This is a genomic window from Halorientalis brevis, assembly GCF_023077655.1.
In genome coordinates this window covers 1-54,498 of the sequence record NZ_JALLGV010000008.1, presented here as the reverse complement: position 1 = coordinate 54,498, position 54,498 = coordinate 1, and the positions used below count along the sequence as shown (strand labels likewise).

Annotated in this window: 59 protein-coding genes, 2 tRNA genes and 2 rRNA genes; 25 read left to right on the top strand and 38 right to left on the bottom strand. The window is 66.0% G+C overall.

All coding sequences use genetic code 11. The features are described from left to right. Positions 1–185: 185 nt before the first annotated feature. The 4 genes from MU553_RS18140 to MU553_RS18125 form a co-directional block, all read right to left on the bottom strand. Positions 186–461 (bottom strand): DUF7521 family protein, encoded by a 276-nt coding sequence (locus MU553_RS18140; protein ID WP_247380905.1) that lies wholly within the window; start codon positions 459–461, stop codon positions 186–188. Positions 462–611: 150 nt separating this feature from the next. Continuing rightward, on the bottom strand, positions 612–947 hold the full coding sequence (locus tag MU553_RS18135) for an ArsR/SmtB family transcription factor (RefSeq protein ID WP_247380296.1): 336 nt from the start codon (positions 945–947) through the stop codon (positions 612–614). A 163-nt stretch (positions 948–1,110) separates the two neighbouring features. Beyond that, a complete protein-coding gene (locus MU553_RS18130) occupies positions 1,111–1,836 on the bottom strand; it encodes an RAD55 family ATPase (protein ID WP_247380293.1) in 726 nt (241 codons plus the stop codon). A gap of 93 nt (positions 1,837–1,929) precedes the next feature. After that, a complete protein-coding gene (locus MU553_RS18125) occupies positions 1,930–2,391 on the bottom strand; it encodes a chemotaxis protein CheW (RefSeq protein ID WP_247380290.1) in 462 nt (153 codons plus the stop codon). Positions 2,392–2,675: 284 nt separating this feature from the next. Here MU553_RS18125 and MU553_RS18120 point away from each other — a divergent pair, with 284 nt between their 5' ends. From MU553_RS18120 to MU553_RS18100, 5 genes are all read left to right on the top strand, one after another. Continuing rightward, on the top strand, positions 2,676–3,833 hold the full coding sequence (locus tag MU553_RS18120; protein WP_247380285.1) for a protein-glutamate methylesterase/protein-glutamine glutaminase: 1,158 nt from the start codon (positions 2,676–2,678) through the stop codon (positions 3,831–3,833). 2 nt (positions 3,834–3,835) lie between these two features. Next, a complete protein-coding gene (gene cheA / locus MU553_RS18115; RefSeq protein WP_247380282.1) occupies positions 3,836–5,818 on the top strand; it encodes a chemotaxis protein CheA in 1,983 nt (660 codons plus the stop codon). Between the two features lie 64 nt (positions 5,819–5,882). Further along, the gene (locus MU553_RS18110) at positions 5,883–6,701 is read left to right on the top strand and encodes a CheR family methyltransferase (protein WP_247380279.1); all 819 of its coding nucleotides are present in this window, start codon (positions 5,883–5,885) and stop codon (positions 6,699–6,701) included. Then, complete coding sequence (locus tag MU553_RS18105; RefSeq protein ID WP_247380276.1) at positions 6,701–7,948, top strand: HEAT repeat domain-containing protein; 1,248 nt, start codon at positions 6,701–6,703, stop codon at positions 7,946–7,948. Before MU553_RS18110 ends, MU553_RS18105 begins: the two co-directional genes overlap by 1 nt. Positions 7,949–8,039: 91 nt before the next feature. Continuing rightward, complete coding sequence (locus MU553_RS18100) at positions 8,040–8,906, top strand: CheF family chemotaxis protein (RefSeq protein WP_247380273.1); 867 nt, start codon at positions 8,040–8,042, stop codon at positions 8,904–8,906. Positions 8,907–8,927: 21 nt separating this feature from the next. Here the strand turns inward: MU553_RS18100 and MU553_RS18095 are convergent, their stop codons facing one another. The 3 genes from MU553_RS18095 to MU553_RS18085 form a co-directional block, all read right to left on the bottom strand. Continuing rightward, positions 8,928–9,800: a CheF family chemotaxis protein gene (locus MU553_RS18095; RefSeq protein WP_247380270.1), complete on the bottom strand. Its 873-nt coding sequence runs from the start codon at positions 9,798–9,800 to the stop codon at positions 8,928–8,930. Between the two features lie 126 nt (positions 9,801–9,926). Beyond that, a complete protein-coding gene (locus tag MU553_RS18090) occupies positions 9,927–10,364 on the bottom strand; it encodes a DUF7112 family protein (RefSeq protein ID WP_247380267.1) in 438 nt (145 codons plus the stop codon). Further along, positions 10,364–10,753: a 30S ribosomal protein S6e gene (locus tag MU553_RS18085; RefSeq protein ID WP_247380265.1), complete on the bottom strand. Its 390-nt coding sequence runs from the start codon at positions 10,751–10,753 to the stop codon at positions 10,364–10,366. The genes MU553_RS18090 and MU553_RS18085 overlap by 1 nt, the downstream gene beginning before the upstream one ends. A 155-nt stretch (positions 10,754–10,908) precedes the next feature. On the opposite strand from MU553_RS18085, the gene MU553_RS18080 reads away from it, so the two are divergent. After that, the gene (locus tag MU553_RS18080) at positions 10,909–11,205 is read left to right on the top strand and encodes a WNWW family protein (RefSeq protein ID WP_247380262.1); all 297 of its coding nucleotides are present in this window, start codon (positions 10,909–10,911) and stop codon (positions 11,203–11,205) included. Between the two features lie 120 nt (positions 11,206–11,325). Further along, on the top strand, positions 11,326–13,152 hold the full coding sequence (locus MU553_RS18075) for an ABC1 kinase family protein (protein ID WP_247380259.1): 1,827 nt from the start codon (positions 11,326–11,328) through the stop codon (positions 13,150–13,152). A 1-nt stretch (position 13,153) separates the two neighbouring features. Here the strand turns inward: MU553_RS18075 and MU553_RS18070 are convergent, their stop codons facing one another. The 6 genes from MU553_RS18070 to MU553_RS18045 are packed head-to-tail and all read right to left on the bottom strand — an operon-like array spanning position 13,154 to position 20,568. Continuing rightward, entirely contained in the window at positions 13,154–14,026 is an 873-nt protein-coding gene (locus MU553_RS18070) for a DUF58 domain-containing protein (protein ID WP_247380255.1), read from the bottom strand. Continuing rightward, positions 14,023–14,973, bottom strand: coding sequence for an AAA family ATPase (locus MU553_RS18065; RefSeq protein WP_247380252.1), 951 nt, complete (start codon positions 14,971–14,973; stop codon positions 14,023–14,025). Before MU553_RS18065 ends, MU553_RS18070 begins: the two co-directional genes overlap by 4 nt. Then, positions 14,966–15,796 carry a DUF7502 family protein gene (locus tag MU553_RS18060; protein ID WP_247380249.1) on the bottom strand — a complete coding sequence of 277 codons (831 nt, stop codon included), beginning with the start codon at positions 15,794–15,796 and terminating at the stop codon, positions 14,966–14,968. The genes MU553_RS18065 and MU553_RS18060 overlap by 8 nt, the downstream gene beginning before the upstream one ends. Beyond that, positions 15,789–16,439, bottom strand: a complete 651-nt coding sequence (locus MU553_RS18055) for a hypothetical protein (RefSeq protein ID WP_247380245.1) — start codon at positions 16,437–16,439, stop codon at positions 15,789–15,791. Before MU553_RS18055 ends, MU553_RS18060 begins: the two co-directional genes overlap by 8 nt. Continuing rightward, complete coding sequence (locus tag MU553_RS18050) at positions 16,436–18,766, bottom strand: vWA domain-containing protein (protein WP_247380243.1); 2,331 nt, start codon at positions 18,764–18,766, stop codon at positions 16,436–16,438. The genes MU553_RS18055 and MU553_RS18050 overlap by 4 nt, the downstream gene beginning before the upstream one ends. Next, the gene (locus tag MU553_RS18045; RefSeq protein ID WP_247380240.1) at positions 18,766–20,568 is read right to left on the bottom strand and encodes a DUF7408 domain-containing protein; all 1,803 of its coding nucleotides are present in this window, start codon (positions 20,566–20,568) and stop codon (positions 18,766–18,768) included. Before MU553_RS18045 ends, MU553_RS18050 begins: the two co-directional genes overlap by 1 nt. 155 nt (positions 20,569–20,723) lie before the next feature. Here MU553_RS18045 and MU553_RS18040 point away from each other — a divergent pair, with 155 nt between their 5' ends. Continuing rightward, positions 20,724–21,956: an MBL fold metallo-hydrolase gene (locus MU553_RS18040; protein WP_247380238.1), complete on the top strand. Its 1,233-nt coding sequence runs from the start codon at positions 20,724–20,726 to the stop codon at positions 21,954–21,956. Positions 21,957–21,977: 21 nt separating this feature from the next. Here MU553_RS18040 and MU553_RS18035 read toward each other — a convergent pair whose 3' ends face one another. Next, on the bottom strand, positions 21,978–22,826 hold the full coding sequence (locus MU553_RS18035) for a universal stress protein (protein WP_247380236.1): 849 nt from the start codon (positions 22,824–22,826) through the stop codon (positions 21,978–21,980). 197 nt (positions 22,827–23,023) lie between these two features. Beyond that, positions 23,024–23,380 carry a hypothetical protein gene (locus MU553_RS18030; protein WP_247380234.1) on the bottom strand — a complete coding sequence of 119 codons (357 nt, stop codon included), beginning with the start codon at positions 23,378–23,380 and terminating at the stop codon, positions 23,024–23,026. Between the two features lie 146 nt (positions 23,381–23,526). On the opposite strand from MU553_RS18030, the gene MU553_RS18025 reads away from it, so the two are divergent. The 4 genes from MU553_RS18025 to MU553_RS18010 are packed head-to-tail and all read left to right on the top strand — an operon-like array spanning position 23,527 to position 25,333. Further along, positions 23,527–23,832, top strand: a complete 306-nt coding sequence (locus MU553_RS18025; RefSeq protein WP_247380231.1) for a cupin domain-containing protein — start codon at positions 23,527–23,529, stop codon at positions 23,830–23,832. A gap of 60 nt (positions 23,833–23,892) precedes the next feature. Continuing rightward, a complete protein-coding gene (locus MU553_RS18020; protein ID WP_247380229.1) occupies positions 23,893–24,576 on the top strand; it encodes a haloacid dehalogenase type II in 684 nt (227 codons plus the stop codon). A gap of 49 nt (positions 24,577–24,625) precedes the next feature. After that, positions 24,626–24,874 (top strand): glutaredoxin family protein, encoded by a 249-nt coding sequence (locus MU553_RS18015; protein WP_247380224.1) that lies wholly within the window; start codon positions 24,626–24,628, stop codon positions 24,872–24,874. A gap of 30 nt (positions 24,875–24,904) precedes the next feature. Continuing rightward, complete coding sequence (locus MU553_RS18010; RefSeq protein WP_247380221.1) at positions 24,905–25,333, top strand: DUF6069 family protein; 429 nt, start codon at positions 24,905–24,907, stop codon at positions 25,331–25,333. On the opposite strand, the gene MU553_RS18005 is transcribed toward MU553_RS18010, so the two are convergent. The 5 genes from MU553_RS18005 to MU553_RS17985 form a co-directional block, all read right to left on the bottom strand. Then, entirely contained in the window at positions 25,330–25,533 is a 204-nt protein-coding gene (locus MU553_RS18005) for a hypothetical protein (RefSeq protein WP_247380219.1), read from the bottom strand. The two genes, MU553_RS18010 and MU553_RS18005, sit on opposite strands and share 4 nt — an antisense overlap. A 137-nt stretch (positions 25,534–25,670) precedes the next feature. Then, on the bottom strand, positions 25,671–26,630 hold the full coding sequence (locus MU553_RS18000) for an oxidoreductase (protein WP_247380216.1): 960 nt from the start codon (positions 26,628–26,630) through the stop codon (positions 25,671–25,673). Between the two features lie 111 nt (positions 26,631–26,741). Beyond that, entirely contained in the window at positions 26,742–27,614 is an 873-nt protein-coding gene (locus MU553_RS17995; RefSeq protein ID WP_247380213.1) for a hypothetical protein, read from the bottom strand. 182 nt (positions 27,615–27,796) lie between these two features. After that, on the bottom strand, positions 27,797–28,096 hold the full coding sequence (locus tag MU553_RS17990) for a CPCC family cysteine-rich protein (protein WP_247380210.1): 300 nt from the start codon (positions 28,094–28,096) through the stop codon (positions 27,797–27,799). A gap of 58 nt (positions 28,097–28,154) precedes the next feature. Beyond that, positions 28,155–28,439, bottom strand: a complete 285-nt coding sequence (locus MU553_RS17985) for a DUF6360 family protein (RefSeq protein WP_247380207.1) — start codon at positions 28,437–28,439, stop codon at positions 28,155–28,157. Between the two features lie 100 nt (positions 28,440–28,539). On the opposite strand from MU553_RS17985, the gene MU553_RS17980 reads away from it, so the two are divergent. Then, on the top strand, positions 28,540–28,962 hold the full coding sequence (locus tag MU553_RS17980) for a universal stress protein (RefSeq protein WP_247380204.1): 423 nt from the start codon (positions 28,540–28,542) through the stop codon (positions 28,960–28,962). Positions 28,963–28,991: 29 nt separating this feature from the next. Here MU553_RS17980 and MU553_RS17975 read toward each other — a convergent pair whose 3' ends face one another. Further along, positions 28,992–30,758 (bottom strand): nitrite/sulfite reductase, encoded by a 1,767-nt coding sequence (locus MU553_RS17975; protein WP_247380201.1) that lies wholly within the window; start codon positions 30,756–30,758, stop codon positions 28,992–28,994. A gap of 85 nt (positions 30,759–30,843) precedes the next feature. After that, the gene (locus tag MU553_RS17970; RefSeq protein WP_247380198.1) at positions 30,844–31,182 is read right to left on the bottom strand and encodes a DUF8134 family protein; all 339 of its coding nucleotides are present in this window, start codon (positions 31,180–31,182) and stop codon (positions 30,844–30,846) included. Positions 31,183–31,507: 325 nt separating this feature from the next. On the opposite strand from MU553_RS17970, the gene MU553_RS17965 reads away from it, so the two are divergent. From MU553_RS17965 to MU553_RS17955, 3 genes are all read left to right on the top strand, one after another. Further along, positions 31,508–31,681: a hypothetical protein gene (locus MU553_RS17965; RefSeq protein ID WP_247380195.1), complete on the top strand. Its 174-nt coding sequence runs from the start codon at positions 31,508–31,510 to the stop codon at positions 31,679–31,681. Positions 31,682–31,734: 53 nt separating this feature from the next. Continuing rightward, positions 31,735–32,415, top strand: coding sequence for a DUF7119 family protein (locus tag MU553_RS17960; RefSeq protein ID WP_247380193.1), 681 nt, complete (start codon positions 31,735–31,737; stop codon positions 32,413–32,415). A gap of 34 nt (positions 32,416–32,449) precedes the next feature. Further along, a tRNA-Lys gene (locus tag MU553_RS17955) sits at positions 32,450–32,523 on the top strand. A 123-nt stretch (positions 32,524–32,646) separates the two neighbouring features. Here MU553_RS17955 and MU553_RS17950 read toward each other — a convergent pair. Beyond that, the gene (locus MU553_RS17950) at positions 32,647–32,853 is read right to left on the bottom strand and encodes a hypothetical protein (RefSeq protein WP_247380191.1); all 207 of its coding nucleotides are present in this window, start codon (positions 32,851–32,853) and stop codon (positions 32,647–32,649) included. An 8-nt stretch (positions 32,854–32,861) separates the two neighbouring features. Then, a complete protein-coding gene (locus tag MU553_RS17945; RefSeq protein ID WP_247380189.1) occupies positions 32,862–33,848 on the bottom strand; it encodes a prohibitin family protein in 987 nt (328 codons plus the stop codon). A 222-nt stretch (positions 33,849–34,070) separates the two neighbouring features. Here MU553_RS17945 and MU553_RS17940 point away from each other — a divergent pair, with 222 nt between their 5' ends. Beyond that, positions 34,071–34,286 (top strand): DUF8123 family protein, encoded by a 216-nt coding sequence (locus MU553_RS17940; RefSeq protein WP_247380187.1) that lies wholly within the window; start codon positions 34,071–34,073, stop codon positions 34,284–34,286. Positions 34,287–34,414: 128 nt separating this feature from the next. Here the strand turns inward: MU553_RS17940 and MU553_RS17935 are convergent, their stop codons facing one another. The 7 genes from MU553_RS17935 to MU553_RS17905 all read right to left on the bottom strand — a co-directional run bounded on the left by MU553_RS17935 (position 34,415) and on the right by MU553_RS17905 (position 40,621). After that, a complete protein-coding gene (locus MU553_RS17935; RefSeq protein WP_247380185.1) occupies positions 34,415–35,278 on the bottom strand; it encodes a hypothetical protein in 864 nt (287 codons plus the stop codon). 97 nt (positions 35,279–35,375) lie between these two features. Beyond that, positions 35,376–35,627 carry a UPF0058 family protein gene (locus MU553_RS17930; protein ID WP_247380183.1) on the bottom strand — a complete coding sequence of 84 codons (252 nt, stop codon included), beginning with the start codon at positions 35,625–35,627 and terminating at the stop codon, positions 35,376–35,378. Between the two features lie 94 nt (positions 35,628–35,721). Continuing rightward, positions 35,722–37,011, bottom strand: coding sequence for a DUF7405 family protein (locus MU553_RS17925; RefSeq protein WP_247380181.1), 1,290 nt, complete (start codon positions 37,009–37,011; stop codon positions 35,722–35,724). Next, positions 37,011–38,081, bottom strand: a complete 1,071-nt coding sequence (locus MU553_RS17920; RefSeq protein WP_247380179.1) for a twin-arginine translocation signal domain-containing protein — start codon at positions 38,079–38,081, stop codon at positions 37,011–37,013. The genes MU553_RS17925 and MU553_RS17920 overlap by 1 nt, the downstream gene beginning before the upstream one ends. A gap of 161 nt (positions 38,082–38,242) precedes the next feature. After that, positions 38,243–38,590, bottom strand: a complete 348-nt coding sequence (locus MU553_RS17915) for a DUF7471 family protein (protein ID WP_247380176.1) — start codon at positions 38,588–38,590, stop codon at positions 38,243–38,245. Positions 38,591–38,630: 40 nt separating this feature from the next. Beyond that, positions 38,631–39,548 carry a DUF7282 domain-containing protein gene (locus tag MU553_RS17910; RefSeq protein ID WP_247380174.1) on the bottom strand — a complete coding sequence of 306 codons (918 nt, stop codon included), beginning with the start codon at positions 39,546–39,548 and terminating at the stop codon, positions 38,631–38,633. Next, complete coding sequence (locus MU553_RS17905; protein ID WP_247380171.1) at positions 39,545–40,621, bottom strand: DUF7350 domain-containing protein; 1,077 nt, start codon at positions 40,619–40,621, stop codon at positions 39,545–39,547. Before MU553_RS17905 ends, MU553_RS17910 begins: the two co-directional genes overlap by 4 nt. 113 nt (positions 40,622–40,734) lie before the next feature. Between MU553_RS17905 and MU553_RS17900 the strand changes: the two genes are divergently transcribed. Continuing rightward, a complete protein-coding gene (locus MU553_RS17900) occupies positions 40,735–40,947 on the top strand; it encodes a DUF7979 domain-containing protein (RefSeq protein WP_247380168.1) in 213 nt (70 codons plus the stop codon). A 74-nt stretch (positions 40,948–41,021) separates the two neighbouring features. Here the strand turns inward: MU553_RS17900 and MU553_RS17895 are convergent, their stop codons facing one another. Continuing rightward, the gene (locus tag MU553_RS17895; protein ID WP_247380166.1) at positions 41,022–41,561 is read right to left on the bottom strand and encodes a DUF6789 family protein; all 540 of its coding nucleotides are present in this window, start codon (positions 41,559–41,561) and stop codon (positions 41,022–41,024) included. A gap of 192 nt (positions 41,562–41,753) precedes the next feature. Between MU553_RS17895 and coxB the strand changes: the two genes are divergently transcribed. The 5 genes from coxB (at position 41,754) to MU553_RS17870 (ending at position 47,614) form a co-directional block, all read left to right on the top strand. Further along, positions 41,754–42,629, top strand: a complete 876-nt coding sequence (gene coxB, locus MU553_RS17890; protein WP_282594364.1) for a cytochrome c oxidase subunit II — start codon at positions 41,754–41,756, stop codon at positions 42,627–42,629. Between the two features lies 1 nt (position 42,630). Then, on the top strand, positions 42,631–45,240 hold the full coding sequence (locus MU553_RS17885; RefSeq protein ID WP_247380162.1) for a cbb3-type cytochrome c oxidase subunit I: 2,610 nt from the start codon (positions 42,631–42,633) through the stop codon (positions 45,238–45,240). Between the two features lie 4 nt (positions 45,241–45,244). Next, positions 45,245–45,517: a cytochrome C oxidase subunit IV family protein gene (locus MU553_RS17880; protein ID WP_247380160.1), complete on the top strand. Its 273-nt coding sequence runs from the start codon at positions 45,245–45,247 to the stop codon at positions 45,515–45,517. 120 nt (positions 45,518–45,637) lie between these two features. Beyond that, entirely contained in the window at positions 45,638–46,930 is a 1,293-nt protein-coding gene (locus MU553_RS17875; protein ID WP_247380158.1) for a S8 family peptidase, read from the top strand. Between the two features lie 66 nt (positions 46,931–46,996). Beyond that, complete coding sequence (locus tag MU553_RS17870) at positions 46,997–47,614, top strand: ArsR/SmtB family transcription factor (RefSeq protein WP_247380156.1); 618 nt, start codon at positions 46,997–46,999, stop codon at positions 47,612–47,614. Between the two features lie 14 nt (positions 47,615–47,628). Here MU553_RS17870 and MU553_RS17865 read toward each other — a convergent pair whose 3' ends face one another. The 3 genes from MU553_RS17865 to MU553_RS17855 all read right to left on the bottom strand — a co-directional run bounded on the left by MU553_RS17865 (position 47,629) and on the right by MU553_RS17855 (position 49,657). After that, the gene (locus MU553_RS17865; protein ID WP_247380151.1) at positions 47,629–48,684 is read right to left on the bottom strand and encodes a DUF7827 domain-containing protein; all 1,056 of its coding nucleotides are present in this window, start codon (positions 48,682–48,684) and stop codon (positions 47,629–47,631) included. Between the two features lie 202 nt (positions 48,685–48,886). Beyond that, positions 48,887–49,174 (bottom strand): DUF7410 domain-containing protein, encoded by a 288-nt coding sequence (locus MU553_RS17860; RefSeq protein ID WP_247380148.1) that lies wholly within the window; start codon positions 49,172–49,174, stop codon positions 48,887–48,889. A gap of 45 nt (positions 49,175–49,219) precedes the next feature. Then, the gene (locus MU553_RS17855) at positions 49,220–49,657 is read right to left on the bottom strand and encodes a hypothetical protein (protein ID WP_247380145.1); all 438 of its coding nucleotides are present in this window, start codon (positions 49,655–49,657) and stop codon (positions 49,220–49,222) included. A 202-nt stretch (positions 49,658–49,859) separates the two neighbouring features. On the opposite strand from MU553_RS17855, the gene MU553_RS17850 reads away from it, so the two are divergent. Together MU553_RS17850 and MU553_RS17845 are read left to right on the top strand one after the other, a co-directional pair. Next, positions 49,860–52,109, top strand: coding sequence for an NADP-dependent malic enzyme (locus MU553_RS17850; RefSeq protein WP_247380142.1), 2,250 nt, complete (start codon positions 49,860–49,862; stop codon positions 52,107–52,109). Between the two features lie 201 nt (positions 52,110–52,310). Continuing rightward, positions 52,311–53,525 carry a LolA family protein gene (locus MU553_RS17845; RefSeq protein WP_247380139.1) on the top strand — a complete coding sequence of 405 codons (1,215 nt, stop codon included), beginning with the start codon at positions 52,311–52,313 and terminating at the stop codon, positions 53,523–53,525. Positions 53,526–53,793: 268 nt separating this feature from the next. On the opposite strand, the gene MU553_RS17840 is transcribed toward MU553_RS17845, so the two are convergent. From MU553_RS17840 to MU553_RS17830, 3 genes are all read right to left on the bottom strand, one after another. After that, positions 53,794–53,870 (bottom strand) — tRNA-Cys (locus MU553_RS17840). Between the two features lie 246 nt (positions 53,871–54,116). Continuing rightward, positions 54,117–54,238 (bottom strand): 5S ribosomal RNA (gene rrf, locus MU553_RS17835). 115 nt (positions 54,239–54,353) lie between these two features. After that, positions 54,354–54,498 (bottom strand): 23S ribosomal RNA (locus MU553_RS17830); the annotation flags it as partial.

The following is a 54,498-nucleotide window of genomic DNA, read 5'->3' as shown; positions in this document are numbered from 1 at the left end:
ACAGATGTTGAAAATCGGGACAGATGTCGATAATCGCCGATGCAGTCCTGCTCGATCGATTTTCTCGAGACGCTCGCAGGCTAATTCCGGGGCAATTTCCTGGGACGGCCACAGATGAGAACCGATTCTCACAGAAAAAGAGCGGGTATCAGGGATGTAAACAGCAGAAACCCAGCTCGCTCGGCCTACTCGTAGGTGACGAGACTGTACATCACGAACAGATAACCGAACGTCGTCAGGCCGCTGTTCACGAGCAGGAGGGATTTGGCCCCGTCGAAGTTCGTCAGAAATGCACTGATCATCGTCGCCGCTGCACCAGCAACTGCGAGCGAGAACCCGATCGACAGGTGAAGCATCGCATCTCTAGATGTTTGTACGTACGCGCGAATAGCCATCCCGACCATGGTCAGCCCAGCGACGACGAAGACCAGGGTGGAGACGGCGTAGAGGAGTTCGACAATCTCAACCATCGTTCAATACGCCATTATACAGACGGGGCCATCTTAAATCCATGCTTGAAAATATCTCTGGTGATAATACGAGGTTACAGAGAGGGCGAAAACCGCATCAGGACGGTCGGGTCCGCTTGAATCGCGCGTGCACCAGAGAAGTTAGCTTTCCGAGAGGGTTCGCCAGGCTTCGTCGAGTTTGTTGGTCACTTCAGAACGCTCTTCGACCGACACCGAGAGGTCGTTCGCGAAGTCGACGGTGATCTCCTCGACGTTCCGCCGGTACACCTTGATCCGGCGGCGGTCGTCAGAGAGAATGTTGTCGTGGAGTTCGAGGAGATCGTGCTCGGTGAGTTCGTCGATGCGCCGATAACAGGTGGCGATCGGAATATCGAGTTCTTCACTCAGCCCCTGCGCCGATTGGGGTTCGTCCGTCGCCTCCAGTATCTCCGCGCTGTACTTGTTCCCGAGCGTCCTGAGTATCTCTGCTGGTGGCATCTATTATCAGATAATGAATTTTCTAAAGTATAAAATTGACGGGTCAGAGAAGCAGAATAACAACTCCATAACAACGAACTGCCGACCGAATTCTCAGACGACGACGTCAGCATATGGGCCCGTTACGCCCGTTATCGAAGGCAATAACGGACGTAGAAAGCTCTTAAATCGGCGATTCCTCTTCGCTCATCATCGAGAACGCGCTGGCGTTCTCGTGGACCGTGATCCCACCGTGTTCGAGTTCCATCGGGAAGATGTCGGTCTCGATGTCCTGTTTGCGCATCTTCGCGACCCAGACGTAACGGTTGACGCCGGACTCGGTCGGTGCCTGAATGAGGTAGATGTTCCCGTCGGTGAGGTAGTTCTCCAGGCCGACGTCGGTGTCGGGGGACATCGAGCCCTGTTCGTTTGTCATCAGCGTCGTCAGTTCGTTCTTCCGGAGGATGTCGGTGAACTTCAGCAGGTACGTTCGCTTCTCCTGTTCGTTCTCGAAGAACAGCTGGAACATCGTCAGCGAGTCGAGGACGAGCCGCTGGTAGTCTTCGTCCTGGATGTCGTCCAGCAGGATGTCCAGCGAGGAGGAGAAGTCGTTCTCGCGCAGCAGGACCTGCTTGTCGTAGACTTTGATGTCACCGCGCTCGACGTAGTCGGCCCAGTCCTCGAACCCGATGGATTCGGCGGCCTCGCGGATGTCCTCCGCGTTTTCCTCGAAGGAGAGATAGATACCCTTCTCGTCGAACATCTTGACGCCGTTGTAGATGTACTGCAGTCCCAGGATACTCTTGCCAGCCCCGGGGTTGCCGCTGACGAGCGTCGTCGAGTTCCGCACGATGCCGCCGTTGAGTATCGAGTCCAGTCCGTCGATACCCGTCTTGGTTAGCTCTACCATTGGTTGGTTGGAAGGTTCTATGGGTCGCGAATTAAAAAAGCATCCGTCATCGGTGTGAAAAAATTCTCCGTCCCGCGCGGCCGGGGTGCGACCTCAGCGGTGGACCGCTTGCGGATCGACCCAGATGACGAAACTGTCGTCGGCCTCGTCGTCGTCGTGTTTGATGACGCCTCGGACCGCTTCCTGGCCGCTTTCCGGAGCGTCTTCGACGGTCTCCTCGTCGAGTTTCACCACCTGGTACACTTCGTCGACGAGCCAGCCGGCGGCCTTCCGGTTGGCGATGATGTCGGGATCGAAGACGATGATCCGTTTGCTGTCGGCGTCCGCCTCGTCGATGTCGAAGATGGTCTTCGGGTCGACGATCGCCGTCGTGCGACCGCGAAGGTCCATCACGCCGTTGACGTACGCCGGCGCGTTCGGGAGATCCGTCAGGTCACCGACGTCGACGATTTCGGTGACGTAGTCGATGTCGACACAGTACGTCTCCGAGCCCAGTTTGAACTCGAGTACCTGCCCTGTCGCGTCGGCGTCGTTCGTGGGTGTAGCCTGTGACATGTCCGTTCACCTCGACCGCGCCCGCGCGCAGCCACGCTTGGTACCAGATTGATGCCACGAACCGGACTTAAGCGTGACTCCTGGGCTATCACATTTGATTACGGAGGCGGTGTCTTTATTGGTAGCTCACGGGTACGCTGACAACAGAACATAAGGATGGCGACAGCCCGGGTACGTGAGAGTTGTAGTCGCCGCTTCGAGCGCCAGTCGGTCGTCCAGCCGGCTTCTGAGTCGCGACGTGAGGGTCGTTCGCCACGTCGCGCCCGCGAGAACGCGGTGGTAGTATGGTAGGAGCGACGGCCGGGACGACGCGAGCCGTCGTCACAGACGATTCGCACTTCATGCGGAGCGTCATCTCGGACATCCTGGAGACGGGTGGCGTCGAAGTCGTTGCGCAGGCGAAAAACGGACTGGAAGCCGTCGAGGCCGTCGACGAACACGACCCCGACGTCGTGACGATGGACGTCGAGATGCCCGAGATGAACGGCATCGAAGCCGTCGAGCAGATCATGTCGGCGCACCCGACGCCAGTGCTCATGCTGTCGGCCCACACCGACGAGAACGCCGACGTGACCTTCCAGGCGCTGGAGAAGGGTGCAGTCGACTTCTTCACCAAACCCGGCGGCGAGGTGTCGATGGAGATGTCCCGACTCGAAGACCAGCTCGTCGACATGGTGACCTCGGTCGCCAGCGTCGACGTCTCCGTCGGGACGAAATCCAGCACGACGACGCCGGACGAAGCCTACGCCCAGGCCGTCGAAACCGTCGAGAAGGAAAGCACCGCGCAGAGCCAAAGGAGCAGTGCAACCGCCGACGCCTCGGCAGGAACGACGGCCGACCCGACCGACGCGACGTACGTCGAGAACGCGACGTTGCTCATCGGGTCGTCGACCGGCGGTCCGACCGTCGTCGAGCAGATCCTCTCGGAGCTGCCGGCGGCGGCGAACCTCCGGATCCTCATCGTCCAGCACATGCCCGACGGGTTCACGGGTCGGTTCGCACAGCGACTTGACAACCGGAGTGCCTACGACGTCACGGAGGCCGCTGACGGCGACCGGATCGGTGGCGGCGAAGCGCTCGTCGCCTGCGGCGGGAAACACATGGTGGTGTCCAACTACGCGAGCGGGCGGCTCCGCGTGAAGCTCACCGAGACCGAGCCGGTCAACAGCGTTCGGCCGGCCGTCGACGTGACGATGGAGTCGGCCGCCGAGACGATCGACGGCCCCATGACGGCGGTCATCCTCACCGGGATGGGCAACGACGGGGCCGACGGCATCCGGGCGCTCAAGCAGGCCGGTGCGAAGACGCTCGCACAGGACGAAGCGACGTCGGCCGTCTACGGGATGCCCAAGCGCGCGGTCGAGACGGGGATGGTCGATACGGTGCTCCCCTTAGACGAGATCGCCGACGGCATTGTCGACACGATTACCAAGGAGAACTAATCATGGTTGACGAACAATATCTCGACGCATTCATCCGCGAAAGCGAGGAAGCGATCACGGAACTGAACAACTCGCTACTCGACCTGGAGTCGGACCCCGACAACCAGGAGGCGATGGACTCGATCTTCCGGACGGCCCACACGCTGAAAGGGAACTTCGGCGCGATGGGGTTCGACGACGCCAGCGACCTCGCCCACGCCGTCGAGGACCTCTTAGACGAGATGCGCGAGGGGAACATGGAGGTCACCCCGGAGATCATGGACATGATCTTCGACGGCGTCGACCAGATCGAAGTCATCGTCGGCGAGATCGAACAGAACGGCGAGTCCTCGACCGATACCAGCGAGATGGTCGACGAGATTCGCGGCGTGCTCGAAGACGGGCCGCCGGCGGGCGACGCCACCACAGACGACACGAGTGACGACACGAGCGACGACGTCGAGACGGCGGCAACGAGTGGCGACGACGATGTCTCCGTCGACGAATCGACGTTCGCTGACGCGGGCGTCGACGCCGACTCGGCCTATCAGGTCCGCATCGAGATGGGCGACAGCGACATGAAGGGCGTCGACGGCATGCTGGTCGTCGAGTCCGTCGCCGGCGCCTTCGAGCTGCTCGCGGCGTCGCCCGACCGCGCGGACATCGAGAACGGCGAGTACGACGACGGGTTCGACCTGCTCGTCGACGCGGACGACGCCGACGCGATCGAGTCCGAACTCGACACCACGAGCAAACTCGACGAGTACGGCGTTGCCGAGATCGACGACATCGGCGAGAGCGAGGAGAGCGACGACAGCGACAGTAGCGGCGGGAGCAGTCGGTCGGCCTCGTCGGCCGACTCCTCCGTCGACGAGATCAAGTCCGTCCGGGTCGACGTCGACCAGCTCGACGAACTCCACGGCCAGGTCGAACAGCTGGTCACGAGCCGAATCAAGCTCCGCCGAGCAGTCGACGAGCGGGACATGGACAGCGCCAGCGAGAACTTGAACGAGCTGGACAAGATCTCGGCGAACCTCCAGAACACGGTGATGGACATGCGGCTCATCCCGCTGAAGAAGGTCGTCGGGAAGTTCCCGCGACTCGTGCGGGACCTCGCCCGGGAACTCGACAAGGAGGTCAACTTCGAGATCGAGGGCGAGGACATCGAACTCGACCGCACCATCCTGACGGAAATCTCCGACCCCCTGATGCACATCCTGCGAAACGCAGTCGACCACGGCATCGAGCCGCCCGCAGAGCGCGAAGAACTCGGCAAACCCCGCGAAGGGAACGTCGAACTGCGCGCGACCCGGGAACGCGACCACGTCATCATCGAAGTCGAAGACGACGGGGCCGGCCTCGCGGTCGAGGACATTCGCGAGCAGGCGATCGAGCACGACTTCAAAACCGAAGAGGAGCTCGACAAGATGGACGAGTCGGACATCTACGACCTCGCGTTCCATCCGGGGCTCTCGACGAAAGAGGAAGTGACCGACACGAGCGGGCGCGGCGTCGGGATGGATGTCGTCCACGACACCGTCACGCAGCTCGACGGGTCGGTCAGCGTCGACAGCGAACCCGGCGAGGGGACGACCGTCTCGCTGCGGTTGCCGGTGACGATGGCCATCGTCAAGGTCCTCTTTGTCCAGGTCGGCGACGAGCAGTACGGCGTCCCGATCAAGAACATCGACGAGATCAGCCAGAAAAACGACGTCAAGATCGTCAACGGCGAGGAAGTCATCGAACACAACGACGAGATCTATCCGATCGTGAAACTCGCCGACGCGTTCGACGTCCCGAACGCCAAGACCAACGGCGACGGGATGCTCGTCCGCATCCGCGAGTCCGAGCGACAGGTCGCACTCCAGTGTGACGCCGTCACCCAGCAGGAGGAAGTCGTCGTCAAGCCCCTCGAAGGGATCCTCAGTGGCACGCCGGGCCTCTCGGGGACCGCCGTGCTCGGCGACGGGAACATCGTCCACATCCTCGACGTGGTGACGCTGTGAAGCGAGCACGCGACCGGTCGCTCCCGGCCGTCACCCACACCCAACACCCTGACACTCCACACAAATGACAGACAGTAGGCAGGAGTCGCCAGAAGCGTTCGACCGATTGCTCGACTACATCGAGGCGGACGTCGGGTTCGAGACCGGGTTCTACAACGACGCCTATCTCGACCGGCGGATCACCGCACGGATGCGCCGCACGGGAGCCGACACCTACGAGGAGTACCTCTCGCAGTTGCAGGGCAACGACGAGGAAGCCGACTCGCTGCTCGACTCGCTGTCGATCAACGTGACGGGCTTTTTCCGGAACCCCGAGGCGTGGGAGGGGATCCGGTCGGTGTTGCAGACCCTGACCGACGAGCGTCGCAAGGTGCGCATCTGGAGCGCGCCCTGTGCCGACGGCCGAGAGCCGTACTCGCTCGCCATGCTGGCGCTCGACGACCCCGACATTCAGGATCGGCGCGTCTCGATCCTGGGAACGGACATCAGCGAGGACTCCCTGGAGATCGGACGCGCGGGCGTCTACGAGACGTCCCAGACGACAGACATCGCCGAGGAGCTCGCGCCGCTGGACGACTACGAGCCGTACGTCGACCAGGACGGCAACCGCTTCGAGATGCGCGAGCAGGTCAAAGACCTCATCACCTTCGAGAAACACGACCTCATCCGCGGTGACCCGAAACGGAACTTCGATCTCGTGTTGTGTCGCAACCTGCTGATCTACATCGACACGGAGTACAAGGTGCCGATCTTCGAGACGATCGAGGGGTCGCTCCGTGACAGCGGGTACCTGGTCATCGGCATGACCGAGACGCTCCCCCACGAGTGTCGCGACACGTTCGAGGCGGAGGACAAACGACATCGGATCTACCGGAAAGCATAATGTCACTGTTCCAGTTCGAGCGAGAGGGCAACGTCGAGAAGCTGTTGAGCGTCACGCGAACCAGTGACAACCCGGAGGTGAAGGCACGGGCCGCGAAGATCCTTGGCGAGTTCGACGAGGAGACACGGGAGGGCCACGACGTGACCGGGCGACTAGTCAAGATGGTCGAGGAAAGCGACAGCCGGAAGGTCACGTCGGCCTCGATCGACGCCCTCAACGAGATCGGCCAGCCCGCGATCGAGGAACTGATCTCCGATCTCGCGGGCATCGAGCTCGGCGACGACCAGCAGGCCGACTGGGCGAAGGCGAAGGCGTTCGCGAAAGCCCTGAACGCCGACATCCCCGAGTTGCGGATGGCCGCCGCGAACGCGATCGGCGAACTCGGGAAGGCCGACGTGCTCCCGCAGTTGCTGGAGACGCTCGACGACCCCGACCCGCGGGTGCGAGCACGCGCCGCCCGCGCCGCCGGCCGGATCGAAGACGCCAGGGCCTGCGACGCGCTCATCGAGCGGCTGAAAGACCCGAAAGCCCAGGTCCGTCAGGAGGCCGCCGAGGCGCTGGGGACCATCAGCAACCGCCAGGCGCTGAACGCCCTGCTCAACATGTTCGACGACGAGCGGGCAGTGATCCGGCGAATCGCCGTCGGGGCGATGGGGAACTTCGGCAACGCCAAACCGGTCGACGGCCTGATCGAGGCGCTCTCCGACGACAACCCCTCGGTGCGCCGGACGGCCGTCTACTCGATCATCGAGTTGCTCTCGAACGTGCCGACCCAGCAGAGCCACCAGATCCGGGAGACCGTCGTCGAGAAGTTGAACGAAACCGACGACAAGAGCGTCATCGTCCCGCTGGTGGACATCCTAGAGGAGAGCACCCAGAACCGCCAGCGGCGAAACACGGCCTGGTTGCTCGGGCGGGTCACCGGCACGGACAGCGAGGGGTACAGCCGCGTCGTCGAAGCGCTCGTCGACACGCTCGACGACGACGACCAGATGACGGCTCAGTTCGCGGCGACGAGCCTCGCGGAGATCGGCGGTACCCAGGTCGAAACGCGACTGCTCGACGTCGTCGACGACAAGAGCTACGACGACGACGTCCGGGCCCAGGCGGTGTTCACCCTGGGGAAAGTCGGCGGCGAGCGCAGTCGCAAACGACTGGACGACCTCATCGACAAGACCGACAACGAGCAGATGCGCAAGAAGGCGTTCGCGGCCATCTCGAAGCTCGGTGGCCGAGGAGTGCAGTAATGTGTCAGCGACCCCGTGTTTCGAACGGGCGAGTGAGACGAAAGTTAATACCATCCGGGAACAAACGATCCGATAATATCGGCTACGACGCATGAGCGAGGGTGAGCACAAGCTCGATGATTCGCAGGGAAAATTCGCCCAGGTAGTCAAGAACGGGCGACGACTCAACGACATCGATTGGCAAAACGGCCGGATTATCCTCACGAACAAGCGGATCGTGCTCGTGAGCAACGAGGGCAAGCGGACGATCGCGCTCTCGGAACTCGACGGCCTGAAAGGCCGCGTCGACGTCAACCAGACCATCGCCCAGGTGTCCGGCTACCTCTCGCTCCAGATGGGCAAGGACGTCATGCTCGTCGCCCCGGACAACACCGAGGAGTTCAAGACGAAGCTGTTCAAGGCCCTGCTCGACCAGAGCATTATCCTGGCGAAACACCCCGCCGTCAAGGGCGGCGTGATCCAGGACTCCGAGTGGCAGAAAGGCCGACTCAAGGTCGACGAGGGCGAGGTCGACCTCGCGCTGTCGAACGGGAAGTTCATCGAGATCGATCTCGACGACATCGGCGGCGTCGAGCAAGGCGAACGGACGGTGATGGACCAGGAGCGGCTCGTCCTCGAAGTCGAACACACCGAAGGCGCGAGCACGAGCGTCCAGACGCATCTGTCGGGCAAACGCCGCGACATGTCCTTTCTCCACAGTCTCCTCCGCGAGGGCGAACAGCGCGCGGAGGTGAACGCCGACCTCAGCGAACGCGAACACGAGGTGCTGATGGCGCTGTATTCCGGCGTGTCGCCGTTCGAGATTCCGAACTTCGTCGACATGGACGTCGACCGCGTCGAGGAAGTGTACGACCGCCTCATCGAACTCGACATTCTGGAGGAAGTCCGCACCCGCAAGGAAGTCACGCTCAAAGCGCGTGGCCGGAACATCGCGAGCGACGCGATCAACGAGCGGTAGCGGACGTGGCGTCGGTGCGCCTCAAACGTTGACGTCTTCGAGCTTGTTGCTGACGATGATCCGACCCTTCGCCGTGAGTTGCGTACTGTCGGTGCCGTCCCGGATCAGATCCTGCTCCGTGAGGTCGTTGAGCATCATCGTCACCTGGCTGGGCTCCTTGTCGAGGATGCCAGCCAGGGAGACGCCGGGGTCGGCAGAGTAAACCGCGACGAGGAGTTCGGTTTCCTCCTCGGACAGCTCGACGTCCTCCAGTTCCTCCGTGATCTCGCTGTACTCCAGGCGGAGATACCGCCCGAGGAGGCTCATCTTGCGCGCGGAGTCGATCGCCGCAAGCGAGGTGACCGCCTGGCCGTTCTGCATGTGCCGGACGGACAGCACTTCCCGCGACGCGCCGGCGATTTCGCGTTTCTTCTGGTCGAAGTTCGTCACCGTCGAGAGGTCGACGGTGAACGACGTGTCGGAACCCTTGAACACGACTTTCCGCCGTTTGAGCAGCAGCTTCGCGGTGTAGAACTCCTCGCCGGTGACCCGGCCACCGATCTGGGCGGGGTGTTTGACCATCATGGTCGTCCCGTTCAACAGGACCTTGAACAGCACCGTCGAGAACTTCTCGATTTTCTCGTCGCTGGCTTCGACGGCCGCGATGTGACGCTGGCTGTTCGTGTTGAACGCGATAGTCACCGTCGAGTCGAAGAAGGCACCGAAATCCGGCGGCACTTTCCCGACGGCTACGTCGAAGATCCTCGAGAGCGGAATCGTCAGTTTGTCCGAATCAGTCGCCAACACCAGTCGCTTCTTGCTGAGAAGGATGCGCCCCCTGATGGGTTCGGCCCCACCGGCAGCGGCGCTCGTGTTGAATTTACCGACGAAATCCGCAATCACTGATTCCGACATGTGTACGATGCTGTCTGATACTCGCTGTTTGGACGGACGAGTATTGAGCGTTACGTGCTCACAGCCGTAGTTGGTGACAGCACTTCGACACCTAAAAGCGTTCGCCGAATATCGAGTCGGGAGCAGTCACCCGTCGAGGTCGCGCGCGATGGAAGCGAGGCTGTCGTTCGGTGGTTCCGTCGCCTCGTAGACCGCCCGCTCGCCGGGTGCGCGCAGTCCGAACTTGAATCCGTCCGTGACGACGTCCAGCAGCACCGAATCGCCGACGGCCACGCTGGTTCCCGCAACCCACTCAGCGAGTCTGTTCTCTCCGTCGCCCGGCGAGCGTGCCAGCGTCGGCGTGTCGTATGCGCCTTTGAACACGGGCACGCCGTCGAGGTCCTGCTCGACGCGAGCGTGATACGTCTGTTCGTCGAACACGACCTGGACGACCTCGTCGGACGGCACGGCGTCGGCCGCAGCGTCGGGGACGACGACCTTGTGGCGGTCGGTCCGCCCCACGCGCTCGACGGTCGCCCGGTGGGTATCGACGGCGTCGTGGTCGCTGGGAACGCGCTCTGGCACTACTCTTCGTCGCCGCCGAGCAGCTCTTCGACGGACTGGGAGCCGCGGTCGACGATCTTGGCGTTGATCTGGCGAGTCTCTTCGCTGATCTCGCCGCCGCGGACGGTCACGCGCTTGCGCTCGCCGTCACGGCTCGGCTCGTAGCCGGTGCCGCCGTCCAGCAGCACTGCCTTCGTGCCGGCGCCGCGCACGTCGCTTCGCATCGGTCGGCCCGCGGTGTCGGAGCCACCGGTCAGTTCCAGCGTGTAGCCGTCGAGACCGACGGCGCTACCCTCGACCTCCTCGCCGAGCGAGCGGCCGATGAATCGGTTCGCGTCCTGTCCCTCTGCGTCCAGCTGGTGACTGTCGCCGTTCTCCGGGTCCGCGACGACGACGGTGAAATCTGCCATTGGTGGCCGAAAACAGTCCGTCCCGAATAAAAACCCTGTCGAACTGCAGTTGCCCGGCGCGACCAGTCATCGACGTGCCAGTCGCCCCACAGGGCTGCCGTGGACGATCGACCGCCTTCGAGAGGGTAAAGTACGTTCGGCCCTCCAGTTAGTACGTGGACAGTAAAGAGCTAGATCGCGCACTGGCCGACGCGTTCGAGGGGAGCGAGGAGGCCCGGCGCGTCGTCGGGAGGCAGGCCCGTGACCTGGCCGACTCCGGGAAGATCGCGGACGAACTCGGGTTCGAGTTGACGCCCGAGGACGTCGTCTCGAACCTCCAGGACGCCCCGGACGACCACGACCTCGTCGAGCGCTGGAACTGGTGGCTCGGCTCCCTAGAACTCTCTCACGGCGGCTACAACCGGTTCCGGGTCCGCCCCGACGCGATCCAGGACGGAGACGGATTGTCGTAACTGTTTCCCGCGACGACCGACCGGTATCGGGCGGTCGATGCGGACATGACTTGCAACAGTCCGTATGACGGCGGAACCACCACGGCCTTCCGTCAGCCCGTCGTAGACCGCCAAACGACGATGTCGGAGCCGTCAGCGGCCACGCCAGGGGGTGACGAAACCACCGACAGCGACGCGGCCGACGCGCGGTCCGACCCCAGCGCTCACACCGACGTGCGCTGGCTCCGACTGCGCGTGGCATGGCGACTGCTCGTCGTCACCTGGCGGTTCCTCCCGCTCGTTCTCACGTACGCGCGCGACAAACGCCGCTTCCTCCTGTTCGGCAGCGGCCGATCGGTCACCCCCGACCAGCAGGTCGCCCGTGCCCAGCGGTTGCTCGACACCCTCGTCGCGCTGGGACCGACGTTCATCAAAGTCGGCCAGATCCTCTCGACGCGTCCCGACGTGCTCCCCGGCCCGTACATCGCGGTGCTCACTCGGCTCCAGGACCGCGTCCCGCCGGCCGACTGGGCGGCGGTGCAGCCGATCCTCGAGGCGGAACTCGGCCCCGTCGACGAGGCGTTCGACGAGTTCGACACGGAGCCGATCAGCGGCGCGAGTCTCGGCCAGGTGTACACCGCGCGCGTCGAGGGCGAGCGCGTGGCCGTGAAGGTGCTGCGGCCGAACATCCGTCGGCGCGTCGAGGCGGACCTCCGGGTGATCGACGCGCTGACGCCACTCCTCGTCCGCGGTGCCGAACCCGGCCAGGCCTTTACCCTGGAGAACCTGGCCGACGAGTTCGCCGCGACCATCCGCGAGGAGATGGACTACCGCCACGAGGCCCGGATGTTACAGACCGTTCGCGAGAACTTCGCGGACGAGCCGAAGATCAGGGTGCCCCGAGCGATCGACTCGCACTCGAGCGACCGCGTCATCACGATGGAGTACGTCGACGGCACGAAGATCACCGACACCGAGACGCTGGACGCGAAAGGCATCGACCGCGAGCAACTGGTCGTTCGCCTGGAAGAAGCCTACATCGAGATGGTGCTCGAACACGGCCTGTTCCACGCCGATCCACACCCCGGCAATCTCGCCGTCCAGGACGACGGCACCATCGTCTTCTACGACTTCGGCATCACCGGCCAGATCAGTCCGGGCCTGCAAGAGGAGATCTTCGAGTTCTACGTCGCCATCGCTCGCAACGACATCGACGGCCTCATCGACGCGTTCGTCGGCATGGGCGCGCTCGACCCGACGGCCGACCGACGGCTCATGCGCGAGATGTTCGAGCTCGTCCTCGAGAGTTTCCGCGGCCGGGACGTCGACCAGTACCGCGTCCAGCAACTCGTCGCCGACTTCCAGAAAGAGCTGTACGAGTTCCCCCTGCGCCTGCCCCAGGAACTGGCGCTCATCGTCCGCGTGACCACGGTGCTAGAGGGCGTCTGCCGGACGCTCGATCCCGAGTTCGACCTCATCGCGCTCATCACCGACTACGTCCGGGAGGAAGGATACGCCCAGCAGGGCGTCGAACAGGCGTTCGGGCAGGCCCGCGAGGAACTCGAAGCGCTCACGCGAGCGCTGGTGACGACCGGCCCGACCCTCGAACGCGTCCTCGAGTCGGCCGACCGCGACGACCTCCGCGTGCAAACCGCCATCCGTGACGAGAGCGACGTGTTCGACCAGTTGGCCAAGCAGGTCGTCCTCGGCTTCACGTTCGTCGGGTCAGTGCTCGCCGCGCTCGTCCTCTTTCTCGGCGGGGACCGGCCGGAAGCGGGCGTCGCCGTCGGCGGTGCGGCCCTCTCGCTCGGTCTCGTCTACTGGTCGCTCCGCGAGCAGTCGGGGATCAGAGCCAAGCCGCAGTTCACGCGCCAGAGCCTCCGCCAGCGCGAGCAACAGCGCACAGAGGAGGACGCGAGCGGCTACGCACAGGCCTACGGAGAGGTCGGCGACGAGGACGGTAGGTAGGTCACTCCACCCACACCTCGCCGAAGGAGTCGAAAAAGTCCGCGCCGGTGTCGACGGCCACGTAGCGAGCGGCCAGCCGATCGGCGATCGCTTCGATCTCGTCGCGGTGCTCCTGGAAGCGGTCGCGATACGTGCGCTCGACGTGCGAGCCGAAGTAGGTCCGCAGCTTCGTGTCACGCTCCGGATCGCGGAAGATCGTATCGCCCCGGGCCGGCGGGTCCAGCTCGTCGGGCGCGATGACGTGGGCCAGAACGAGATCGTTGCGCTGGAGCGCGCTCAGGCCGGCTTCGACCGTCTCGGGGTCTTCGAGGAAGTCGCTGACCACGAGGACGAGCGACTTCGAGTCGATGGTGGCGGCGTAGTCCTCGCAGGCCCGCTGGAAGTACGTCTCCGCCGCGGGTTCGGTCTCGTTGAACACGTCCACGAGTCGCAGGACCTCGCCCTGAGAGGTGCGGCTTCGGTCCAGGCGGTCGAACGTCTCCGAGAGGAGCGACACCCGGAAGTCGTTGTGCTCGGCGGCGGCCAGCGAAGCGAAGCCCAGGCCGAGTTTCGCCGCGTACTCGAACTTGTGGGGCGTGCCGACCTCGGCGCGGTCGCCGCCGAAGTCCATGGACGCGCTGGCGTCGACGAGGACGTGGACGGTCAGGTTGCGCTCGGCCTCGAACTGCTTGATGTACAGCTCTTCGGTGCGGGCGTAGACGCGCCAGTCGATGAGGCGCGTGTCGTCGCCGGGCGCGTAGTTGCGGTGGTCGCTGAACGTCAGCCCTTCGCCCACGTCGGTCGAGCGCTGGTGGCCCTGCTGGACGGTCTCGACGCGCCGCTGGAGCGAGGCGTCGTACCGCGCCAGTTCGTCCAGGAAGGCCGGTTCGATCATAGCAGTTGCTCGATGGCGTCGTCGGGAGTCACGCCGTCGCGTTCGGCCCGGAAGTCCACGACGACGCGGTGGCGCAGGACCGGTTTCGCCATCGCCTCGATGTCCTCGCTGGCGACGTGCGTGCGCCCGATCATGAACGCGCGGGCCTTCGCCAGCACGACCAGGCCCATGCTCGCGCGGGGACTGGCACCGTAGTCGAGCAGATCGGAGTCGCGGGTCGCCCGCACCAGATCGACCACCCGGTCCCGGAGGTCCTCGGCGATGGGGATCTGCCTGACGAGTTCCTGGGCCACGAGCAGATCCTCGGTGGACAGCGCCTGCTCGACGGGGATGTCGTCGTCGACCTGGCCGGTGTAGCGGTCGACGATCTCCCGCTCGGCCTCGGCGTCGGGGTAGTCGACGAGCACTTTCGCCAGGAAGCGGTCCTTCTGGGCTTCCGGCAGGGGGTAGACGCCCTCCTGTTCGACCGGGTTCTGGGTCGCCAGCACGAAGAAGGGGTCCGGGAGCTTGCGGGTCTCCCCGCCGGCGGTGACCTGGCGTTCCTGCATCGCCTCCAGCAGTGCGGCCTGGGTTTTGGGCGTCGCGCGGTTGATCTCGTCGGCGAGCACGACGTTCGCGAAGATGGGGCCGGGCTGGAACGTGAACTCCCGTCCCTCGCGCGTGTCGCGGATGATCTCCGTGCCGGTGATGTCCGAGGGCATCAGGTCCGGCGTGTTCTGGATGCGGGAAAACGAGCAGTCCGTGACTTCCGCGATGGTCCGGACGAGCATCGTCTTCCCCAGCCCGGGCGTGCTTTCGAGCAGGGCGTTCCCGTCGGCCAGCAAGCAGGCGAGCACCTGATCGAGGACGTGCTCCTGGCCGACGAGGCGCCGACGCACCTGGGTGCGAGCGTTCTGAAGTCTGTCCTGCAGTCGGTCGACCTTCTCCTGATCTATCTTCTCAGTCATCTGAATCACGCGCGTTGAGCCGCAGGTTGTACTCGCGGACGAGGTCCGCGTCGCCGAGGTTCTGTTCGGCGTCGTATCCAGCCCGTTGTGCCGCGACGGGGTCGGTGTCGGCCACGAAGCCGGAGTCGTCGTAGGCGTGTTCCTCGTCGCCCTCCTGGCCGCCGCGGCCGGCCGAGATGTTGGTCGACAGGTCGTCGTCTCCGCGGTCGACGTCCTTGGGCTCCCCGAGGACGTCGTCGCCGTCCTGGAGCCGGGAGTCCCCGTTGTCCGTGCTGCTGACGGGACCGCCGGGAGTCCGCTCGTCCGTCTCGTTGGCGGGCGGGCCGGCCGCAGGTCCGAGGGAGATGCCGGCGACTGCGGCCTGGATGGTGAGGACGCTGACCAGCAGGACCACGACGACGCTCCCCCCGAGCCAGCGGGTGTCGACGAAGCCGGCGGCGCTGGTCCCCTTGAGTTTCGCGATGACGTCGTCGTACAGCCGCGCGGCCATCGGCGAGCCGTCCGCGGCCTCGGCGGCGTCGCGGGCCGTCCGCAACGCCTCGGCGACCTCGGGATTGGTCGCCTCGAACCGCTCGACGGTGTAGTAGTGGACGCGAAGCCCGAACTCGACGCCGAACGCGAGGAGGCCCACGACGGCGGCCAGCACCGTCGACCCGTCGATGGGACCGACCGGCGGCAGGGAAACGCCGGCAACGAGCACGCCGAGGTTGACGAGCAGGAACACGGCCACGGCGTCCACGACGGCGTGCATGCCGGCGGCCTTGTACCCCTCGCGGCGGATCTCCCGGATCGCCTCCTGGATCGTCTCACGCTGGTCAGTCATAGCCGTACTCCCTGCAGACGTCACTGTCTGTCACGTTCTCGTTCCTGCACAGCGTCCGGATGTCCATCCGCTGGTCGTCGTTCTCGTTTTCCAGTCCGGAGATCGTCTCGTTTTTCTCGTTGAGCAGCCGCTCCTGCCTGTTCACGGCCGTTTCCAGAGCCGAGTTCTCGTCGAGCAGTTCCTCGTTCCGTTCGTCGAGGTTCTCGTTGCGGGATTCGAGGCGCTCGACGTCGTCCTGCAGGTCCTGGTTCTCGTCACGTAACGACGACACCTGCTCGGAGAGGGTGTTCCTCTCGGTACGGAGATCCGAAATCCGGGTTCGCGCCTGTGAGAGGGCGTCTTTCGTCCGTTTCAGTTCGGTCTCGGTCTCGTTGAGTCGGGTCGTGAGGTTGCGAATGTCGGTCTGTCGGGTCGTCAGGCTGTCGTTGATGCGCTGGAGTTTCGCCTCCGTCCGGTTGAGTTGCGCGCGAGTCGTCGCGAGTCGCTGTTCGAGCCGTTCGTTCTCCGTGCGCAACGTCTGTTCTCGCCCGCTGACGTCCTCGACCGACGACTCGTAGTAGACGGTCGCACCGGCGGTGCCGACGACCGACAGGCCGACGAGGACGACGAGCACGGTGTTGAGTCTGGTTCCGATGAGCGTCATGATTTGATGCGGTGGAGTCTGCGAGCGCTGACTTCGAGGAGGTACAGGAGGAGCGCGCCCAGGAGGACGAGCCACGTCCACTCGCGGGTGACCGTCCGAACCCCGGTCGCGTCCCGGCGAACCTGCTCGGCGATGGCGGCCGCCTCGGTCGGTTCGAAGACCCGGCCCCCGGTCGTCCCGACGGCGTCCCGGAGCGACGCCGACTGCCCGTAGGCAGCGTACTCCCTGGGGTAGTTCACGGCGTACTCCGCGCCGAGGATCGACCCGTACCCCGGTTGCCCGGGTACGAACGTCGCCTCGTACTGCCCGTCGCCGGTCTGGGCGAACTGGACGCCCTTGGCCGCCGGTCGGGTAGCCCCCTCGTAGGTCACCGTGACGGGCGTGCCGACGCGAGCGTCGGTGACGTCGGTGACGCCCGTTTCGAGCCGCTCGGGGTCGCCGATGGCCCAGTTCACCGACTTCGTCACGCCGACGGAGTCCGGGGCCGAGAGCAGCCCCCCGAGCGTGCCGTCGCCGTCGTAGGCGGTGATCGCGACCGTGCGGCCGAGCCCGTACCGCCAGGCCGAGATGACGGGGTTGCCCGTCGGACCGGCGACGAGGAAGTCAGCGCGGTCGGCGGCGGCGACGGCGTGGGTTCGGTCGGGCGTCGCCTCGAACTGGACGCCGCTCGTGATGAAGTGGGAGCCGTCGACGACGGTGAGCCCGCCGCCCCGGTACTCCCGGGTCTCGCCGCCGAAGAGGATGCGCAGCCGGTTGGTCTCGTCGGCCCGGAGGTACGTGCCGTCACCGGCGTCGGCGACCGACGTCAGGTGGTCGTCGGCGACGTTCGTCCCGACGCCGATCGGGATGACCTGCACGCCGTCCTGGGCGGCCTCCGCGGCGGCACCCCTGGCGTCCCCGACCTGTGCGCGACCGTCGGTGAGGAGGATGACCGTCCCGCCGCCACCGCCGAGCATCTCGGTCGCGCCCTCGATCCCGGCGCTGACGTCCGTGCCACCGCTGCTCTGCAGGCGGCGGACCTGCCGGGACAGCGACTCGCGGGAGCTCCCCAGCACCGACAGGTCGGCGATGCGGTAGACGTTCCGATTGAACGCGACGAGGCCCACCTGGTTGCGGTCGCCCAGTTGGTCCAGCACGTCCAGCGCCAGCGACTGCTGGACGGACAGCGACCCCTTCGTACTCCCAGAGATGTCGACGGCGATGACGACGCGCGAGGTGCGACCGCCTTCGCCGATGGTGACCGGCAGCATCTCCGTCAGCAACGACTGGCGGTAGTTACCGTACTCGAAGGCGTTCTCGCCGCCGACCGTGACGAGGCCGGTCCCGTCGATGACCGCGCGCTGGAGCGCGCTCACGTTCCCGAGGTCCCTGGCGGCCACGTCCTGGACGACCACGGCGTAGTACCCCGAGAGATCGTTCGGGATCTGCCGCGCGCGGTCGACCTCGTAGACGTTCTCCAGGAACCCGCCGAGGGGGTACTCGCCGCGGGCGACGTAGAGGATCTTCGGCGGGTCGACGACCCGGACCGTCTTCCGGAACACGTCGTTGCGGTCGTGGACGTCCTCGCCCGTGATCCGCGCCGTGATGCGATGGCTCCCGGTCGACGTGAAGTTGTGCCTGAACTCGACGCCGCCACCGCCGTCGACCCGCTCGCTGATGACCTCCTGGCCGTCCACGGTGACCGTCAGCTGGACGGAGTCGTGCAGTTCGACGCCGCGGACGACGGCGCTGAACGTGTTCGCGACGCCCGTGCTGGTCTTGGCCGGCCCGTGGACGGAGACGGCTCGCTCGGTGGTCGTCGTCGAGAGGTTGACGGTGTGAATCGACGCGTTGACCTGCTCGGCGATGCCGGCCGCCGCTTCCAGCGAGCGCCCGTCGGTGACGCGGCCGTCCGAGACGACCAGAACGCTCCCGTTGGTCGAGAGCGCCCCCGAGACCGCGTCGCCGACCGGCGAGCGCCGCTCCGAGCCGACTCGTCGGGTGCGGACCTCGACGCCGCGGTCCTCGATCGCAGCGGCGAGTTCCCCGGGAGCGGCGTCCGTCGTCGCCATGCTGGCCGAGCGGTCGACGAGCATCGTCACCTGCGGGTCGCCAGACACCGACGCCGTCGCAAGCGTGTACGGCCCGGCCGCGGCCACCACCAGCAGGACGACGACGAGCGCCCGGGAAGCGAACACCAGCAGCCGGGTGCGCCCCGCGAACGTCGTCCCCTCACCGCGGCGGCGAAACAGCCAGCCCACCAGCAGGGCAACGACCGGGAGCGCGACGAGCGCGAGCGGATGCTGGAGTCCCGCGCGAACGCCGGCGACGGTGGTCTCGACGGCCATCAGAGATCACCTCGATAGCGGAGGAAGCCGAGTTCGCCCAGCACCAGCAGGACGGCGACGAGCAAAACCAGCGGCGTCAGGTCCTGTCGAACGGGCTCGGACGCGGCGCCGCTGGTAGTGACGTTGCCGCCGGCCACGTCGGGCGCGGGCGCAGTCAGGTTCGACTCGCTCGCCGACAGCAGGCTGGCGCTCGCCCGCCGGTCGGGCGTCCGGTACGTGCCGACGGCGTCGAGTCGGACCGCGGCCGCCGTCCGGGTGCCCCCGGGCGTCTCGACCGTCGTCCGGTTCGGCAACTGCAGCGTCGTGCCGGTCCGGTAGTTCAACTCGTCAGCGGACGGGCGGTCGGCGGCCCAGTGGATCGCGCCTTTCCAGAACACCGGATAGCGGTAGCTGTACCGGAACGCGGTCTGGTTCGGGAGGTACCCGTAGTAGAGGACGCGCCCGCCCGATCGGCGGGCCGTCGCGAGCAGCGGCGACCCGTCGCCGACGGTCACGAGCGCGTCCGCCCGGGCGGTGCTGGCACCCAGGTGCTCGTCGGGCGTCGGGAAGTCGAAGCCGTTCGTGAGCTCGTGGTCGGTGGCCGCGGTTTCGCCCGTCGTGTTGCGAACCGACTGCGGGTTCACCGGCAGCAGCGACCCGTAGCCGACCCGCCCCACGTCCGCCTGGCCCTGCACGACGAGGCCGCCGCCGTCGGCGACCGTCTTGCGGGCCAGTTCCTTCGTCGAGCCGAGCACGCGGTCGGAATCGACGTCCGCGAACACCACCACGTCGTAGCTGCCGGCAACGGAGGCCGGCGGCCGGCGAACCGTGAGGTCGACTGTGGGAATCACGTCGAGCGCGGTCCGGAGATTGCGGTTGTCGCCGTTGGTTATCAGCAGGGTGTCGACCGTTCGTTGCGCCGGGACGGTCACGTGCGCGACGTCGTCTGTCGGGAACGAGTCGCCCGGCGAGAGCCTCGCCGTCGCGCTCTGGGTCGGCAGCGGGAACGTCACAGACTGGACGTCGCCGGGTTCGAGCGAGAGCGAGCGCGAGCGGCCGGCGAGCGAGAGGGTGCGCTCGGCCGCAGTCTCGCCGGTGTTGGCGACCGAGACGGTGACCCGCTGGGAGCCGAACTGCCGGTCGACGATCCCGACGTTCTCGTCGCCACCGCCGGCGAACTGACGGAGCGAGACGTCCAGTCCCGACGCGCGCGCCGTCTGGACGGCGCCCTGCCAGTCCCCGCCGTCGCCGGCGAAGTCGCTGAACACCACAATGCGACTCTCCGACCCCGCGAGCGCCGTCGCACGGCTGATCGCCCCCCGGAGGTCGCCCGGTGCGTCCGTGACGGCGAGGTCGTCGAGGGACGTTTTCGCGTCGCCCGGACTCACTCTCTCGGCCGGGACGCGCGTGGTCGCCCCGGCGACGACGACGGTCGTCGGCGTGCCGACCGACTGTTTGGCCGCCGCGACCGCTTTGGCGAACCGCGTACCGTCGCCGGTGTCGGTCGCCATGCTGGCGGAGGCGTCGACGACCAGCACCGTCGGCTGTGCGCTGGCAGCCTGCGTGACCGTCACGTACGGGGCGGCCAGCGCGACGGCGAGCAAACTGATCACGAGCAGCTGGAGGAACAGGAGGAGGTTCCGTCGCAGCCGTTCGAACACCGGGTTCGAGCCGCCCTCGTCCGGGTCTGACTGGAGGAACTGGACCGTCGGCAACGCCAGTTCCCGCGGGTCCGGCTGGATGAGGTACAGTAGCAGCAGTGGCACCACACCCACCAGCGCTGCGAGCCCGAGAGGGGACGCGAAGACATCAGCGAGCGGCATATATTGAACAGGGGACCAGTCGGGTCACGTGGCTGTTCGACGGCCGACACCATAATCCCCGGGGAGGCTGCAACCCTCGTTTGAACTTGTGACCGAGTGACAACCCGTCGGTCGAACCGAGCAACGGAAAGGGCCAGCGAGGCTACCGATCGCTAATGGACGTCGAGTTCCTCGGTGGCGCCCGCGAGGTCGGCCGGAGTGCCATCCTCGTCAACGACTCCCTCCTCCTGGATTACGGGATGGCCCCCGAGAACCCGCCGCAGTACCCCGTCGGCGACGTCGACCCCGAGGCCGTCGTCGTCTCCCACGGCCACCTCGACCACGCGGGCGCGCTCCCCACGCTCGTCTCGGGCCAGTCCCGCCCCGAGATCCACTGGACGCCGCCAACCCGGGACCTGACCCGAGTGCTCGCGCGCGACACGCTCAAACTCCACGGCGGCACGCCCCAGTGTCCGTTCACCGAGAACGACCTCATGCGACTCTCGGAGGTCTCGACCACGCACGGCTACCGGGAGACGTTCGCGGCCGCCGGCCACGAGATCACCTTCTACAACGCGGGCCACATTCCGGGCAGTGCGCACGTGCTCGTGGACGACGGGGAGACCCGCCTGTTCTACACCGCGGACTTCCACACCGACGATCAGCGACTGGTTGCGGGAAGCACCGCCCGCCCCGACGCCGACGTCGTCGTCTGCGAGTCGACGTACGCCGACGTGGAGCACGACGACCGCGCGGCCGTCGAGGAGCGGTTCACCCAGAGCGTTCGATCGACGGTCTGGGAGGGCGGCACCGTCGTCGTCCCCGCGTTCGCGATCGGACGGACCCAGGAGATGCTCATGGTGTGTGCCGCCCACGACGTCGACTGCTACGTCGACGGGATGGGGAAGGAGGTCACCCGACTGGTTCGTCAGTATCCGGACTTTCTCCGGGACGCCGACGCGCTCAAGCGGGCGAAATCGAACGCCCGCTTCGTCACCGGCCGCGACGGCCAGCGCAGGCGCATCGCGGCCGACAACACGGTCATCGTCACGACCTCGGGGATGCTCTCGGGCGGCCCCGCGATGACGTACGTTCCCGAGATCAGGACGCTCCCGGTCAACAAGATCGCGTTCACCGGCTACCAGGTCGAGGGGACGCCCGGACGAGAACTCATAGAGACCGGCAGTGCCGAAATCGACGGCCGCGTGATGCCCGTCAGCGCCCAGGTCGAACGCTACGACTTCTCGGCCCACGCCGACCACGACGGCCTGCGCGCGTTCCTGGCGAGTTACGAGGACGCAGAAATTCTGGTGAACCACGGCGACGACTGCGAGGGGTTCGCCACCGAACTCCGAGACGACCGGTACGACGCGCGCGCACCGGACCTGGGTGCCAACGTCGAGTGTTGACCCCGGTGCCGGGGACCGACGTCAGCGCACTCGCGACGGCGGCACCAACAGGACGTTGCTGTCGGCGCGGGCAGTCACCGTCTCAGAGACGCTCCCGAGCAACAGCCGCCGCATCGGGCTCTGTCCGCGCGAACCCATGAGAATCGTCGTCGGGTCGAACTCGTCCTCTGCCGCCAGGATCTCGTCGGCGGCGACGCCCTCGCGGACGCTCGTCTGCGCGTCGATCCCCATCTCGCTCAATTTGGCCGCCAGTTCGTCGAGCCGTTCCTGCGGGTCGGCGGCGCCCTCGGCGTTCGGCCGGCGCTCCGGCGGCGCCACGTGGACCAACAGCGCCTCCTCGGTCGCGGTCTTGAGGTTGTGGAACTGGTCGAACGCGTGGTCTGCGTTCTCGGAAAAGTCCGTCGCGTACAAGATCCGTTTGAACAGGTGTTCGTTCGCGACCTCGTGTTCGTCGTCGGCTTCGACGATTCGCTGGACCAGCAGCGGCCGGACGGCCGTCCGGGCCACGTTCCGCACGGTGCCGCCGATGAACCGCTGCTTGAGCGGGCTCTTCCCCCGGGACCCGACGATGATGAGGTCCGCGTTGACCCGGTCGGCCAGCCCGTTGATCCGACGGTGGGGCGTCCCTCGCATCACGTGGGTCTCGACCGTGAACCCCTCCTCCTCCAGGTGTTCTTTCTGTCGTTCCATCCCTCGTTTCGTCTGTTTCCCGAGGTTGTTCCCCGGAATCCCGGTGGTGACGTTCGGACTGGTGACGGTGATCAGGTCGATCTCGTCGATCCCGTAGCGACCGAGACACTCCAGGCACGGCTGAGAGGTGATCGCCGCCTCGATCGCGTCCGACAAGTCGGTGGCTAAGACTGCGCGCATACCCGATGCTACGGAGCGGAGGGGCATTAGTATTGCCACGATTTCCCAATATCATACAATGGACTGGAGCGTCGAGCTGAGCACGTCAGCGGCGGTCAGACGCCGACGGGTCAGTACCCCGGGGCTCGTGAGACGCCGGGGGTGAGCGAGAAGAGTCGGTGACGAGAACGGCCAGGTGCGGCAGCGAACGGTTCCGATCAGTTGCCGTCGCCGAACGTGAAGCCCCCGTCCTCGTCGGCACTGGCGCCGGCCGACTGGTCGGACGGGCTGGCAGACCCATCGGGAGTGGACGCGACGGGCGTGCTACTGCGGACCGCGAAGGCGAGTCCGATGACGACCAGGAGGGTCGCGAGCAACACGACGTCGCCGTTGTTCGCGACGAGCATCTTCATCTCGAACTCGGTCGGAGCACCGAGGAGCGTGTCCAGCACGTGCGGCTTGAGGAGAGCCAGGTACAGCCCCAGCCCGACGACTTCGAGTCCGACCACGGCGACGACGGCCGTGACGAGTCGGAGCAGCAGCCGGACCGGTAACGATCGGTCAGCAGCCGTCACAGTTCCCACTCCCCCGGACAGACGTGTTCCCCACCATCGTGTACCGGTACAATTCGGTTCGACCGGCTTAATTGTACCCCACAGCGACAGAAAGAAGAACGATCGCGGGCGCAACAGCAATCCAGCGGGAACCCGAACGACCGGCCATGAAGCGAACGCGACTGGCGACCGACCGCTGGTTCGACGTCCTCGCCGAGACAGACACCGCCCAGGCGGCCGCGATGACGCTCTCGCCCGGCCAGTCCACGGGTGGGCCGACGAACGCCCACCGGGACAGCGATCAGTGGCTGTTCGTCGTCTCGGGGTCGGGTCACGCCACCGTGGACGGACGAGACGTGGCACTCGAGCGGGGAGACCTGCTCTGCATCGAAGCCGGCGAAACACACGAGATCGAAAACGACGGCACCGACCCCTTGGAGACGCTGAATCTGTACGTACCGCCCGAGTACTGAGGCGGGCGCTGGGTGAGCCAACCGGTGGGAGTTTACTGCCTGCCCACCGTGCGGGCCCGTATGGCGTTCGACCCCGATCGCGTCACGACAGTCACGTTCGATTCCTACAGCACGCTGGTCGACGTCGATGCCGTCGAACGCGCGCTCGCCGACCGCGTCGACGACCCGGAACCGGTGTCCGCTCACTGGCGGACCCGCTCGCTCGAATACACGATGGTGGCGAACCACCTCGACGAGTACGAGCCGTTCTACGAGGTCAATCGCAAGGCGCTCCAGCACGCGCTCGACGTCGAGGGAATCGACCTCGATCCCGAGACGCGGGACGAGATCCTGGCCGCCTACCACGAACTCGACGTCTTCGAGGACGTCCGGGACGGCATCGACGGACTCACCGAGGCCGGCTACGACTGCTACGTGCTCTCGAACGGGAACCCCGAGATGCTCGAGTCGATGGTCGACCACTGCGGAATCGACGACCTGCTCACCGGCGTCATCAGCGCCGACGAGCTGCAGACGTTCAAACCGAGCGTCGAACTGTACGAGCACGCCGCGGAGCGGACCGGAACGCCGGTCGACGAGATCGCCCACGTGAGCGCCCTCTGGTTCGACGTCCAGGGCGCACAGCACGCCGGTATGCAGGGCGTCCGGCTCGACAGGAAAGGCGACCCCTGGGAGCGATTCGGTCCGGCTCCCGACCTCACCGTCGAGACGATCGACGAGTTGCACGCGGCGCTCGACGGCTGACCGGTCGACTGCGCGACATTGATACTCGTGGCGGTCCGAGTCCCCGCCAATGCCGGCCGTCACAGTCTACTCTCGCGAGAACTGCCACCTCTGCGACGAGGCACTCGAGACGATCCGCGCCGTGGCCGAGGACGTGTCGACACCGGTCGACGTCGAGGTCGTGGACGTCGACGAGGACCCGGCGCTCCGCGAGGAGTACGGCGAGCGCGTCCCGTACGTGCTCGTCGACGACCGACCGAAATTCAAGTACCGCGTCGACGCCGACGAACTCCGAACGGCGCTGACCGAGCGCAACTAACTATTTCTGGCTCGCTGGTCCAACTATGGTATGGACGCACAAACCGAGACCGGTGACGTTTCCTCGACGGCTGGTGTCGGGAGCCTCGCGCGCCGCGGCGGAATCGCACTGGGACTCGCAGTACTGGTCAACGTCGCGATCGTGGTCGCGGCCGACGCTGCAGGCGTCGCGCCGACTCTGGACCCGCTCTCGACCGGGCCGGTCGTCCTGTTCACCGCCCTCGGCGTCGTCGGGGCGACGGTCGTTTACGGCGTGCTGGCGCGGTTCCGGGCCGAGCCCGACCGGCTGTTCACCGGCATCGCGGCGGTCGTCCTCGTGCTGTCGCTGATCCCGGACGTAACCTACGCGCCCACGCTTCCCGGTGCGACCACGCTCGGCGTCACGGTCCTCGCGATCATGCACGTCACGGCCGCGCTCGTGGCAGTCGCGGTGCTGACCGATCTGGTGTCCTGGCCCTAGGCGCTCTCCGGTTCGAACCAGCCCTCGGGGTGTTCGAACTCGAACTCCAGCCAGCCACCGGTGTACGTGATCGCGCCCCGCTCTCGCTCCTCGGGGTCGCGGTCGATGCGGTAGCCGTGGAGTCTGGCCTCCCCCTCGCGCAGTTCAGCCGCAACCTGTTCGAGTTCCGCCGCGAGGTAGTCCGTCCGGTCGCGCTGCATGCCCGCAGGGTACAACGTCCTGCGTGAAAGGTCCCCGTTCGGCTGCGCCGACACTCATACGGTTTGCTGTAACTGTTTACCGCTCCGACCGCCCGCCTTCGGACGGTCGATACGGAAATGACTTACAGCAGTCCGTATCAGTCCAGCGGCGTCGCCGCTTCCTTGAGCCCGAACGAGACCCCAGTCAACTCCTCGGACCGCGTCCAGAGGCGGCGAGCGCGGTCGCGGTCACGCGCCTCGCGACTGGCGGTGTCCGGCGCCGGCGAGCCGCGCATGTTCATGAACCCGCTCGGTCCCACGTACTCGCCGCTGGCGATGTCGGACGCCGTCGCGGCGTACAGCATCGGGAGCGCGCCCTGCTCGGCGTCCTGTGCGAGGAGCGCGTTGGCCGCTTTCATCAGCCAGAGCCGAAGCGTGGACCCGGCCTGTTCGGGACCGCGCCGCTGGAGGTTCGTGTCGGCGTAGCCGGGGTGACAGCCGAGGCTCATGACGTTCTCGACGCCGGCGTGGGTCAGTCGCGTGTCGAGCTCGAAGGCAAAGAGGAGGTTCGCCAGCTTGCTCTGGGCGTAGGCGTCCCACTTGTCGTACTCGTCCTCGTGCTGCAGGTCGCTAAAGTCGACGTCGCCGCGCTCGTGGAGCCCGCTGCTCTGAGTGACGACCCGGGAGTAGCTCGGCGTCTCGATGAGGACGTCGATGAGGTGGCCGGTCAGCGCGAAGTGGCCGAGGTGGTTGACGCCGAACTGCATCTCGAAGCCGTCGGCCGTCTCCTGGCGTGGAATCGCCATCACCCCGGCGTTGTTACAGAGGACGTGCAACTCGTCGTAGTCGGCGAGGAAGTCGTCGGCGAACGATTCGACCGACGAGAGGGCCGCCAGGTCCAGTTCCCGCACGTCGAGTTCGGCGCGGTGGATCGTGCCCCTGATCTCGTCGGCGGCGCTCTCGCCGCGCTCGGTGCTCCGGCAGGCTACCACGACGGTCGCGCCGCTGGCCGCGAACTGTTTGGTGGCCTCGAACCCGAGTCCGCTGTTCGCGCCGGTCACGATCACCGTCTTCCCGGTCAGATCTGGGAGGTCCGCTGCCGTCCACGCGTCGCTCATGCCCCTGTGTTCGTCGTCCCCCCACAGAAAGCCACCGGCGGCTCACCGCCAGCCGACCGTGCCGACCCTGTGGAACCGCTCAGTGGACGCGAACCGGACTACCGGCTCCTGTCAGCCCGGTGCCTCCGTCTCGTTCCCGGCTGGCGCCCCGGTTTCGTTCCCGGCGGCCTGCTCGGACCGCTGGTAGACCATCGCGTCCGCCGAGAGGGTCCCGATCGTGGCGTTCTCGACCGTGATCTGCCCGATAGTGGCCTGGTCGGCCGCGGCCGCGTCACCTGCCGCGGGTGCCATCCCGCCGCCGGTCTCGTTTGCCTCACCGGCCGTCTCGTTGGCAGCCGTCTCGTTGCCGGCCATCTCGCCCGGTTCGACCTCCTCGACCTGCGCGACGTCGAGCTGGTCGACGGTGAGCTGGCTCACGTCGACGCTCCCGACGCGCAGGTCGGGCTGGACGGCAGTTTCGTTGCCGGCCTGCTCATCGCCGCCGAAGAGTCCGCGGATGCGGTCGATGATCCCGCTGATGATCCCGCCGCCGCCGTCGGACACGTTCGACTGCTGGACGACGAGGTGGTCGACGGTCATCTCTCCGATGACCGCACTGCTGACGTTCCCGACGTTCGAGCCGACTTCGGCGTCGCCGGCCGCGCTGATCCCCGTCGCCGACGCATCGTCGAGCGAGAGGTTCCGGAAGTGGACGTTCCGGAGGACGATCGGCCCCTCGCCCTCAGCGCCGAGCGTCTCGTTCAGTTGGCCGTCAGTCTGGTTCTGGACCGTCATCCGGTCGATCCGGAGGACTCTGATCGTCACGTTCTCGACCGTCGAGTCGTTCAACTGGAGCGTCTGTACCTGCGCGTTCCTGACCACGACCGTCTCGGCGTCGGCTGCCCCCGTCTCCGTGCCGTCAGTCGTCGCGCTGGCCGCCATCGCCGGACCCGAGACGGCGACGACCGCGACGACCAGTACCGCAGTTAGTGCGTGCCGTGTCATCAGCCCGTACATCCACAGAGACAGGAATAAATCGGGGAAACCGTTTACCGGGCTCACACTATCCTACCCGTGACCAGCCGACTCGTAACGGTGGCCTTCCTGCCACCACGCGAGACTGTCGTCGGAAGCGTTTCGAATACGCCGCGATGAACAGCCCGAAAGTCGGGCGTACGCCGTCGGCCTCACTCCTCGGGGTACGGCCAGTTGGGGTCTCGATCCTCGTCGTCGGCTGGCTCGCGCGTGTCCGGGACGGCGTCGGGCGTGCAGGCCCCGTGCGCTTCGAAGTTGGCGCGGGCGTCGCTGAGCGAGACGTGGTTGGTGTCGCCGACGTAGGACAGGTTGTGGAACTGGACCGGGTCGTCGATCCAGTCACACACCGGGCAGACCTCGTAGGACCCCGGTTGATCCTCCGGCAGCGTCTGATAGCCACAGCAGGGACAAAATCCCAGTTCACGTGACGCCGGATTCCCTGCGGGCTCCATCGATAGCACGGGGTTCGATGCCGACCCACATAGTTGGTAGGGGTATTTCCCCGGCTCGTCACTCGGACTGTGCGCCCTCGACTTGCTGGGCGTACTCCTCCAGTTCCGAGGCGAGTTCGCGCGCCTCTGTTGCCGACAGCGTGACGTGATCGGCGTGGGGTCGAAGCTCCGAGAGTTGCGTGTTGTCCATCTCCAGTTGGAGTTCCACGTGGTCGGGGTTCTTCCTCGGCGCGGTGACGTTCAGCACTGCGGGTGCCTCCTCCTCGAAGTCGTGGCCCTCGACGCGGCCGTCGAGCAGGTCGAAGGTGGTGTACGCGGTGACGCGCAGGATGCGATCGGCCATATCGACGGTTGGTCCGACCGGATCATAAATCACGAGCCTGTGACGGCGACGCCGCCGCGAAAGGACGGTTCGTATATACTGCGGCGCTCGTATCGGGGATATGGTATTTCTCGTTCCGTACGACGGCTCGGAACTGTCGAAAGCCGCGCTCGAACGGGCTACCGATTTCGCGAGCGACGAGGAGATCATCGCACTGACGGTCATTCCGTCGGGGCGACACTACGCCGAGATGAAGGGGTGGACCGACGAGACGGTCGCGGCCGACGACGTGCAGTCCCGACTCGAAGCGGAGGTCGCCGACATCGCGCCCCAGGCGACGTTCGAGGTCGTCCGCACGGAGTCACGGCCGCCGTCGGCGAAGATCGCCAAGATCATCCGCCGGAAAGCGATCGCACACGACGCCTCCGTCGTGTTCCTCGGCAGTGCGCACGCGGGCCGGCGCACGTCGCCGGTGTCGAGCATCGGCCCCGGCGTCGTCTCGGACGAGAGCTACGACGTCTATCTGGCGCGCACGCGGAACTGACGATCGGACCGTTACGGTCGAGCCGCGGCTCAGTCGTCGGAGGAAGCCAGCGACTGGCCCTGGCCGTCGGTCGGTGCGGGCGAGGCGCCCATGTCGTCGTCGTCAGCGTAGGGGTACCACGTCGTCTTCGTGTTGTGCATATACGGGTCCTCGTAGTCGGTCTCTTCCGGTTCGACCAGTTCGGCCAGCGTCTCCTCGTCGCGCGCCTCGACGAACTGCCGGAACGTCTCGTCGTCGGCTCTCCTGTCCGTGAACTGCTCGACGAGGTTCCTGATGGCGCCGGGCACCTCGTCGGCAGGGACGCGCATCTCGACCCAGTCGGCAAAGCGCGGGTCCTCGCCGAGGCCGCCGCCGAGCCCGATGTCGAGCGCCTCGACCGGTTCGCCGTCCTTGCGGGTCTTCATGCCTCGCAGGGAGACGTCGGCGATCTGGGGCTGGGCACAGGAGGCGGTACAGCCCGAGAGGTGGATGTGGAAGTCCTCGTGGTCCTCGGGGAGGTCGACGTTCGCTTCGAGCCAGCGGGCGTAGCGCACCTGCCGGTTCTTCGTCTCGACGATCGAGAGCGAACAGAACTCCGTCCCGGTGCAGGCGATGGAGCCGCGTTTGAACGGGCTCGGGTCCGGAGAGTACTCGTCGAGGAGCGGTTCGTCCAGCAGGGCGTCGAGGTCCGCCTCGGGGACGTCCGTGACGATGACGTTCTGGCGCTGGGTCAGGCGCACCTCGCCGGAGCCGTACTCGTCGGCGAGGTCGGCCAGTTCCAGCACGTCGTCGGCACCCATCCGCCCGACGAGGACGTTGAGGCCGACGTAGTAGTTGCCGTCGACCTGCTCGTGGACGCCGACGTGGTCGTCGTGGCCGACCTGCTTGCCCGTGTTGTAGGTGTACTGGTCGCGCATGTCCTCGCCCGCAGTGGGGAGTTCGAAGTCGACGAACTCCGCCTGGAGGACCTCGCGCAGCTTCTCGGGCCCCCACTCGTCGACGAGGAACTTGATTCGGGCGTTAAAGCGGTCCTCGCGGTCGCCGTACTCGCGGAACAGGGCGGACAGGCCGGCGGCGACGTCGGTCGTCTGCTCCGGGGGCACCCAGACGTCGACGTCGCGGGCGAAGCGTTCCTCCTTGCGGGAGAGGCCGCCGCCGACGCGGACGTTGAAGCCGAGTTCGCCGTCCTTCTCGGCGGGCTCGAAGGCCAGGTCGTTGATGTCGCCCTGGCCACAGCCCTCGTCACACCCGGTGACCGAGACCTTCCACTTCCGGGGGAGGTTCGCGTAGTCGTCGTTGCCTTTGAACGTCTCGTTGAGTTCCTGGGCGACGGGCCAGGCGTCGACGTGTTCGTGTTTGTCCTTGCCGGCGACGGGACAGCCGACGATGTTGCGCCAGGAGTCACCGCAGGCCTGCTGGGTAGAGAGACCGACAGATTCCAGCCGCTCGAAGATCTCCGGGATGTCCTCCAGTTTGATCCAGTGGAGCTGGATCGACTGGCGGGTCGTCCAGTCACAGTAGGCGTCGCCGAACTCGGGGTTCTCGGCGGGGCCGGTCGCGTACTCCTTTGCGACCTCGCCGATGACCTCCAGCTGGCCCGGCTCGATGACCCCGTTTGGCGTCCCGATGCGCATCATGAAGTACGATTCCTGGCCCGAGCGCTGGTGGTACAGGCCCCACCATTTGAACCGCTCGAACCACGCGTCGTGCTCGTCTTCTGGGATCGAGTCCCAGCCCTCCTCCGCGAACCGCATGAGGTGCTCACGGATCTCGTTTCCGTACACCTCCGATTTCCACTTCTCGACCTTGGTCGGCATATCCACTGCCTAGGCGGACACACATATACCACCGCGCTCACCGTCAATGCTCCCCACCTCTGCAGGATAGCGGACGACATTGCCGCTATTCGGGCGTGGCCAGCCTGGTGCGTTTCCGTGGAACGTGAACGCTCTCGGGAACGACGCCGTAGAACTGGCCGTCTTCGGGGTCGATGACGCGGCCGACGGGCAGCCAGTCGGTGACGCCGTCGGTGCCACACTGGATGCACTGCCCGGCGAACCTGGCCTCGACGTCCGGCCAGTCGACGCCGACCTCGACGACGCCCTCGGCGAGGAAGTCCGCCAACTCGCAGTCACAGAACTCGTGGCGCGCCAACAGCCACAGGTCACTGACGTTGACCTCCCGGGAGTCGTTGACGCTAATCCAGGCACCGTCGTCGAGTTGGTGAACGTCAGTGGACATTCGCTTTTGGTACGGAGCCAGCGCACCTGAGTGATTCGACCCGGACAAAACTCGCCGGGGACGTCTGTCGTTGCCCGCACGCACCGACCTGACGGGCCACGACACCCGTTCAGCCGAGCGCTCCACAGCGTCAGAGATAGGTCGCACTCGTTGCCGGTAAACGGGAGTACGGGTAGGGATTGTAGTCGAACGCGGCCTTATGATAGTGGGGTGGATACAGAGGAGTGATGAGTGAAAGAGACGGTGCCTCCGACGGTTTCCGCCAGCAGTTCACGGCGGACGGTGCACCGGCACTTTCAAAACCAGACACGGAGCTGGGAAATCGATGAGTGAGCAACTATCAGACCACGACGACACGGACGCGACGACAGACCATCCCGCCGACGAACCCGAGGTTTCGACGGACCACCTCGACGACATGGACGACGGGTGTGGCTGTGCCGAGGTGTGGGAACACCTGTCGGAGAACCGGGATGGCAACGCCAGTGGCGACGACTGAGTCGGACGCCACCGACAGGAATCTTTTAGGTGCCGTCCACGTAGCACTCAGCAATGACTGACCGGCCGGACGAGGGGCTGCCCACCGACCGCGAGTCACCAGTGGGCCGACCGGTCATCCGCGGCGACCCGACGCTGACTGGCGAGCACGCGGAGCGAGCCGTCGCCTTCGACCCCGACGATCCCGAGAGCCTCGAACAGGCCGCCCAGACCGTCGCGAAGTTCTCGCAGAACACCGCCGGCGCCGACGACAACGTCTACATGCTCCGGGGTGCCGCCGCCTGTGCCGCGCTCGTTCGGGGCGAAGGCTCCTACAAAGCCGCGGCCGAACGCGCCGGCGGTGACGCCACCGTCGCATTCATCCGGAAGTGGTCCCGCGTTCACGACCTCCCGCGGTCGATCCGCCGCCACGTCGCCATGGGCGAGATCGCCCCGACGGCCGCAAAGCACGTCGCTCGCGTCAGCGGCGAGGCCAGGCTCCTTCTCGCGTGGGCCATCCTCGACCACGACATGACCGTCCGGCAGGTCCGATCGGTCGCCAGCGCGATCAACGACGGCACCGACGTCGAGCGCGCGCTCGCCGCCGAAGGCATCCCCCTGGGCGAGATCACGCTCAGGATCGACCGGCGCGTCTACTGCGAACTCCGCAGACAAGCCGCACTCGACGGGAAAGACCCCGGCGAGATGGTCGCCGAAGCGCTGTCGGGGTATCTCGATAGCCGACAGCAATCGTAACTGTTTACCTTCCCACTCCCGCAGGATTTGGTGAGGGCCGGTAGCTCAGTTAGGGAGAGCGTCTGGCTTTTAACCAGACGGTCGGGGGTTCAACTCCCTCCCGGCCCGTGCAACTAATCGCCGAGCGACAGCGAGGCGATTCGTGAACCGACAGGAAGGAGTTGAACCACGCGAGACGAGTGAAACGAGTCTCGCAATCGGGTTCAACTCCCTCCCGGCCCGCGATTTTGATTACTCCGTCTCTTCCTCTCGATCCCGACGGCACTCGCTGTCCTCGGTGGCGTACTCCATCACGGCGTCGTAGTCGCGTCGTTCTCTGGCCATCCGGCGTTCGTGTTCCCGCTGGGCCTCGCGCTCGAAATACAGGTACGTGAAGTACGAGGCCGCGACGATGACGGCGGCGATGGCGACCAGGAGCAGCGTCAGTTTCACGACCATCGTGGATGCTACGGGGCCGACGCGTTGACCGCGGAGCCGTTCGTGGTGTTGACCGAGAAGTCGCCGCCGCCGATACCGCTCGGAATGTCGCTCTCGTCGATGTCGGAGGCGTTGGCGTTCACGTTCAGGTACGTCGGGAGGCCGCCCTCGCCCATCGGGATGTAGACCGTGTTCGAGCTGTCGAGCGACTGGGTGTAGAGGTACGCGAGGACCTCCGAGGAGAGCGACTGGGAGACGATGTAGTTCGACCGCGCGGTCGCGTTGGCTTTGATGAGTCGCTCGCGGGCGTTCGCCCGAGCGCGGATGATCTGGCGCTGAGCCTGGAGTTCCTGCTGGCGGACCCGCTGTTGTTCGCGCTGGACCTCCTGTTTGGCGATTTCTTTCTGGTTGAGCGATTCCTGGTAGGCGTCCGGAATCGCGACGTTCCTGATGAAGACGTCCTGGAGGACGATCGGTTCGTCGTCGACTCGTTTTCGCAGCGACTCCGTGGCCGCTTGTTCGAGTTGCTGGCGGCCGCTAGACGTGAAAATGTTGCTCGACTGGATCGAGCCGCCGACGTCTCGAACCGAACTCCGGACGGTCTGGCGGATCAATCGCTGTTCGACCTGCTCGACGTTGTTCCACTCCTCGACGAACTGGGAGGCGTTCTCGGCTTCGATGTTGTACTGGACCGCGACGTCGACGCGGAACGTCGTCCCGTTGATCGACTGGACCTCGATCGCGTCCCGTTTGTTCGCCTTGTTCCCTTCGCCCGTCGAGTCGACCATGGTGTAGGTTCGGGGCCGCACCTCGACGTTCTGGACCGACTGCTGGACCGGCATGATGAGGTGAGCGCCTGGGCTGGCCTGCGCACCGCTGACCGCGCCCCAGTTCTTGTACACCCCGACGTGACCTTCGGGGACCTGGTGATACCCACCGGCCACGATCCCGAGGCCGACGAGGACGATCAATACGCCTGCGACGCCTTTCGCAATGACTGCTGGATCTTGTTGCATAGTTCTCTCGTACTCGCGTCAGTCGTGCGTGAAACTCCCGGCGGAAGCCCGCGACGCTCCGCGTCCGCGGTGGAGGGCGCTGACACGATAGCGGTATGACACGCTCGTCGGCACGTTCAGGTAACTGTTTCGTCACGTCGTCGCCGGACAGTCGACGGGGCGTCAGGAGCGCGCTCGCTTCGAACCGGACGATTTACCACTCAGAATGCAAAGATGGGGAACATGGACCTACTCGGGTTTACAGACAAACTGGAGGTGCTGGGGCTCCTCGTCGGCGCGTTCCTGGTGCTGGTGGGACTGGGGACGCTGTCGGGGCTCCCCTGGGAGACAGCAGCGAGTACGATGGCGGGCGTCACGCAGGTGATCGGCGCGATCGTCGTGATCGGCATCGGCGCCGCCCTGGCGTGGATCGCCCGGAGTGGCGGCAACCCAGCCTGACTGACACGGTAGTTTTCTCGCGGTGAATTAGAGGACACGTTCGACAGCCGCAGGACTCGAATCCATGGGTGATCGACGGCTGTCACTCGACGAGCAGCGGACGATTGATCGCGAAAAGCGGTGCGCGATTAGTCCTTGACAGGGAGGTACGCCGTGGCGAGCAGGATGATGGCCGCCAGGAAGCTGATGACGCTAACGCCCCAGAGACCCTTTTTGCGCTCGTCGAAGTAGTCCTGCTTTTCGACCTGTTCCTGGTACGCCCCGTAGTTCGTCGAGAGCTGGACCGTCTCGCCGTCCGGGAAGTGGACGACGCGCGTCTGGCCGTCCGCGAGCGTGACGTTCGCTCCTTCGGCGAGTTGGACGGTGTTCTCCTGGGTGGTCTCCCACACGAGGGTGGCCGACGGCGTCGAGACGTTCCCGGTGACCGTGTCGATGGTCGCCGGCTGGACGGTGCCGTCCTCGGTCGTGTAGTTGTACGTCTGGCCCTCGGAGAACGTCACCGTCTGCGGTTCGCGCAGGTACTCGTTGAGCGGCACCAGCGTGTCGTTGGACGTGAAGACGACCTGCTCCTGTCCGTTCCGGGTGACGGTCTGGTTGTCGACGCGGTCGTCGCTCGCGAGGATGGCGCTGACGTTCAGGTTCTCCTGGAGCGCGAACTGCGACACGTCGGACGTGTTGGCGATCTGGACCTGCCAGGTCTCGTTCTGGTAGGTCGTCTCAGACCCGTTTTCCAGCGTCGCGCTCTCCTGTGCGGACTGGTTCGTCCATGTGAGCGTCCCCTCGGCATCAGAGGCGTTCTCTGCGCTGATCTCCGAGACGATGTACGTCCGTCCGTCGACGGTGATGGGGTCGTTCTGTGAGTACTCCTGTGCGTTGAGTGTTATAGTGGGTTGCTGGGCATTGGCCCCACTGTCCATAGTGACATACGCGTACGATCCCGCCCCGATGACGAGGAAAAGGGCGAAGTATAACGCCGCGGCTCGTCGTTGCATACTCGGAGCGATGGCAGCGCGGCCTTTAACCGTTACTTTTTACGAGAGCAGAAAGACACCGCCCGCAAAGCCGCTCGCAGGCCGTCACAGCGGCCGTTCAGGACGTGAGTGAGCGCTGTGTGTTCTGATTGGCGGTGTCGGCGTCGCCAGCAGCCGACTCGGCCAGCGTCGACGCCAGCGCGGCGACTGCGCGTTCGTGTTCGTTCTTCTGTTCGTACGCGGCAACAGGCGAAACCGCCAGCTCCTCGTACGCCGCGAACGCGTCCGCCGGCACGTCGCCCCGACCCTCGCATTCGGTTCGGACCGCTGTCAGCAACTGGTGGAGGTACAGGAGTTCGTCTTTCCGCATCGGTAGCCAGGCTAAGGGGCCGAACATCCTAAACCGCACGACAGCAGTGGTACCGAAGCGCACGGCCACCGGTGTATCGGCGACGAGCGAGTGGTTACTCGGGCCGGGGCGTCGGCAGCGCGCGATGCCGGACCGGCGGGACGAGGAAGTTCCCCCGACGTTCCGTGAAAATGTACTCCAGGATGCCGTTGTTGACCCGCTGGCGAATGGCCGGGTTGTCGGTGAGGTCGACGCCGTTCATGGCCTGGCGGACCTCCTCGAACGTCGAGATGCGGCGCTGGAGCGAGGGGAAGTGCAGGCTGGCGACGTCGTCGTCGGTCGACTCGAAGTGTCGCCGGAGGGTGCGGACGTTGCCCTCGGCGTCGCGGTTGGCGCGGGCCGCCTTCTGGGCGTGGCCGACGCGGCCGTACTCGCTGGCCTGCTCGCGGACGTCGTCGACGAACTGATCGACGTTGCTGTCGGCACCAAGGTTCGCGCCCACGCCGTCGACGAGGTTCTGCTCGGCGTGGCCGGGGCTGAACATCTCCATGACGCGCTCCTCGAAGTCCTGTTCGACGTACCAGTCGTCGAGGCGCTGGCGGATGTTCGCGACGTGTTTGGTCGTACCGCCCGCGAACGGACCGGAATCGAGCGTCACGTACTCCTCGGTCGCCTGGTTGCCGGCGAAGCCGGCCTTGAACCCCATGAACAGCGGCGACTCCTCGGGAACCGGGTTTGAATCGGGAACCCCGTTCAGGCCGTCCTGGCGTTCGGCCGGCATCCCGGTGCCGACGAAGCCCGTCCGGCGGTCGTCGACGGTCATCGCGTCGGTCAGTTTCGTCTCGACGGCGACGCCGTTGGCCTTCGAGCGCTCGCCCGTGAGGGCTTCTTCGGCTTCGAGCACCACGTCAGCGCGGTCGCTGGCGAGGTGCAACAGGGCGTCCTGCGTGTCGAGCGTCGGTTCCTCGAACGGCGAGAGTCGCTTGGGTTGTGGCAGATCGATGCTCTCGGGGAGGTCGGCGTCGAACCGCTCGAAGTACGACGGAGAGTAGGCGATCGAGTAGACGAGGCCGTCGTTCGAGCGCTCGTAGGCGCGGTCGAGCGTCCACAGGGCGTCCTCGACGGTCTCGCGATCGGCCGCCGTCGGTGTCCCGTCGCGGTTCACGTTCAGGTAGAGCAGCGTCTGGTGACGCGGGAGTTCGACGTTGCCGTGCTCGTCGTGGCGCACGCGGTCGTTCCAGGTGTGCTGACTGTCGGGCAACGCCGAGCGCTTCGAGACGCCCGACGGAACGGGGTCGTTCGCACGGGGCGCCCACCCGAGACAGGCGCTCAGGGCGCTCGCACCCCCGACGGCGACGGCGGTCTTCATGAACTCGCGACGCGGGAGGTCGTCGGACAGATCCATCAGAGCGTCACCTCCACGTCGGGCATCTCCAGGAACGCCGTCTCGTAGCCCTCGTGGCGGGCGACCTGTGGCGGAGTCTGCACCTGCAGCGAGAGCGTATCGCCCGACTCCACCGAGTCGACGACGGCCCCGTAGTGGTAGTTCAGATTGGGATCGAGCGTCCGCGTGAGCGTGTCCGAGAACACCTCCGTGCTGCCCCGAGAGAGCGTCCCGGCGAGAGACATCGCCGGGACGATCATCCGGTTGTAGGGCGTGCGGGCCGAGACGGCGAGGTACTGTCCGGACTGCTCGATGCCCGCCGGCGGCGACTCCAGGACGGACACCACGAGTTCTGCGTCGCCGGTGGTGGCGGTGCCGCGGACCTCACCCGGCAGTTCGGATTTCGTCGGCGCCGTGGAGTTAGGCACCATCTTCATCTCGTGGGGGTCTACGGCTCCCTCGTCACCGGCGTTGTCGAGCGTCCGGTACGCGATTTCGTTGCGCGCTTTCTCGCTGTACTCGAACTCGAGGGTCGCACTCGAGGGTTCGGTAAAGCGGTCCTGGAAGCTCCCGGTCGTCCGCACGCCGTTGTTCGGGATCGCGCCGACGTCGACCTCGACGGCGTACGTCCCGTCGCCCTCGCCCTCGAAGTTCGCCCCGTAGTGAAAGCCCATCGGCTGGGAGAGCATCGGATAGATCGCCTCTTCGGAGACCAGACTGCCGCCCTTGGAGAGAACGACCGAGAGCCCGGTCTCGGGGAGGACGATCCCCGTCTCGGGGTCCCAGACCGTCGCCATCAGGTGGACCATGTCCTCGCTCTGAATCTTCGTGATGTTCGCCTCGGTGACGTCGACGTTCCAGAAGCGGTGGGGGTAGCTGTACATCGCTGCCACCTTGTAGTCACCAGCCGTTCCCATGCCGATCATTTCCATCCCCTCGACGTGGGTCGGGTAGTAGACCGCACTCGGCCGGTTCTCGACGAGCGGTGGCGACCGCACGGACCGCTGTTCGGTCTCCAGCAGCCCGCAGCCAGCCAGCCCCGCCGTTCCAACCAGTCCAGCACCCGCACGAAGTAGACTCCGCCGATTCATTACCCCGGGCTAGACCGTGGAGCAAAAAGCGCGTTCTGGTACGACTCTCGAACCGCCCAGATGATCGTGCAAACGTATAACACACGCTACGTCCGTCCTCGAGCGGTGAATCGGCCACCGGCGAAGGCGAGTTCGACCGTTTCGGGAACGCCTGGGAGGCCTCACTCGTAGGATTCCTCCGGTGGGGACGCACTCGCCGTGCGGGCGGTGTAGACGGCCGCGACGACGAGCGCGGCCATCGCGACGTCGAGTCCGTGTTCGAGCAGATGGTGGGTCTCGTCGGCGATGACGGCGTTCATCGTGAGCACGGCCACGGCCGTGCGGACGAGCAGCGTCGCCAGCGCGAGGGTGACCAACAGGTACGACCACGACTGGCGCCGGACGAGCGCGGCCAGTGCCAGGCCGATGAGGACGCTCGACCCGAGCCCAGCGAGCGCGAGGACGACGGGCAAGAGACCGACCGTAAACGCGGGCGGCACCGCGTGGAGTGTCGACCAGGACAGTGCCATTGGACTCGTACATGAGCGCGAACGGCTTGGGCGTTCGGTTCTATCGTCGGCGGCCGACGATCAGCGCGAGCGCCCCCGCCACGACCGCCGTCAGGACGCCGAAGCCAGCGCCCCCGGCACTCGTGGTCGGCGTGGCCGAGCCAGGTTGGGTCCGAGTCGGAGCGTCCCGACCGCCGTCGCCGGCCGGCGTGTTGACGGCCACACTGGACGTGGTGACGGCTCCGCTCGTCCCGACGGGGCTCGCGACCGGTTCGCCCGCGACGCGGACGACCGGGTCGTCGGCGTCGAAGGTTCCGTCGCCGTCGTCGACGTGGACGGCGACCGACAGGGACGGCCACGTGGACCGGTTCCCGCTGAGATCGACCGGGATGGACACGTTCGCGTGCGTCCCCGCGCGCAGTGCGCGCGACCCGTGGGCGGCCCCCAGGGTTCCGTTGGTTCGCTCGTGGACGACGAGGTGCCCCTGTGCCGGGAGTGCGACGCGCTCGACGAGGAGCGCGCCGTCGGCCCCCGAACCGCCGGCCGTGAGGACGTACCCGGCCCCGTCTCGCTTCCCGACCTGCACTCGTTCACCGGCGGGGCGATCGAACCACCGGAGGAGTTCGTCGTCTGCGGGATCGAACTCGCCGTCGCCGTCGTCGGCGTGCAGGACCGTCCAGACCGTCGCGTTCCCCGAGACGGCGCGCCAGTACGACGCGTCGATCTGGACGGACGTTCCTGTATGGAGGCCCCGGTCGAGCGGCCGAGCGCCGAGCACTCGACCGGGCGTCCCGTCGTCGTCGGCGCGGACGACGAGGTAACCGCGTTCAGTGAGAAAGGCCTGCTCGACGACGACGGTCCCGTTCGCCGACACCTGCGGGTGTGCCGTCGCATGATTCCCGTGTGCGACGGCCAGGCCCGCCATCGTCGCGACCGCGAGCGCGAGCAGACAGCCGACGGCGAGGAGGCGTCTCGTCATAGCGTGAGGTCCATGGCCGGCATCTGCAGGAACGCGCGCTCGTACCCCTCGTGACGGGCGACCTGCGGCGGCGTCTCGACCTGCAACCGGACGGTGTCACCCGACTCGGTCGCCGGAAGCGTGGTCCCGTAGTGGAAGTCCAGTTCCGGATCGAGCGTCCGCGAGAGCGACGTGGCAGTGAGCGTTCGATTCCCACGCGCGTGCGTGATCGACAGCCGCATCCCGGGGACGACGAGCCGGTTGTACGGCGTCCGCGGCGAAACGGCGAGGTACGGGCCGCTCGCCTCGACGCCCGCTGGCGGCGCATCGAGCAGCGTCACGACGAACCGTGCGTCACCGCTCTGGACCGTGCCGACGACCTCGCCCGGCAGTGCCGAACGCTCGGGGGCGCGACCGACGGGCACGCGCATGTCCATCGGTGCGAGCGCACCCGGGTCGCCGCCCTGTTCGACGTCTCGGGAGCTGACGTTCGCTCTGGTCTCGGGCGTGTACGCGAGGTCGATAATCCCGGTGGCCGGCTCGGAGAACCGCCCCCGGAAGGCACCGGTCGTTCGCACGCCGTTCGTCGGGAGCGCGCCCACGCTGACGTCGACGGCGTAGGTCCCGTCGGCCGGGAGCGAGAAGTTCCCGCCGTAGTGAAACCCCATCCGCTGGGAGAGCATCGGGTAGATGACCTCCTCGGAGACCAGCCGGCCGTTCCGCGACAGTTCGACCGACAGGCCGGTCCCCGGGAGCACCGTTCGCGTCTCCGGGTCCCAGACGACGGCCATCAGGTGGACGGAGTCGTCGTCCGCGATCGGGACGGGGCTGCGCTCGGCGTTCGTCACCGTCCAGAACCGATGCGGGATCGTAAACAGGAGGGCCACGGCGTACTCGCCCGCCTCGGTTCGGCCGGCCATCGCCATCCGCTCGACGAACGTCTGCACGTACACCCCGCCGCTAGCGCTGGTATCGGTCGGTGCGGTCGTCGTCGCGGGAGTCGAACTCGTCGTCCCACCGTCGGGACGACTGCACCCGGCCACCAGTGTGGCCGACAGACCGATGCCACGGCGAAGGTATCGCCGTCTGTCCATTCTGCCCGTGTTTCGACGGGAACGGAGTTAGTGATTGTGCTGTCGGCTACCGAGACGTGTCACTACGAAAGAGAGAACATTTATTATAATCCATGACATTGGTAATCACACACATGGCACTCAGTGAGGTCCAGCATTCAGGATGGAGCGTTCGACGCGTCGATTCGGTCGGGGGCGACGACACCGTCCGGCACGTCGACGAACTCTCGGAGGACGAACTGTCCGCGTTTCTCGCAGGCGTAAACGGGGGGTCGATGGGGACTGTGCCGCTCGACGACGGGGACGTGATCGTCTTTACTGACTACTTCCGCGTCGAACGCGACTAGCGACGTCGGGGCCTCTCCTTTCGCGTCGTCAAACCGGTAGTTGCGAGCGGCTGCGCCGGGTCGGAGACCGTCGTTCAGACGAGGGTGTCCGGCCGATCGGCGAGGTAATCGAAGACGGCGCCGAGCGTGAAGCCGTAGGCGAAGTGACTCAGCAGCGTGAGTACGGCGTACAGCGCCAGGATGCCCGTGCTCGTCCCGATGTCGCCGGCAAACGCCAGCACGAATCCGGTCCAGAGGACGAACCCGTAGGGGATGCCCTTGGTCGCGAACTTCGATCCGGGGAGATACTCGGCGGTCGCGGCGAACAGGAGCGGCCAGGTGATCATCCCGCCGGCGAGGAAGATGAGATAGCCCACGGCGAGGGCGTTCCCCGGGAAGATCACGGCCAGGCCGGTCAGTTCCGACAGGATCGCGAACGATTGCATGTCGAAGGCGTTGAGCGTCGAGGCGACGAAGAGCCCGATCGTCATCGCCGCCGTCCCGACTAATCCACCGACGGCACCGATGAGACCGTCCGTCACGATCCCAGCGAGGTGATCGAAGTCGGGTTGGGCGACCTCCCCCTGGACTTCCGGACTCCCGAACTCTTCCGTCCGTTTGTCACTGTCTACCATAGCAAGGTAGTAACGGGCCAGACGAGCAAAAGCATTCCCGAACGAGTCCGGTGAAAGAAACCATTTCCAGATCTACGATTTCCCTACCTCAGCTGGTGTGTTGGTAGGGTACGACTAGTGACGCATGCTAGCATTGCTCTGTTCCCCCAACCCATATAGTCCATGGTGTAGGAGAGCAAGTAGCACACTGCAATGACCCTGGCAGGCACACGCCCTGTCGTTCCGCTGCAACTCGAGCAGATACTGCCACGGGGGACACGTGTCGACGTGTTCACGCAGATCTACTGGGTGTTCCTGGCGCTGGGCACCCTCGTCGGCGTCGTCGTCATCGGCTACATGTTGTACAACGCCTGGAAGTACCGGGACGACGGGCCACGGGACGAATCGACAGTCGACAGACCACAGCTCGGCGAGCTCCCGGAGGGCGGCGGGAAAGGGAGGAAGTTGTTCATCTCGTTTTCGCTGAGCGCCATCATCGTCGTCTCGCTGATCGTCTGGACCTACGCCATGCTGTTGTACGTCGAGCAGGGCACGAGCGCACCCACAGTCGAGGACGGCGGGAGCCAGAACATCAGCGCCGCCGAAGCCGCCCACGGCGACGAGCCGTTCGTCGTCGAGGTGACCGGTATCCGCTTTAGCTGGCAGTACACCTACCCCAACGGCCACACCAACAGCACGTTGACGGTCCCGAGAGACAGGAACGTCACGCTGCGGGTGACCTCCGACGACGTGATGCACAACTTCGGTATCCCCGCGTTCCGGGTCAAAACCGACGCCATCCCGGGGTCGTACACGACCACCTGGTTCCAGGCCGAGCGGACCGGCACGTTCCAGGCGCAGTGTTACGAGCTGTGTGGCTCGGGCCACTCCTACATGACCTCCGACGTCCGGGTCCTCCCGGCGAACCAGTTCGAGACCTGGTACGCGAACACCGGCACCGACGACGGCGAGACCGCTACCGCGAACACCGAGCGTACGACGAACGAGACTGCAGGTGACGGACCCGCAGCGAACGGAACTACCAGCGCGAACGCGACCACGACCGCCTCCCCGGAGGTGACGCCGTAACATGGCCGACCACACAGCCGACAGCGGACGAGACGATCCCGAATCGACGGACGAGAACGGCGCCGAGACTGACGCCGGGCGCCCCGAAGAGGCGGATGGTGGCGTCGTTTCCAGCGAGCTGCCCACTGCGGGCGGCCACAGTCACGAGTCCGACCACGGCCACGAGTTCCCGGGGAAGGAGACGCTGAAACGGTGGTTCGTCACGACGAACCACAAAGACATCGGCGTTCTGTACCTCGTCACGTCGCTGTTTTTCCTGGTGTTCGGCGGCGTCCTCGCGCTGCTCGTGCGCCTCCAGCTCTGGGTTCCCCGCGCGGCCGGCGAGGGGCTGCTGGGTCCCATGGCCTACAATCAGGCCGTCAGCGCCCACGGCCTGTTGATGGTGTTTTTCTTCATCTCGCCCTTCGCCTTCGGGCTCGCGAACTACCTCGTGCCCCTGCAGCTCGGAGCCGACGACCTCGCCTTTCCCCGCCTGAACGCGCTGTCGTACTGGCTGTACCTGTTTTCGGGGCTGCTCTTTGGCGTCTCCTTCTTCCAGGGCCAGACGTTCGCGGGCGGGTGGACGATGTACGCGCCGCTGAACACCCCGGCGTTCATCCCCGATGGCGCACTCGGCGCGACGACCGCCGTGCTGGCGCTCGCGCTGTTCGTCGTGAGCGTGACCGTCTCCTCGGTGAACTTCCTGACCACGATGCACCGGATGCGTGCGGAGGGGTTGACCCTCCGCCGGATGCCCATCTTCAGCTGGACCATCCTGCTCACGGTGTGGATGATGTTGTTCGCGTTCGCGGCGCTGCTGGCCGCGTTCATGATCCTCGCGGCCGACCACATCCTCGGTACTACCTACTTCGCCATGGAGACGGCCGGCGGCACGCTGCTGTGGACCCACCTGTTCTGGTTCTTCGGCCACCCCGAGGTGTACATCGTGTTCTTCCCCGCCCTCGGGGTAATGGCCGAGACGTTCCAGACCTTTACCGGCCAGCGCCTCGTCGGCCGAAAGTGGTTCATCATCGCGATGGTGCTCGTGGCGCTCCAGAGCTTCGTCGTCTGGATGCACCACATGTTCCTCACCTCGATCAACCTGGAGATCAAGACGCTGTTCATGGCGACGACCATCGGCATCTCGCTGCCCTTCGACCTGATGGTCTTCTCGCTCATCTACACCACCATCAAGGGCCGCATCCGCTTTACCACGCCCTTCCTGTTCTCGTTCGGCGCGCTCTTGCTCTTTATCATCGGTGGCATCACCGGCGTCTTCCTCGGCGCGGTCGTGCTGGACTACGAGTTCCGCGGCACCTACTGGGTCGTCGCGCACTTCCACTACGTGATGGTCGGGGGCGCGACCGCCCTCTTCGGCGGCGTCTACTACTGGTTCCCGAAGATCACCGGGAAGATGTACGACGAGACGCTCGGGAAGCTCCACTTCGGGCTGTACTTCGTCGGGTTCAACCTGCTGTACTTCCCGATGTTCCTCGCCTGGCAGACCCCGCGCCGGGTGTTCCAGTACGATCCCGCGTTCACCCAGTGGCACCAGCTCGCGACGGTCGGGGCGTTCGTCCTCGGGTTCTCGTTCCTGGTGATGTTCTACAACCTGTTCACGAGCCTCCACGCGGGCGAGCCCGCCGGCGACAACCCCTGGCGGTACTCGCGGACCGCCGAGTGGGCGGTCTCCTCGCCGCCGCCCCTGGAGAACTTCGACGGGACGCCCACCTACGCCAGCGGCGAACTGGAGTTCCGCCAGCCGAGTGCGAGCGACGCGAGTGCGACGGCCGATGGCGGCAGTTCGGGAGCCGTGAGTGCCGACATCCTCGCCCACGGCGAAGACGACGTCGAGAGCCACGCCAGCGTTTGGCCGTTCGCGCTCGGCCTCTCGGCGTTCGTCCTGCTGCTCGGCGCCTCCGGTATCAGAACCGGTCAGCCCCTCTACCTCGGCCTCACGGGACTGGGGCTGGTCGCCGTGGGCGGGTCGCTGCTCGGACTCACCCGCGAGCGGTTCGCCGGGCCCGAGGGTGGGTTCGGCGAGACCTGGCCGTTCGGCGGCGTCGACAACACGAAACTCGGGGTCTGGATCTTCCTGGCGTCCGACGTGGTGCTGTTCGGCGCGTTCATCGGCGCGTCAGTGTTCCTGCGGGTCGCGGAGGGCTGGACGACCTGGCACCACCTCATCCCCGAGGAACACGTGGTGCTGCCGGGCCTCGTCAACACCTACCTGCTCCTCACGAGCAGTTTCGCCGTCGTGCTGGCGATGGTGTTCGCCGAGAAGGGGAGCCACAAGGGCGTCGTCGCCAGCCTCGTCGCGACGTTCGCGCTCGGCGTGGGCTTCCTGATCAACAAGGCGATGGAGTGGCAACACCTGTTCCACGTCCACTCCGAGCAGTTCCCCCAGGGCTGGGACCTCGGGACGAACGTCGCGTCCTCGACGTTCTACCTGACGACCGGGCTCCACGGCTTACACGTCACCATCGGGCTGCTCATCGCGGGCTACATGATCGTGCGCGCCTGGAACGGGGCGTATCTGGGCGACGACGAACCCATCGAGCTGTTCGGGCTGTACTGGCACTTCGTCGACATCGTCTGGCTGTTCCTGTTCCCGCTGTTCTACATCCTCTAAAACCATGGCACGAACCAAACTGTACGCGGCGGTCTACGTGGTCCTGTTCGTGCTGGCCAGCGTCCAGGCCGGCATCGAGATGTACACCGACCTGCTCGACAGCGCCTACTGGCTTGCGTTCGGGCTCATCGTCGTCCTCTCGGCGGCCAAGGCCGTCGCCGTCGCCGGCTACTATCAGCACCTCCGCTGGGAACCCCGGTCGCTGACTTACCTGTACCTCCTCGCGCTCGGTGGTGCGCTCGCGCTGACGATGGCGGCCTCCTACTCGATCCTCTGACGGGCGAGCGGAACTTTCGGACCGCGATGTTTTTCACCGCGCCTGTGCAGTGTTCGCGACAGTGACGCCGGCCGACGACCGGCCGGTGCCAGCACACCCGTTTCACCAGATCCTCCAACGATGCACAGAAAGCGGCGTCAGCTTGCAGTCGTCGTCGTTGCGGTGCTGACAGCAGCCGCCGGTATCGGCGCGTACGCGGTCGTCACCGAGTCGCCGTCACCACGCACCGACGGGGCTCGCGGACCCGCGATCGATCCGGTCGACGGACTCCGACCCATCCACGACGCCGGGATCACCGGCGAGGGCGTCCGCGTCGGCGTGCTCGATGCGAGCGGCTTCGACACCGATCACGCGGCGCTCTCCGGACGAATCGCGGCCGCCCGATCGTTCGTCCCGAACACCGCTATCGATGCCGTCAGAGACGACGCCCACGGGACGGCCGTCGCCTCCCTGGTCGGTCGCGTCGCGCCCGACGCCGACCTGTATCTCGCGTCGTTTGACGACGCCAGCGGCTATCGGCGCGGGATCGACTGGCTGCTCGCACAGGACGTCGACGTCATCGTCGCGCCGGTGTCGTTCTACGGGAAGCGCGGCGACGGATCGACGCGCGTCTCCCTGGCCGCGACGAGAGCCGTGAGACGCGACGTCGTGTTCGTCGCCTCGGCGGGGAACCTCGCGACCGGATACTGGCACGGCCCCTACAGAGACGTCAGGAACGGTCGGCTCCAGTTCGAAGGCGGGCCGTTCAACCGCCTCCGCGGCGGCCGAACGGTGACGCTGTGGCTCTCCTGGGAACGGGCCCACCGCGAGGAGTCGTACACGCTAGAACTCTACCGCGAAACGGAGGACGGACGCGAGCGCGTCGCTACCTCGCGCCCGTACCGGGGAGACGCCGTGCCGAACGAGCGCATCGTGACCGAGCTCGCGCCCAACGAGCGGTACTCGGTCGCCGTCCGGGGACCCGCGAACGCGACGGCGACGCGGCTGTCGATCTCGTCTCCGACACATTCGCTGCAGTTCAGCCGCCCGCGGAGCAGCATCACCGCACCGGCGACCGCCAGAGGCGTCCTCGCAGTCGGAGCCTGGGACCGACAGGCTGCGGCGGTAGAGCCATACAGCGGCCGCGGGCCGACGACGGACGGCAGACCGGGAATCGACGTGGTCGCCCCAGATCAACTGGAAGCGGCCGGAGAACCCGAGGGGCTCCTCGGGTCGTCGGCTGCTGGACCGTACGTCGGTGGGGTCGCCGCGCTGCTCCGCCAGGTCGACCCGGACAGCAGTCCGGAAGAAGTCGAACGGCTCCTCGAACGGACCGCGGTCGACGTCAGCCCGGACGGTCCCGATCCGCGATCCGGGCACGGGTACGTCAGACCCGCCACCGCCGTCGCAAACGCCCGAAACGCGACGGAGTAAAAACCGGCTTTTAGCTATGGACAGCCCTTTGTGCACAGTCCGCCACGCAAACCACAGCGAACACACATGTCAGGAGGGATCGATCGACTCCAGCAACGAAGCGCGACGCCGAACGCGGACGCTCGCGTCCTCGAGTTCGCCGACGAGGACGCCACAGAGATACTCGACGCGCTCTCCTCGGAGACGAGCAGGCAGATTCTGACGGCGCTGTTCGAGGAATCGATGACGCCCTCCGAAGTCGCGACCAGCGTCGACACCTCCGTGCAGAACGTTCACTACCACCTGTCGAAGCTGGAAGACGCCGACTTGATCGAACGGATCGAGACGGTCTACTCGGAGAAAGGCAACGAGATGCACGTGTATGGACCGACGAGCGATCCGCTCGTGTTCGTCGGCGACGACGACCGACTGCCGAACGTCCGTCAGTCGCTCGTGCAGGCGGTCAGCGGCCTCGGACTGCTCGGAATCGCGAGTCTCTGCGTGCAGTGGGCCGCGGAACGGCTGTATCGACGTGAGAGCGCGACTCCCGGAACAGTCGGCTCGGCGGGGACGACGCCGGGCCACCCCGGGTCGGAAAGCGAACTCACCCGACTCGTGTTCGAGGTGTTCGAACCGGGACTCGTCTTTTTCGTCATCTGTCTCGTGATCGCTGCCGTCGTCGCTCTCACAGTCGGGCGAGAATAGACGGGGCGCGCCGGTCAGATTCGGAAGAGGCCAGTCAGCAGGCCGACGCCCGCGATCGCCAGGAGGGCACCGATCCCGAGGACGGGAACCGAGCCCAAGGCACCGGTCGACGCGTCCGAACCGTTCGGCGTGGCAGTTCCGGACGCCGCCGTTTCGTTGCGCTCAGTTAGCTGTAGCAACGCGTAGGCGGGGGACGCGTCGGTTGCGCCCTCACCGCGGTGCAACGTCAGCTCGTAGACGCCGGAGGGCAGGCCGTCACGTCGAACGGTCTCGTTCATTCGCTCGTCCTCGACGCGGACGGTATCGGCCGCCGCGTCGCTCTCGAACGTCGGGACGTCGATCCCGACCGCGGCAGGGTCGAAAACGGCTACGACGCGTCCGTCACCGTTCCCGTCACGGACGGTCACCGTCGCCCGATAGGACACGTTCTCGTACCCCTCCGCGCTGACTGAGAGCGTGGCTGCGCCGCCCTCGCTCACCGACATCGGGATACGTGACACCTCGTTTCGCTCCACGGAGACGAGGTCCCGCTCGAACTGAACGATCTCGACACTCCCTCCAGGGGCTGTCCGATCGGACCGCTCACCCACGGGCACGTCGAAGAGTTTGAGCGTCCCCGTGACCGGCGCTGCGGAGGGATTCGCCGCAGGAGCGGCTTCGACGGGGTAGCTGGCGACGTCGAGCGGTGGATCGGCGCCCGGCTCGGTCTCCGACAGGTTACTCCCGGCGTCGGGGTCCTCGACGAACAGCGTGGTCTCGCTCGTCATCGCGTCGTAGGTGTCGAACAGGACGACCGCTCGACCGTCGTCGTTCTCGTCGTGCACCGTCACGTTGATCTGGTAATTGACGTCCGGGCCGCCGATGCGGACGCGGACCGCGTCGGCCTCCCCGAACGAGATCGGAATGCGGACCGTCTCGCCGGCTTCGGTCTTCACGACGTCGGGAACAGAGATTCCGTCTGCAGCGCCCGTCTCGTTGGCGGCCGGCGCCGCACTCGCGGTCCCCGCCAGTGCGGGGAGACCGACCGCGACGACGAGCGCAGTCGCGACCAGGAATCGAACGCTGCTCATCGTCTCTCCTCCCGGCGCGGAGTCGTTAGCTGGCTGTACCTCACGGCGGAACACCGTCGGCGGGAGCCGTGCTGTGGAGGGCGTCCAACCATTGCACTCCGAAGTGATGACGGCTCGAAGATAATGTCAACGTAAGCTTAAAAGCTGCTTATACGCGCTCCGCTGCACGGAAGCGGTACCAGCGACGGACAGCCACACCGCATCAGACGCCACCTGACAGCACGACCATGTACACGATGATCGTAGCTGCGTACAGCACCACCAGCACCGCGATCACCCGCAGGTGATACAGAAACAGGTCGTCCCCCTCTTCGTCTGCAGCCCGTTCGTACGCCTCGCGTTCCCGGTCTGTCACCTCCCCGGGGTGTGCTTTGCCGAGGTGGAGGTCGCGCAGTCGCTCGCGCGCAAACGGTCTGTCGCAGTGCGGACAGCAGGCTGCGGGCGTCTCGTCGTCGGGCACGCGCGTCGTCGCCTGCACGGTGTCGGTCATCGGACGGGGGAACTGGTCCGGAGGCGCGTCACGGCTCGCCGGGACTCAGACGATCTCCAGCAATCGAAAGACGATGCCGAGCACGAACAGCAGTCCGGCAACCCAGGCAGCGACCGCCAGGGCGGCCGGCCTGTGGAGACCGCGATACCGGGCGGCGTGGTAGAACCCCCAGCAGAGATACACCAGCACCGCACCAGCCAGAAGTCCGACCAACAGCGTCCCGAACCCAGACGGGACGATCGGGAGCGCCATTCCGGTAACGACCAACAGCGTGCCGCCGACGCCGGCGGCTACCAGCAGGAGAAACGCCAGCGACCAGACCAGCGGGTCACCGGCGACTCGCTGCATTCGTCCCGTCGCTGGCTGTCCCCCGTCAGTTCTCACCGGTCGGTCCGTCCCGCGACGCCTCGTCGCCGTCACGCCGATCGCGACGAGCAACCCACCCATCACGAGTCCACTCGCTGCAAAGCTGAGCTGTCCCATTGGTGGCCCCCGTGGTAACTCCACGCAAGGTACGACGTGCCACGACTTAATGGTTCGCCAGGTCGCCCGATCCGGACGACCTCGTCGCCGCCGTCGAGGACGCCGGTTACGACGCCACCGTTTGACGTTCGTCCAGTTCTCGGGTGGGAACTGTCCCCGTGTTTCAGGTTCGATTTTTCACCCCGCACCTCCAGGCACCTGTATGGGACTCGACGAGGACGCACTGGAGTATCACCGGGAAGACCCACCAGGGAAGATCGAGATCGCGACGACGAAATCCACCAGCACACAGCGAGACCTGAGTCTCGCGTACTCGCCCGGCGTCGCAGCGCCCTGCCGGGCGATCCACGAGGACCCCACCGAGGCGTACACGTACACGGCCAAAGGGAACCTCGTCGGCGTGGTCTCGAACGGGTCGGCGGTGCTGGGTCTCGGCGACATCGGCGCGCAGGCCTCGAAACCCGTCATGGAGGGCAAGGGCGTCCTCTTCAAGCGCTTCGCGGACATCGACGTGTTCGACGTCGAGTACGACTTCGACGACCCGGAACTGTTCGTCGACGCCGTCGCCGGGATGGGGCCGACCTTCGGCGGGATCAATCTGGAGGACATCAAGGCCCCGGAGTGTTTCGAGATCGAAGAGCGACTCCGCGAGCGGATGGACATTCCCGTGTTCCACGACGACCAGCACGGCACCGCCATCATCACGGGCGCGGCGCTGCTCAACGCTACCCACATCAGCGGGAAGGACCTCGCTGACCTCGACGTCACCTTCGCCGGCGCCGGGGCAGCCGCGACCGCCACAGCCCGGTTCTACGTCTCGCTGGGCGTCCCTCGTGAGCAGATCACGATGTGTGACGAACACGGTATCCTCACCACCGATCGGGACGACCTGAGCGAGTACACCGAGCCGTTCGCCAAGCCACCCGCAGAGGGCGGCGACCTCGCGGACGCGATGGACGGCGCCGACGCCTTCGTCGGCCTCTCGGTCGGCGGCATCGTCAGCCAGGAGATGGTCGCGTCGATGGCCGACGACCCGATCATCTTCGCGATGGCCAACCCGGATCCCGAGATCGCGTACCCGGAGGCGAAAGCCGCCCGCGACGACACGGTCATCATGGCCACGGGCCGGTCGGACTACCCCAACCAGGTCAACAACGTGCTGGGCTTCCCGTTCATCTTCAGGGGTGCGCTCGACGTGCGCGCCAAAGAGATCAACGAGGAGATGAAAGTCGCTGCAGCCGAGGCCATCGCGGAACTCGCACGCAAGGACGTCCCCGACGTGGTGCGGAAGGCCTACGACGACCAGCCGCTGCAGTTCGGCCCCGATTACATCATCCCGAAACCGCTGGACTCGCGCGTCCTCTTCGAGGTCGCGACGGCCGTCGCCCAGGCCGCCATGGACAGCGGCGCCGCGCGGCTCGAAATCGAACCCGCGGCGTACCGCGAGCGCCTGGAGGCCCGCCTCGGGAAGTCCCGGGAAATGATGCGGGTCATCCTCAATCAGGCACAGAACGATCCCAAGCGCGTCGTCCTCGCAGAGGGCGACGACGAGAAGATGATCCGGGCGGCCCACCAGCTCACCGAGGAAGGCATCGCCGAGCCCGTCCTCGTGGGCGACCGCGAGCACATCTGGGCGAGTTTGGAGTCGCTCGCGCTCGACTTCGACCCGGAGATCGTCGATCCCGAAGCCGACCACCTCGCCCCCTACGCCGACCGCCTGTACGAACTCCGCAAGCGCAAGGGCATCACCCGCTCTGAGGCGGCCGAACTCATCCAGAACGGGAACTACCTCGCGAGCGTGCTCGTCGAGATGGGCGACGCCGACGCGATGCTCACCGGCCTGATGCACAACTATCCCGACGCGCTCCGGCCACCGCTCCAGGTCGTCGGGACCGCCAGCGACACCGACTACGCGGCCGGCGTGTACATGCTCACGTTCAAGAACCGCGTCGTGTTCTGCGCCGACACCACCGTCAACCAGGACCCCGACGAGGACGTCCTCGCCGAAGTCACCCGCCACACGGCCGACCTGGCCCGCCGGTTCAACGTCGAGCCCCGGGCGGCCCTGCTCTCCTACTCCGATTTCGGCTCCGTCGACAACCCGGGCACGGCCAAACCTCGCCGTGCTGCCCAGCAACTGCGCGCCGACCCAGACGTGGACTTCCCGGTCGACGGGGAGATGCAGGCCGACACCGCCGTCGTCGAGGAGATGCTCACCGGCGAGTACGACTTCGCCGAGATCGACGCGCCCGCGAACGTCCTCGTGTTCCCGAACCTCGAAGCCGGCAACATCGCGTACAAACTCCTCCAGCGGCTGGGCGGTGCCGGCGCGATCGGCCCGATGCTGGTCGGCATGGACAAGCCCGTCCACGTCCTCCAGCGCGGCGACGAAGTCAACGACATCGTGAACCTCGCCGCCGTCGCGGTCGTGGACGCACAAAATAACACGTAGTTCAAGCATCGGCGACGAGGACCACGAGGTGCGAACGACGTGATGCACCTCGAAAGCCGAGCGGCGTAGCCGCGAGGACCAGCGGTCCGAGTCGCCGCTTTTTCGCCCACGTTTTTGCGCGAGTGGTGTGCGAAGCGCACCCGAGCGGAAAAACGTAGGTTGGCAAGATATATTTCACGAGCCATACTTGGTAATTGACGAATGCACCCGGACACCGTCTCCCCGTCTGCGGTCCTCAAAGCCGTCGTCGTCGTCGGCGTCCTGGCAGGGGCCGCGATCGCGTTCGTTCCGTTGGGTGCCGAGACCGCACCGAACCAGTCGCGGTTCGGTGACCACGCCGCTACCCAGGTGGCGACGATCGACGGCATCGACGCGACGGTCGTCACCGTCATCGAACGCGAGAACGGGACGAGTCGGTCGGTCGAGCGCGTCCAGTTGCGCCCAGCCACTGGCGAATTCCGTGCTGTGCTCGTCTCCAGCACGGAGCACCGCTGGGACCGACGCGTCTCGAACGGGTCGCACCTGTGGCTGTACGACCGCGACGAGAACGAAGTCGACCGAATCGACCTCTCACCGCGAGCGGACGCGAACGGGACGTCCGTCCGACGGCTCCAGCGCCTACTCGAGCGTCTCGACCGAACGCGAGCGCCGGCAACGCCAGCGACGACGCCGACGCCAGGCATCCAGCCACTGCCTGCCGTCCCCAGCGCCGGCACGAGCGGCGCCAGCGTGGCTAGGGGTGGCGCCTTGGACGCGACGTACGTCAGCAACGAGACGGTCGCCGGGCGCGCCACGTATCTCGTCCAGCTGCAGTCGAACTCGTCGAGCGACGCCGCGATGGTCACGAACTACACGCAGCGACTCTGGCTCGACGCCGAGTACTTTTACCCCCTGAAACGCCAGACGTCGTGGCGACGAGGCGGTGACCGGACGCAGATCACCACGACGTACCGGAACGTCACGTTCAATCCCGGTCTGGACGACGAGGCGTTCCGCTTCGACCCACCCGCCGACGCGACAGTCGACGCGTCCGGCGGCCACTATCAGGAGACCTACGGCTCGCTTTCGGCCCTCCAGCGTGCTGCGTCGACGTCGGTGCCAGTCCCCGACGTTCCGAAGGGCTTCGAGTTGGCCTACACCTCCAGGACGACGATTCCCGGCCGCGTCAAGAGCGTCGGGCTCCGGTACGTCAACGCGACCGCATCACTCGCCATCTCGAAGAGCAATCTGACCTGGTACGAACCAGAGACCACGAACGACTCCGTCTCGATCGACGGCCGGACAGGTGAGTTCCGCAATCTCGGCCCGAAACAGGTCGTCTCCTGGTCGTGTGATGGCTGGCGGTACTCAGTTACCGGTCGCGGTCTCCGGAAACCCCTCTTGATCGACGTGGCTGAATCCGTGACCTGTGAATGACCGCTCGCGTCGAGCAGTGACGTCGTGCTTCGAACTCACGTGACAGCCGCGACTCACGGATTACTCGCGGGTGAAATCCGGAAGCGAAGTTGAACCACAGTCGCAGCGACGCCGCCCCTCGTTGCAAAGCGGTTGGTGGTTTGGATCTCGCTGCTGGGGTGAACGCAGAAAGCCAAGGGCCGGATTTGAACCTCGGTCACAGCAAAGCTGTTCTCTGCTTCAAATCGGTTGCTGGTTCTTGTCGCTCACGGATTGTTCGCGACACAGAAGCCAAGGGCCGGATTTGAACCGGCGGGGGTTCCGCTCTGCAGGCGGATGCGTTGGGCCAGACTCTGCCACCTTGGCACGGTTTATTCTTACCGAGGAGCCAGTTTAAGCATAGCGGTCTTGGTCGGACAGGCGTGGCCAGTGAACGCTCGCCCATCTCCGACAGGACCAACACAGTCGTCTTCACCACGTCGCTGCTGATCTCCTTCACGACTGACGGCACTGGTCGTCGTCACAGAGAACTCCCCCAGCGAACGCTGGTGGGGTTCGAAATGAACCGACCCCCATCCGGCCGCTGCCGGATGAGGGTCGAAAGAGTATGAGTGGAGGCGGCGAATCGGGTCTCCCAGAGGCTCGCGCACTCCAGTAGGCCCCGAAACGCAGGTGGGCTTAACTTCCGTGTTCGGGATGGGTACGGGTGGAACCCCACCGCTGTGGCCGCCTTAACGCCGACTCGCGGAATCGAACCGCGACAGTGCCAATGTCGGTGGTTGAGGACTGTGTAATACGTGCGATCCAGATAGCGCCTGGACTCGTGTGGAATCGAGTCTCAATGCGGTATGATTGGTGGCTTCGATCAGTTAGTGCTCGCGGGCTAAACACCTCGTCACCTCGGTGCGTACACCCCGAGTCTATCGACCTCGTCTTCTACGAGTGATCTCGGCGGTACCTCTTTTCCAGGTGGGTTTCGAGCTTAGATGCGTTC

Bases quoted from the DNA above. Each gene is read 5' to 3' on its own strand.
- MU553_RS17930 (WP_247380183.1), bottom strand. From the start codon at position 35,627: ATGCGGAAAGACGAACTCCTGTACCTCCACCAGTTGCTGACAGCGGTC.
- MU553_RS17915 (WP_247380176.1), bottom strand. From the start codon at position 38,590: ATGGCACTGTCCTGGTCGACACTCCACGCGGTGCCGCCCGCGTTTACG.
- MU553_RS18135 (WP_247380296.1), bottom strand. From the start codon at position 947: ATGCCACCAGCAGAGATACTCAGGACGCTCGGGAACAAGTACAGCGCG.
- MU553_RS18040 (WP_247380238.1), top strand. From the start codon at position 20,724: ATGGACGTCGAGTTCCTCGGTGGCGCCCGCGAGGTCGGCCGGAGTGCC.
- MU553_RS18010 (WP_247380221.1), top strand. From the start codon at position 24,905: ATGGACGCACAAACCGAGACCGGTGACGTTTCCTCGACGGCTGGTGTC.
- MU553_RS17910 (WP_247380174.1), bottom strand. From the start codon at position 39,548: ATGACGAGACGCCTCCTCGCCGTCGGCTGTCTGCTCGCGCTCGCGGTC.
- MU553_RS17940 (WP_247380187.1), top strand. From the start codon at position 34,071: ATGGACCTACTCGGGTTTACAGACAAACTGGAGGTGCTGGGGCTCCTC.
- MU553_RS17965 (WP_247380195.1), top strand. From the start codon at position 31,508: ATGAGTGAGCAACTATCAGACCACGACGACACGGACGCGACGACAGAC.
- MU553_RS17880 (WP_247380160.1), top strand. From the start codon at position 45,245: ATGGCACGAACCAAACTGTACGCGGCGGTCTACGTGGTCCTGTTCGTG.
- MU553_RS17870 (WP_247380156.1), top strand. From the start codon at position 46,997: ATGTCAGGAGGGATCGATCGACTCCAGCAACGAAGCGCGACGCCGAAC.
- MU553_RS18015 (WP_247380224.1), top strand. From the start codon at position 24,626: ATGCCGGCCGTCACAGTCTACTCTCGCGAGAACTGCCACCTCTGCGAC.
- MU553_RS17895 (WP_247380166.1), bottom strand. From the start codon at position 41,561: ATGGTAGACAGTGACAAACGGACGGAAGAGTTCGGGAGTCCGGAAGTC.
- MU553_RS17995 (WP_247380213.1), bottom strand. From the start codon at position 27,614: ATGACACGGCACGCACTAACTGCGGTACTGGTCGTCGCGGTCGTCGCC.
- MU553_RS18100 (WP_247380273.1), top strand. From the start codon at position 8,040: ATGAGCGAGGGTGAGCACAAGCTCGATGATTCGCAGGGAAAATTCGCC.
- MU553_RS17875 (WP_247380158.1), top strand. From the start codon at position 45,638: ATGCACAGAAAGCGGCGTCAGCTTGCAGTCGTCGTCGTTGCGGTGCTG.
- MU553_RS17980 (WP_247380204.1), top strand. From the start codon at position 28,540: ATGGTATTTCTCGTTCCGTACGACGGCTCGGAACTGTCGAAAGCCGCG.
- MU553_RS18065 (WP_247380252.1), bottom strand. From the start codon at position 14,973: ATGACTGAGAAGATAGATCAGGAGAAGGTCGACCGACTGCAGGACAGA.
- MU553_RS17855 (WP_247380145.1), bottom strand. From the start codon at position 49,657: ATGGGACAGCTCAGCTTTGCAGCGAGTGGACTCGTGATGGGTGGGTTG.
- MU553_RS18055 (WP_247380245.1), bottom strand. From the start codon at position 16,439: ATGACGCTCATCGGAACCAGACTCAACACCGTGCTCGTCGTCCTCGTC.
- MU553_RS17960 (WP_247380193.1), top strand. From the start codon at position 31,735: ATGACTGACCGGCCGGACGAGGGGCTGCCCACCGACCGCGAGTCACCA.
- MU553_RS18095 (WP_247380270.1), bottom strand. From the start codon at position 9,800: ATGTCGGAATCAGTGATTGCGGATTTCGTCGGTAAATTCAACACGAGC.
- MU553_RS18000 (WP_247380216.1), bottom strand. From the start codon at position 26,630: ATGAGCGACGCGTGGACGGCAGCGGACCTCCCAGATCTGACCGGGAAG.
- MU553_RS18130 (WP_247380293.1), bottom strand. From the start codon at position 1,836: ATGGTAGAGCTAACCAAGACGGGTATCGACGGACTGGACTCGATACTC.
- MU553_RS18025 (WP_247380231.1), top strand. From the start codon at position 23,527: ATGAAGCGAACGCGACTGGCGACCGACCGCTGGTTCGACGTCCTCGCC.
- coxB (WP_282594364.1), top strand. From the start codon at position 41,754: ATGACCCTGGCAGGCACACGCCCTGTCGTTCCGCTGCAACTCGAGCAG.
- MU553_RS18050 (WP_247380243.1), bottom strand. From the start codon at position 18,766: ATGGCCGTCGAGACCACCGTCGCCGGCGTTCGCGCGGGACTCCAGCAT.
- MU553_RS18105 (WP_247380276.1), top strand. From the start codon at position 6,701: ATGTCACTGTTCCAGTTCGAGCGAGAGGGCAACGTCGAGAAGCTGTTG.
- MU553_RS17885 (WP_247380162.1), top strand. From the start codon at position 42,631: ATGGCCGACCACACAGCCGACAGCGGACGAGACGATCCCGAATCGACG.
- MU553_RS17860 (WP_247380148.1), bottom strand. From the start codon at position 49,174: ATGACCGACACCGTGCAGGCGACGACGCGCGTGCCCGACGACGAGACG.
- MU553_RS17925 (WP_247380181.1), bottom strand. From the start codon at position 37,011: ATGGATCTGTCCGACGACCTCCCGCGTCGCGAGTTCATGAAGACCGCC.
- MU553_RS17845 (WP_247380139.1), top strand. From the start codon at position 52,311: ATGCACCCGGACACCGTCTCCCCGTCTGCGGTCCTCAAAGCCGTCGTC.
- MU553_RS18020 (WP_247380229.1), top strand. From the start codon at position 23,893: ATGGCGTTCGACCCCGATCGCGTCACGACAGTCACGTTCGATTCCTAC.
- MU553_RS17990 (WP_247380210.1), bottom strand. From the start codon at position 28,096: ATGGAGCCCGCAGGGAATCCGGCGTCACGTGAACTGGGATTTTGTCCC.
- MU553_RS17945 (WP_247380189.1), bottom strand. From the start codon at position 33,848: ATGCAACAAGATCCAGCAGTCATTGCGAAAGGCGTCGCAGGCGTATTG.
- MU553_RS17920 (WP_247380179.1), bottom strand. From the start codon at position 38,081: ATGAATCGGCGGAGTCTACTTCGTGCGGGTGCTGGACTGGTTGGAACG.
- MU553_RS18120 (WP_247380285.1), top strand. From the start codon at position 2,676: ATGGTAGGAGCGACGGCCGGGACGACGCGAGCCGTCGTCACAGACGAT.
- MU553_RS17900 (WP_247380168.1), top strand. From the start codon at position 40,735: ATGGCACTCAGTGAGGTCCAGCATTCAGGATGGAGCGTTCGACGCGTC.
- MU553_RS17950 (WP_247380191.1), bottom strand. From the start codon at position 32,853: ATGGTCGTGAAACTGACGCTGCTCCTGGTCGCCATCGCCGCCGTCATC.
- MU553_RS17975 (WP_247380201.1), bottom strand. From the start codon at position 30,758: ATGCCGACCAAGGTCGAGAAGTGGAAATCGGAGGTGTACGGAAACGAG.
- MU553_RS18125 (WP_247380290.1), bottom strand. From the start codon at position 2,391: ATGTCACAGGCTACACCCACGAACGACGCCGACGCGACAGGGCAGGTA.
- MU553_RS18060 (WP_247380249.1), bottom strand. From the start codon at position 15,796: ATGACTGACCAGCGTGAGACGATCCAGGAGGCGATCCGGGAGATCCGC.
- MU553_RS18075 (WP_247380259.1), top strand. From the start codon at position 11,326: ATGTCGGAGCCGTCAGCGGCCACGCCAGGGGGTGACGAAACCACCGAC.
- MU553_RS17865 (WP_247380151.1), bottom strand. From the start codon at position 48,684: ATGAGCAGCGTTCGATTCCTGGTCGCGACTGCGCTCGTCGTCGCGGTC.
- MU553_RS17905 (WP_247380171.1), bottom strand. From the start codon at position 40,621: ATGGACAGACGGCGATACCTTCGCCGTGGCATCGGTCTGTCGGCCACA.
- MU553_RS18045 (WP_247380240.1), bottom strand. From the start codon at position 20,568: ATGCCGCTCGCTGATGTCTTCGCGTCCCCTCTCGGGCTCGCAGCGCTG.
- MU553_RS17935 (WP_247380185.1), bottom strand. From the start codon at position 35,278: ATGCAACGACGAGCCGCGGCGTTATACTTCGCCCTTTTCCTCGTCATC.
- MU553_RS18070 (WP_247380255.1), bottom strand. From the start codon at position 14,026: ATGATCGAACCGGCCTTCCTGGACGAACTGGCGCGGTACGACGCCTCG.
- MU553_RS17970 (WP_247380198.1), bottom strand. From the start codon at position 31,182: ATGTCCACTGACGTTCACCAACTCGACGACGGTGCCTGGATTAGCGTC.
- MU553_RS18110 (WP_247380279.1), top strand. From the start codon at position 5,883: ATGACAGACAGTAGGCAGGAGTCGCCAGAAGCGTTCGACCGATTGCTC.
- MU553_RS18085 (WP_247380265.1), bottom strand. From the start codon at position 10,753: ATGGCAGATTTCACCGTCGTCGTCGCGGACCCGGAGAACGGCGACAGT.
- MU553_RS17850 (WP_247380142.1), top strand. From the start codon at position 49,860: ATGGGACTCGACGAGGACGCACTGGAGTATCACCGGGAAGACCCACCA.
- cheA (WP_247380282.1), top strand. From the start codon at position 3,836: ATGGTTGACGAACAATATCTCGACGCATTCATCCGCGAAAGCGAGGAA.
- MU553_RS17985 (WP_247380207.1), bottom strand. From the start codon at position 28,439: ATGGCCGATCGCATCCTGCGCGTCACCGCGTACACCACCTTCGACCTG.
- MU553_RS18005 (WP_247380219.1), bottom strand. From the start codon at position 25,533: ATGCAGCGCGACCGGACGGACTACCTCGCGGCGGAACTCGAACAGGTT.
- MU553_RS18035 (WP_247380236.1), bottom strand. From the start codon at position 22,826: ATGCGCGCAGTCTTAGCCACCGACTTGTCGGACGCGATCGAGGCGGCG.